Source organism: Thalassolituus alkanivorans (genome assembly GCF_020447205.1).
Lineage (GTDB): Bacteria > Pseudomonadota > Gammaproteobacteria > Pseudomonadales > Oceanobacteraceae > Venatoribacter > Venatoribacter alkanivorans.
On record NZ_JAJAEL010000035.1, the window covers coordinates 382,304 to 439,974 of the forward strand.

A 57,671-nucleotide genomic window follows, 5' to 3' on the forward strand; every position below is an offset into this window, starting at 1 on the left:
ACCCAGAATGATGCCGAAAGCCTGGTGAGTCTGATGCGTAATTCCGGCAGCGCCACCCGGGCGCATCAGATTACCTCACTGGCAGACCTGAACGAACAGCTTCAGGAAAAATCCTGGGATCTTCTGGTTGCTCAGCCAGACGTTAATGGCATCAGTTATGATGATTTGCTGAAGCAGATCAAGCGACTGAATAAAGACCTGCCCGTCATTCTGATCACTGAAGATGTCGATGCCATGATTATGGAAGCGGCCATCAAACGTGGCGCCTGTACCGTGGTTCCCATTGACGAAAGCAATCTGCTGCTGCTGGTTATCCAGCGGGAATTACGCCATTTGCGCACCCGTCGTGAACTGCGGACACTGGAAGTTCGTATCCGTGATGCCGAAAAGCGCTGCCAGAATCTGCTCGAAAGTTCAAAAGATGCGGTGGCCTATATTCACGATGGTATGCACGTATACGCCAATCAGGCATATCTCGAACTCTTTGGTTATGCGTCAGTAGAAGAGCTGGAAGGAATGCCGATCATGGATATGGTCGACAGCTCAGGTCAGGCCGGATTTAAAAGCTTTCTGAAAACCTATCATGCCGAACAGGGCAGCAGTCAGGAGCTGAAAACCACCGGCATCAACGACAAGGGCCACACCTTTCCGATGCTGATGACCTTCTCTGCGGCCACTTATGGTGATGAACGCTGTACTCAGGTCGTTATCCGCACTAATGCCGATAACAGCGAGCTGGAAGCCAAACTGAAAGAAATCAGCAGCCGTGATCTGATGACAGGCTTGTACAACAAGCCCTACTTCAATGCCCGTCTGGAAGAAGCCGTCGACAGCGCTGTATTAAAAGGTGCTAAAGGTGCAGTGCTGTATATCAACATTGACCATTTCGGCAAAATCAAAAGTGAAATTGGCATCAGCAACGCCGATACCGTGATCAGTGAAATTGGTAACTGCCTCAAAGCACAGATCAATGAGAAAGACGTACTGGCCCGTATTGGTGAGGATATTTTCACCTGCATGCGTATGGGCGCCGATGCCGAATCCGCACTGCAGTTTGGCGAGCGCCTGCGCGATAAGATTGAGCATCTCTTAATTGATATCGGCAACCGCACCGTTACAGTGACCGCCAGTATCGGCCTGTCACTGATTACCGAAAACAGTTCACGGCCGGAAGATATTCTGCAGCAATCGCATCATGCATCCGATGATGTGCGTAAGCAGGCTGGCCATGAGCGTGGCAATGGCGTTCATCTCTTCCTGCCAAAAGAAATGGACGAGCCGCAACAGAGCAGCAACCTGCAGCAAACGCTGACTGACGCCATCCGCAATAACAGCTTCCGCCTGCTGTTCCAGCCGATGATCAGCCTGCGCGGCGAAGAAACCGAACACTATGAAACCTTACTGCGTCTGCATCATCCGAATGGCGATGAGTTGTCTGGCGGTGATTTCCTGAACAACACTGATATCAGCGATGATCTGAAGCGCAAGATTGACCGCTGGGTTATTCTGCACACCACTAAATTACTGGGTGAACATCGGGCGAAGGGGCATAACACCCGGATGTTTATCAACCTGTCAGCCGCATCCCTGGCCGATGACACTCTGCCCGGCTGGATTGGTGTCGCAATCAACGCCGCCAAGCTGCCAAAAGGTTCGGTGATCTTCCAGTTCAATGAAGAAGACGCCAGCCGTCTGCTGAAACAAACTCAGCAATTCAGCCACTCGCTGATGGAAAAAGGCATTCCGGCGGCACTCAGCCGTTTCGGCTGCGCGCTGAATCCGATGCAGACCCTGAAACACCTCGCGGTTGATTACGTTAAAGTCGATGGCTCCTTTACTCAGGAGCTGGGACAAAACCCTGAAGCGCAGAAACACCTGAAAGCCCTGCTTGAAGGTCTGCACGAAGAAGAAAAACGCACCATTGTGCCATTGGTTGAAAGCGCAAACTCGGTTGCTTCACTCTGGCAGCTGGGGGTTCACTTTATTCAGGGCTACTACGTTCAGCCACCACAGAGCGCAATGAGCTACAACTTCAGTGACGAAAATGAGGAGTAATCACTGAGTCACAAAAAAGCCCGGCAAGTACCATGATACTGAGCCGGGCTTTTTTGTGGCTGTTGCGGAATGTTTTACTCAAGAATATCGCGGTCGCGATAGCCCAGCAGGTACAGAATACCATCCAGCCCAAGTGTCGAAATCGCATTCTTAGCGTTTTCCCGCACCAGAGGTTTGGCGCGGAAAGCAATGCCAAGACCAGCAATGCTGAGCATCGGCAGATCGTTTGCACCGTCGCCGACAGCGATGGTCTGCTCCAGACGAATGCCTTCTTTCTCAGCCAGCTCACGCAGTAACTCGGCCTTACGCTGACCATCCACCACACGCCCGGTCACCCGGCCGGTGACTACACCATCTTCCATTTCCAGCTCGTTGGCATACACATAATCGATGCCCAGCTTGTCCTGCAGATAACGGCCAAAGTAATTAAAACCCCCCGACAGAATGGCGGTTTTATAACCCAGCGCTTTCAGATTACGGATCAGGCGTTCAGCGCCTTCGGTAACCGGCAGTTGTTCGGCAATTCCCTGCAGCACATCGCCACTCAGGCCTTTGAGCAGCGCCACACGCTGTTCGAAGCTCTGGATAAAGTCCAGTTCCCCTTGCATGGCGCGCTCGGTGATTTCCGCCACCTGCTCACCCACACCGGCCGCCCGGGCCAGCTCATCAATCACTTCTGCTTCAATCAGGGTTGAATCCATATCGAAGCAAACCAGACGACGGGTACGACGGTAAACGTTGTCTTCCTGGAAGGCGATATCCACGCCCAGTTCATTGGCAACCTGCAGAAACTGAGCGCGCATCACGCTTTGTTCAGCATCTCCACGCACGGAAAATTCCACGCAGGCACGGGTGTTCTGCTCAGTCTGCACCAGAGGAACACGCCCGGACAGACGGTTAATCTGATCAATATTCAGACCATGCTCAGCCACGATCGCCGTAATACGGGCAATAGCATCGGCTTCAATGGCACGGGCCAGCAGCGTAATAATATGACGCGGCTTGCCCTGACCATTAACCCAATGCTCGTAGCTTTCCGGTGTAACCGGCGTAAAACGGACAGACAGGCCCAGCTCGTGAGCCTTAAAGAGCACATCTTTTAATACCGGTGCCGATTCGGCACGGGAAGGAATGGCGGCCAGGATGCCCAGCGACAGAGTGTCGTGGATTTCGGCCTGGCCAATATCAAGAATGGTGACATCATATTGCGCCAGAATGGCGCTGATGCTTGAGGTTAACCCGGGCTTATCGGCCCCAGTCACTCGGATTAGAACCAATTCAGTCACGGACGTTACACCTGCAGGCAGATCAGTTTGATGCAATTACAGTTTGCCGGCGTCAGCTTTGGCAGCAGCAACAACCGCACGCAGCTCTTCGATCAGCTCAACGGTTTCATGTACAGACAGCGCGCGTACGCGGTCAACGCTCATCAGGTACAGACCTTTTTCCAGTTGTTGCAGCTTATCTTGCAGAGACTGTTTCACGTCGCTCATGGTGAATCCCCATTCATCAAAATTATAAATTCGGTTTACAGCATGCCGGATGATCATCCGCTGTCCTCAAAATAAGAGGACTGACAATTGCCGTTTCGCCCTAGCGTTACTGCAGGCGGCGCATATAATACCACCAATGTTGAGGAAATCTTCGTTTGTTTGAGTAATGTGATGCGGATCGCCAGCCTGATTGGGCAAAAGTTGAATACAAGTCAAATTTGCGGCCTGCTCGCAGCCTTTCTGATTTTACTGACAGGCCTGTTGATCAGCAGCCTGACCTACACCCATCTGGAAACCCAGCTGTCGGCCAAGCTGCGTCAGGATGCACAGCGCCAGTTACAGCGTCTGACCGTTGCCCTCGCACCCAGCCTGCTGCGTCAGGACCGCATCAGTATCAGCCTTACCCTGAGCGACTGGAGTAAGGGACCCGAAATCGATGCCATCCGTGTACTCAATGCCAGCCAGCAGGTCATCGCCGAAAGTGGCCGGCCATCACCGGACAGCATTGAGATCAGCCAACCGGTTACTCAGGACAATCTGTCCATTGGGCTACTGCGCGCCGACATCAATCTCAGCAGCGCGGAACAAACTGCCCGCCGCTATTTTGCTCTCGGATTAATTGCCAGCGCATTGGCAGCACTGCTGGCAGCTCTTATCGTGTATCAGCTGAGCGAACGCTATCTCCATTATTTACGCCAGTTACAACAACGCCTGTCTAACTGGCAGGAAGGCAAAGACCTTCTGCACCTGCCACCACCACCGCTTTTGTCCGACCTGAAACAGCTGCACAGCACCCTGAATAACATTGCTATTAAAGAGCAACAGCAACGTGCGATGCAGGAAGCGCTGGGACGTTTTATTTCTGCTCCGCCGGCCACAGGTGAGCTGCTGCGTTACCATGAATGCGCACTGTTGTTTATTGAGATTCAGGATCTCGAAATTTTGCAGAATCGTCTGAGTGCTGAGCAACTGAGTAAAACCCTCAACCAATATCACCGGCTTTTGTCCCATGCGGCCAAACTTTATAACGGCAAGCTGGATCGTTATCTGGGAGATGGTGTTGTCATGCTGTTCGGTATGTCACGCGACCCACAATCAGGACACGGTAATGAAGCCCTGCACTGCCTTTATGCCGCGCAATTATTCCTCGGCCTGATCGCTCATCTTCGCGATCACGACAGCAAAACACTGCCGGTCGAATTCCGCGTTGCAGCCCACTGGGGCCCGGTACTGATGGCACCATTAAGTGATGATGAGCAAATCCAGTGCAGCCTGATCGGCGATACAGTGCACTGGGCTTCCCACCTTGCTACCAGTGGTGAAGAACGTCGCCTGCTGGTCAGTCAGGAGCTGCTCAGCCATATCCCTCAGGATGCAGGTATTGCCTGGGAAGAAGGGCCGATGGTATCCGATTTACACGGACGTGAGCAGGCCAGCTATTGGCTTAACAGTCTGGCCGAAAAGAACCAATTGTTAATTCAGCGGCAGATCAAACATATCACCGCAATGACAGAAAATGCCTGAAGATCTTTTATTCCCCAAAACACAAAAGAAAATAAAAACATTGCCAATTTGAACTATTCCAGACCTCTACTAAGGTTATCTGTGAAACCAACAGTAGAGGATACTATCCATGGTTCTTCGCAAATCTGGCCTGGCAGCGGCAGTGCTGCTGGCCTGCAGCCCCGCTGCTTTTTCTGACGATTTAAATATTAATGGCTTCATGAATGTAACCGCCGGCAATCTGTCCACCGAAGATATTTCACTGGATGGTTACGATGACGGCGTTTCATTCGATGTCGGCACAGTGGTTGGGCTGCAGATGTCCAAGCAGGTCAACGACACAACATCAGCCACCGTCCAGTTAATATCCCGCGGCAGCGATAACTACAGCACTGAAGCATCCTGGGCATATGTTACTTACGCAGCCAATGAAAATACCGACATCCGTATGGGTCGTCTGCGTACCCCATTCTTCTATTATTCGGATTTTCTTGAAGTCGGTTATGCCTACAACTGGGTGCGTCCGCCTTCAATTGTCTACCGTCTGGATGCGTTTTCATCGATCAGTGGCGTTGATGTAACGCACCGTTTTGCCATCGCTGGTATGGACGGATCGGTACAGGCTTATACCGGCCGCTACAACGATGACTTTACGCTGAGTGGTGACACCTACAACATTGAGCTGCGCCGTGCAGCGGGCTTGGTTTTCAGTCTGAATTCCGGTGATTTCGGTGCCCGTCTGAGTTATCACCAGGCAGATCTGACTTTAGATGTAGATCCTACTGGTGGTCGTGCACTGGATAACCTTGCAGCAGGCGGTGCTCTTGCTGGCGTCGGTGATGAGTTCACTGCCGATGAAGATAAAGCCAAGTTCTATCAGGCATCCGTGTCATACGATAACGGCAGTACTGCGGTAATTGCTGAATGGACTGCATTGGACCAGACCACCGCATTACTCAACGATGACAGCGCCTATCTGATCAGTGCTGCCCAGCGCTTCGGTGATGCAACAGTGCACCTGACCTATACCGTTGCAGAAGATGATCTTGAGTCTGGTGTTGTCGGTCAGGTCCAGAAAAATGCAGAGTCCAAAGAAAACAGTATTATCCTCGGGATGCGTTATGACTACGACAGCAGTACAGCGTTTAAAGTCGATATTCAACAGCATGACGAAGAACTGGTTAATGGTGCAAAAGGTGAATCCGGCCTGCTCTACAATGTCGGTATGAGTCTGGTATTTTAAGGAGAGAGTATATGAATATGTTTAAAGTGATCTCCCGACTTGCCATTGCCATGACGTTCTTTGTCACTGCTCTGGCCAATGCCGAAGTTGCTGTGATTGTCAGTGCTTCCAACGCCAACTCTGCACTGGATCAGGATACCATTTCACGGGTTTTTCTGGGAAAGACGTCGAACTTCCCCGATGGCAGCCAGGCGATTCCCGTCGATCAGAACGAAGGTTCTGCCAGCCGTGAAGCCTTTAACGATAAAGTGCTGGGCAAAAGCTCCAGCCAGTTAAAAGCCTACTGGTCACGACTGATCTTTACCGGTAAAGGTACTCCGCCAAAAGAATCTGGCTCAGATGCCGACATCAAAAATCTGGTCGCTAAAAACCCTAACCTTATCGGTTATGTCGACTCATCTGTCGTGGATAGCTCGGTTAAGGTTGTCTTTAAATTCTGATTTTATTCAGAAGTTAAAGACACTAAAAAGGCGCTTCGGCGCCTTTTTTATGTCCGTAAATAAAAACCAGGAATATTCGCTGCACTTTCAGCCCTTATGACCGAAACCCTGCTGAACTTCGACCATTCTGTTCAATACCCGTAAAACAGGCTGATAATCCTGCGACGGATCAAGCCATTGCAATGCACTGACACCGGCCTCAATAGTCGACAACCCACCACGTTGCTGTGATGCACGTATTGCATAACCACTGGGTTGTTGTGGTGTTAAAACAATATGAGGTAAATCATTCAGCCAGGGATTCAGGTGCAATAAACGCCGGACTTTACGCCAGGTTCCATCCAATATCAGTAATTGCCGAATGTGAATACGCGCGTTTTCTGCCAATGCAGGTTTATGTGTAAACGGATACAGCAGCGCTGTTGTACTCTGCTCACCTGCAGCAAAAATATCCTGTGGTTGCAGACAATCAGCCACCAGCAAACGACTGCCGGCAATGCTTTTATGCAGTAAGGGTGCTGTTGATAAAGGATGACGCGCCTCGGTAGGATCCTGCCAGATAATCAGTTCTACCGGACTGGACAAAACGTGGATGTACGGACACAGACAAACCGACAGAGGACGCCGGCACTGTTCACAGTGCCGGCGTTTCTGAACAAACTCTGAGCTCATTTTTTCCGCGGTTTAAGCAACGATTTAAGAAAGTGACCGGTGTGTGAGGCTTTATTCTTCACCACCTCTTCCGGCGTTCCTTCGGCAATAATATAACCACCTTTGGAACCACCTTCAGGGCCAAGATCAACAATCCAGTCGGCGGTTTTAATCACATCCAGATTATGCTCAATCACCACAATGGTATTGCCATCATCGCGCAGGCGATGCAATACTGCCAGCAGCTGCTCGATATCATGGAAGTGCAGGCCGGTGGTCGGCTCATCCAGAATATACAGCGTTTTACCGGTATCGCGTTTCGATAATTCCTTCGCCAGTTTTACCCGCTGAGCTTCACCACCAGACAAGGTTGTCGCTGCCTGGCCAAGGCGGATATAACTCAGGCCAACATCCATCAGCGTCTGTAATTTACGCGCCACTGCCGGAATAGCGTCGAAGAATTCACGTGCATCTTCAACCGTCATATCCAGCACTTCGTGGATATTTTTACCTTTATAACGGATATCCAGCGTCTCGCGGTTGTAGCGCTTGCCTTTACAGATATCACAGGGAACGTAGATATCAGCCAGAAAGTGCATTTCTACTTTAATAACACCGTCACCCTGACAGGCTTCACAACGGCCACCTTTCACGTTGAATGAAAAACGTCCGGCTTTATAGCCACGGGAACGGGATTCCTGCGTACCGGCAAATAATTCCCGTACCGGGGTAAAAATACCGGTGTAGGTTGCCGGGTTGGAACGTGGTGTCCGTCCGATCGGGCTCTGATCAATATCGACGACTTTATCCAGCTGCTTCAGGCCAACGATCGAATCGTACTCAGCCGCTTTCAGGGTCGTGGCACCATTTAACGCTGTTGAAGCCAGCGGGAATAATGTGCGGTTAATCAGAGTGGATTTACCTGAGCCCGATACGCCGGTCACGCAGGTCATCAGTCCCAGCGGAATGGTCAGGTCGACATTATTCAGGTTATTACCACGGGCGCCTTTTAACTGCAGAACTTTATTCTGATCATAAGGCGTACGTTTTTCCGGTACATGGATAGAACGCTTGCCGGATAAGAACTGTCCGGTAACCGAGTTCGGATTAGCAAACACCTGCTCCGGCGTGCCCTGTGCAATCACTTCGCCACCATGCACACCAGCACCCGGACCGATATCAATTAAATGATCGGCGCTGCGGATGGCATCTTCATCGTGTTCAACCACCAGTACGGTATTTCCCAGATCGCGCAGGTGAAACAGGGTCTTCAGCAGACGGTCGTTATCACGCTGATGCAGACCAATAGAAGGTTCATCGAGAATATACATAACGCCAACAAGACCGGCACCAATCTGCGACGCCAGACGGATACGCTGCGCTTCACCACCGGATAACGTATCCGAGCTGCGGTTCAGTGTCAGATATTCGAGTCCGACGTTAACCAGAAAACGCAGGCGCTCGCGGATTTCTTTCAGGATCTTTTCGGCAATTTCACCACGATGGCCAGCCAGGTGAAGCTCCGTAAAATAATCAAACGCCTGCTCAACCGGCATCGCTGTACAGGCATGAATGGTTTTATCGCCGACAAACACATTACGTGCTTCAACCCGCAGACGTGAGCCTTCACAGGATGGGCATGGCTGTACACTGAGATATTTACTCAGTTCTTCGCGCACCATCTGCGAATCGGTTTCGCGGTAGCGACGTTCGAGATTTGGCAGCACACCTTCAAAAGGATGCGCCTTGATAATCTGGTCACCACGGGAATTGACGTAATTAAAATTCACCGCTTCATCGCCACTGCCGTAGAGCAGCAGATCGCGTTGTTTAGCGGTTAATTTGCCGAAGTTTTTCTCAATATCAAAACCATAGTGCTCAGCCACCGAGCTAAGCATCTGATAATAGTAAATGCTGCGTCTGTCCCAGCCGCGGATCGCACCTTCGCCAATGCTCAGATTCTGATCGTGCACCACCAGCTCCGGATCAAAATACTGTTTTACCCCCAGACCATCACAGCTGGTACAGGCACCGGCCGGATTGTTAAAGGAGAACAGACGCGGTTCCAGCTCGGATAAGCTATAACCACAATGCGGACAGGAAAATTGTGACGAAAACAGCAGAGGCTCGGCTTTATCGTCATCCATCGAGGCCACAAGAGCCAGGCCACCGCTCAGCTCCAGACAGGTTTCCAGCGACTCTGACAAACGCTGTTCAATACCTTCTTTCACCTTAAAGCGGTCAACCACAACTTCTACGCTGTGCTTACGGCGTTTATCCAGCTCCGGCGTATCGTCCAGGTCGCACACCAGACCATTCACCCGTACGCGGATAAAACCCTGTGAACGCAGGCTGTCGAATACGTGCAGATGCTCACCTTTACGGTCACGCACCACCGGCGCCAGAATCATATGCTTACTGTCATCCGGCAGATCCATAATGCTGTCGACCATCTGACTGACAGTCTGAGCTTCCAGCGCAACTTCGTGATCAGGGCAACGCGGCACACCGACACGGGCAAACAGCAAACGCAGGTAATCGTAGATTTCGGTAACCGTACCAACGGTCGAGCGGGGGTTGTGTGAAGTGGACTTCTGTTCGATGGAGATAGCCGGTGACAGACCTTCAATCAGATCAACATCGGGCTTTTCCATCATCGACAGGAACTGACGGGCATAGGTCGACAGAGACTCAACGTAACGGCGCTGGCCTTCGGCGTAGAGCGTATCAAATGCCAGAGAGGATTTGCCCGAGCCACTCAGCCCCGTAATAACAACCAGCTTGTCACGGGGAATATCCAGATCGATATTCTTGAGATTGTGGGTACGGGCCCCTCTCACCTGAATCTTATCCATAGACGGCTCATCACATCAGAGAAAAGCCGCCATTGTAGTTCAGGCAGAGGTTGAGTTCAGCCGCTTATTCAACTGATTCGTGCAACAGCTCTTCCATATACTCTTTAGCCCAGTTCACAGCCTGAATACGGTTGCCCGCACCAATCTTTTTGAACAGGTTATAAATATGGGTTTTAACTGTATGCATGCTGACGTTGAGCTTGTCCGCAATTTCGATATTAGTCGCGCCAGTCGCAGTTAAACGCAGGATCTGCTTCTCGCGCTTGGTCAGTACCGTGGTGGTGGTGGTCATTTTACGCGGCTTATGGCGGGTGCGTTCCAGATACTGCCCCACCAGCTGGCGCGGCAGCCAGTATTCGCCTTCAAACAGGCCAACAATGCCTTTACTCAGCTGTTGTTGTGAACACTCACGATAGAACAGACCATTGACCATTGGCCAGGCCATCAGGCGTTCAACCGGATGGTTATGCGGAGTATTGAAGAAAGCCACCTTGATATCCACCGGCTGCTCGTACACCTGCTCCAGTAAATCATGCAGTTTTTCCGGGCGTGCGCATTCAGCGTCAACCAGCACAAGCGTTTTACAGGGGTAACGATTCCAGTCTTCACGCCATTCCGGCACACTGACCAGCTGGCAGTCGATATTTGTACGCTGGTGAATGTAACCAATGAGAATGGAATTCTGCAGATTTTGTTGGCCGAATAAGATAATGCGACGACCTGGGAGGCTTGCCTGACGATCCATAACATAACTCCTTTATGCCTGTTGCTGATCCTTAACCGGTCTTCCAAAACCAGTGCTAAGAGTGTACGCAATCCAATGCAAATTGCCACTTGAGCATGACTTTTTTTCGTAGTTTTACGGATTGACCCACGGCTTTTTGAAGAACTTCCGTACCATTCCCGGATCTGTCCGGAGCCACCGTAAACAAGTAATCTGCAGATAACCGTGCTTAAGACTTAATCCACAGACGGCATTACTGTTAAACTGGCGCACTTTTTAGCTGTACCAACCGGAATACCAGTGAGTATGTCGAGTTCTACCTCTCCAGAAACTGAGCACAGCGGCATTTCTGCCGTCGAACAGCGTGCAGTCGTCTCCCTCGCGTCACTCTATGCCCTGCGTATGCTGGGGCTGTTTATGGTGCTGCCGGTGATGATGATCGAAGGACAGAAGCTCGATGGCGCTACGCCACAACTGCTTGGTCTGGCGATGGGGGTCTATGGCCTCACTCAGGCGCTGTTGCAGATTCCCGCCGGAACCCTGTCGGACCGCTTTGGCCGTAAACCTATTATTATCGGTGGCCTGCTGATTTTTGCTCTTGGCAGTCTGATCGCCGCCAGCGCCGACAGCGTGTACGGTGTTATTCTTGGCCGCGCGCTGCAGGGTGGTGGCGCCATTGCCAGTGCGATTATGGCACTGGTTACGGATCTGACCCGCGAAGAGAACCGCATGAAAGCGATGGCGTCTATTGGCGCCAGCATCGGCCTGTCTTTTTCTGTCGCATTGGTACTGGGACCATGGCTTGCCGGATTAGGCGGTCTGAGCCTGATTTTTGGCCTGACCGGCGTACTTGCCCTGCTGGGCATTCTGGTAACGCTGTTTGTTATTCCAACACCACCCGTTTTGCCCCATCGCGATGCCTCGGCGGTACTGAGCGAAGTCGGTGTTCAGCTGCGTAATACCCAGCTATGGCCGCTCAATCTGGGGATATTCCTGCTGCACGCCTTAATGGTGGCTATTTTTATCGCCATTCCCGGACAATTGCTGAAGCTGGATTTACCGGCAGAGCATCACAGCTGGCTGTATTTACCGGTACTTCTCAGTGCCTTTGTATTAATGGTGCCCTTTATCATCATCGCCGAGAAGCGCCGCAAGATGAAAAGCGTGGTGATTACCGGTGCCTGCGTTATTGCTCTCAGCCTGTTTGGTATGTCAGCAGCCGCTGAAATGTGGCATTGGGTTGTGCTGCTGTTGCTGTATTTCTGGGGCTTTAATCTGATGGAGGCCAGCCTGCCATCCTGGCTGAGCAAGATTGCTCCGGCCGGCGCCAAGGGCAGCGCCATGGGCATTTATTCCAGCATGCAGTTCCTCGGCGCCTTTGCCGGCGGCAGCCTCGGCGGCTGGCTTATGAGCCAGTACGGCAGCAGTGCATTATTTGTCGGACTGGGGGCATTAGTGATACTTTGGGTGCTGCTTATGTCACAGTCTTCCGCCCCGCAACACCTTACCAGTGTTCGTCTGGACAGCACGGATGGCTGCAGCGAACAACAACTTGCACAATTGATGGCACTGGCCGGAGTCTCGGAAGTCAGTCTGCTTGCCAGTGAAGGCGCAATCTATTTAAAAGTCAGTGCTGATGCCTTTGATCGAACACAGGCATTGGCCATCATTCATTCCACAGGAGAAGAGCATGGGTCGCAGCGTTAACAAAGTGACACTCATTGGTACTCTGGGTCGTGACCCTGAAGTTCGTTATATGCCGAATGGCAACGCCGTGGCCAATCTGACACTGGCCACCGACGAAAGCTACAACGACAAACAGACCGGCCAGAAAGTAGAATCCACCGAATGGCACCGTATTACGGTATACGGCAAGCTGGCAGAAATTATTCAGCAATACCTGAAAAAAGGCTCAAAAGCCTACTTCGAAGGTAAACTACGTACCCGCGAATGGGAAAAAGACGGCGTTAAACGCTACACCACCGAAATCATCGCCAACGATATGATGATGCTCGATGGCCGTGGCGACAATATGGGGTCTTATTCAGCGCCATCGCAGACAATGAGCCAGCCTATGGGCATGAACGCACCACAGGGTTATCAGCAGGCTCCTCAGGCAGCACCACAGCAAGCTCCGATGGCCGCACCTCAGGCTCCGCGTGGCTATCAGCAAGCTCCGCAACAGGCACCGCAGCATGTTCCGCAACAGGCTCCACAGCATGCTCCGCAACAGCCGGCCTATCAGGGTGGTTACCAGCAGCCAGCTCAGGCTCCGGTGCAACAGCCGCAGCACGCACCACAGCCAAGCAACAGCTTTGACGATTTTGATGACGATATCCCGTTCTGATCAACCGCCCCGGCGGTTATAAGAGCAATAAAAAACCCTGCCAATGCAGGGTTTTTTATTGTCTGTCAGCGGGGCCGTCCGGTTATGGCCGTTGCAACTCAGCCGGCATGGGCGCAGTAACCGCCTGCAGGAAGGTCTGAATTGCCTGATTATCATCGTCACTCAGCGTTCGCCCTAACTGCACTTTTGCCATGATGTCGATGGCGTCCTTCAGCTCTGCCACAGAACCATCGTGAAAATAAGGTGCGGTCTGTACCACATGACGTAACGGTGGCACTTTGAATACCCGGCGGTCGCTTTCCTTACCGGTAAATGCCATACGGCCAATGTCTTCCTGTGAGCCGATATACTGGGTGTAGTCGGCAACAATACCAAACTTCTGATAAGAAGTTCCGCCCAGCAAACGGCCATTATGACAGCCTGCACAGCCGGTATTGATAAAGGTTTTTAATCCCTCTTTCTGCGCTGTGTTCAGAGCCTGAGCGTCGCCCTGCAGATAGCGGTCGAAAGCAGAGGTGGTTACCAGATGCTCCTGATAAGCGCTCAGTGCTTTCCCCCAGTTGGCAGCGGTCACTCCATCGTCGTACAGCGCATTAAAGCGTTCATTCAGATCTGGCAGGGCCTTAATAACCGCCAGCGCTTCATCGGCCGAAGCATGAGCGTAAGCCGGTGGTGCCGTCAGTGCGCGTATTGCCTGGTCCGCCAGAGACTCCCGGTCACCGGTCCAGTGCATGCTGATCTGCGGCACGATATCGACAATGGTCGGTGTATTACGCTTACCTTGCCGGCCGAATGCTCCCAGCGCGGTTTTGCGTCCGTCGGCACCGCCTTTGCTCTGTTCATGGCAGGTACCGCAATTGGTGCCGTCGCGACCAATACGGGTATCAAAGAACAGTACCCGGCCCAGAGCAGCTTCGACGGCTGAGGATTGCCGTGGTGGCGCCTCTCCTGAGCCAAATACAGCCTGAGCCTGCTGTTGCAGAGCATCTGCACTGGCAGGTGCCGATACCGATAACATGGCGCTCAAAGCAGCAAAGGCCATCAGGCCCACTGTGAAAGGGGTCGCTGCGACCCGGCGGATTGTCGGGATCATAAATTACTCTTCATCAGGTTAAGTGCAGTAAGCGGCGTAGGACGGAGACGACTCATGAGAGTTCCATCGGCAGCTGAACAACACTATCCCAGTAAAGCATCAAAAGGCTCGATCATAACGCTCTCACCTTCTTCCACCCGGCCACGCATCTGCTCCAATACAATGTAGCAATTAGCCTGACTCATCGAGCTGAGCACACCGGAGCTTTGCCCACCGGTTGGCCGCACCACTATCTGGCCCTGTTCATTCAGTTGCCAGATACCACGCTGGAAGTCCGTGCGTCCCGGACTTTTGCGGATAACACTGGCGGCAACTGCCGGCAGACGCAGCGCTGCAGTCTGCGTTTCACCGGCCAGTTTGCGCAGCATCGGCACCGCCAGCTGATGCATGGTCACCAGTGCCGATACCGGATTACCGGGCAAGCCGATAAATACGCTGTTGGGCAGACGGCCGCTGGCAAAGGGCTTACCCGGTTTAATCGCCAGCTTCCAGAAACTGATTTCGCCAAGCTCGGCGAGAATATCTTTGGTGTAGTCGGCTTCACCCACCGATACACCACCAGAGGTAATGACCACATCGGCCTGACGGTCGGCCTGAATAAAGGCCTGACGCAGTGCTTCGGGGTTGTCATCCACTTTGCCCAGATCCAGCACGTCACAGCCAAGGCGTCTGGCAACAGACGCCACGGTAAAGCTGTTGCTCTGATAAATCTGCCCATCTGCCAAAGGCTCACCCGGCATCACCAGCTCATCACCGGTCGCCAGCAATGCAACTTTCAGTCGCGGCCGCACACTGACCCCGGCAATGCCAATACTGGCCAGCAGGCCAACGTCCGCCGGACGCAGACGCCGCCCGGCATGCAGAATCACCTGCCCTGCACGGATATCATCGCCGCAATAGCGCACGTTATCGCCCTGCGGCGCGCCAGCCTGAAACTGTACCCGGCCGCTTTCCAGCACGGTGGCATTTTCCTGCATGACCACGGTGTCGGCTCCGGCAGGCAGCAGTGCACCGGTCATAATACGGACACACTCCCCCTGACCAACGCTGCCGCTGAAGGGATGGCCCGCCATGCTTTTACCCAGCAGGGTTAATTCGCAGCCGGCACTTAAATCGGCAGCCCGCACGGCATAACCATCCATCGCCGAGTTGTCAGCCGGAGGGACATTCAGCGTGCTGCAGACATCATCAGCCAGCACCCGACCCAGCGCCTCCTCCAGCCTGATGAGTTCTTTATCGCTCCGTGTTTCGATACCGTCCAGTAAGCTTTCCAGTGCCTGATCCAGCGGCGTCAGACCCGGCATATCACAGGATGCCATCAGCCCATCTCCTCAACACTGCAGTGCACTCTGAGCCAGTCCTGCAAACGGGCTTCCAGCTGATCGCCGGGCAACAGAGGTCCAACACCAGCCGGGGTACCGGTCATAATGATATCGCCCGGATTCAGCGTGAAAATCCGGCTCATATGGGCAATCAGCGGCAGCAATGGGAACAACATATCGGCGCTGCTGCCCTGCTGTTGTACTTTGCCATTACGCGTCAGAGTCAGGCTCAGCTGCTGCCAGTCTTCCACCCGCGAGGCGGCAACAAAATCACTCAGCGGACAGGCACCATCAAAGCCCTTGGCGATTTCCCAGGGCTGGCCTTTCGCTTTCAGTCCGTCCTGCACATCACGCAGGGTCAGATCCAGGCCAAGGCCCACACCGGCAATAGCGGCCGGAACGTCATCTTCAGCGGCGTGACATAAGCGCTGACCAATCAACACCGCGATTTCCAGTTCGTGATGCACAGACCCCTGCCCCTGCGGGATACGGAACGATGGCGCCATAGACACCGCAGCGTCAGCGGGTTTGATAAACAGAATCGGCTGGCTGGGAATGGGGTTATTCAGTTCACGGGCGTGTTCAGCATAGTTACGTCCGACACAGACAATTTTGCCGGTTGAATGGGTAAAGGACTGACCTTCGAGGATGGGAAAATACATAAAAAAACGGCCTGATCAGGATCACAGGCCGTTACTATACCTTGTCACCCGGCTCGCCGGGAGAAGGATCTAGTCCGCAGGACTCGGGCGCACCAGTTCGGCCAGCTCGCGGTGTACAGCCTGCGGATCGGCCAGATTAAGCTCCAGCAGACGGCGCAATGCGGTCATACTGTCGAGATCCATCGAATCACAGGCACAGCCGACAACGTCATCGTCGATATGCACCAGCGAGCAGCGCATTTCGATGGTTTCCTGCGGCGACAAAACCAGGGTTACCACCAGTTGCTGCTCCAGGCGCCAGTTAACATTTTCCGGACGCACCAGTAACACACCACGCAAACTGATATCCAGACAATGGGTTTCAAGCCGCTCCCCATCGGTTTCAACCTGAACCCGCTGAAGGAAATGCACACGTTTGAACTGCCGAGAATCCATGACTTACCTCTGTCATATTCCGGGGCATTATGCCCACAGATGTATAAAGGTTTAGTCCGTATTGCTGAGATCGCAAACCGCTGAGGCTGACGTTTATGACAGAAAAGAAAGAGAACGCCGGAAGCCAGATGCTGACAGCAGCTGGCTTCCGGCAACGATTTACGCCAGACGCTTGTACTTCATACGCTTAGGCGCGGCATCGTTACCCAGACGCTTCTTACGGTCGGCTTCGTACTCGGTGTAGTTACCTTCAAAGAAAGTTACTTTGGAGTCGCCTTCGTAAGCCAGAATATGGGTGGCAATACGGTCGAGGAACCAGCGATCGTGGGAAACCACCATTACTGCACCCGGGAAAGCCAGTACCGCTTCTTCCAGCGCACGCAGGGTTTCTACGTCGAGGTCGTTGGACGGTTCGTCCAGCAGTAACACATTGGCGCCCTGCTTCAGGGTATAGGCCAGCTGCAGACGACCACGCTCACCACCGGACAGTTCACCAACACGCTTCTGCTGATCGCCGCCTTTGAAGTTAAAGCGGCCGATGTAAGAGCGGCTTGGGTAGTCTTTACCGTTAATGTTGATCATATCCAGACCGTCAGAAATGGATTCCCATACGGTTTTCTTGTCGTCCAGTTCATCACGCAGCTGTTCAACAAAGGCCAGCTTCACGGTTTCACCGATGACCACTGAGCCGGAATCCGGCTGTTCCGTACCGGCAATCATGCGGAACAGGGTCGATTTACCGGCACCGTTACCACCGATAATGCCGACGATGGCACCCGGCGGTACGGTAAAGCTCAGGTCATCGATCAGCACCCGGTCGCCATAGGCTTTGGTAACGTTATGGAACTCAATCACCTTATCGCCCAGACGCGGGCCGGGTGGAATGTAGATTTCGTTGGTTTCGTTACGGGTCTGGAATTCGCGTGAGTTCATTTCCTCAAACGCGGCCAGACGCGCCTTGCTCTTCGCCTGACGGCCCTTAGCCCCCTGACGAACCCACTCCAGCTCATGTTTGATGGCTTTGGAGTGTGCTTCTTCCTGTTTCTTTTCCTGCTCTAAGCGTTTTTCTTTCGCTTCCAGCCAGGTGGTGTAGTTGCCCTGATACGGAATGCCGTGGCCACGATCGAGCTCCAGAATCCATTCCGCACAGTTATCGAGGAAGTAACGGTCGTGGGTAATGGCCACCACAGTGCCCGGATACTCTTCCAGGAACTGCTCCAGCCAGCCCACGGATTCGGCATCCAGGTGGTTGGTGGGTTCGTCTAATAACAGCATATCCGGCTTGGACATCAGCAGACGGCACAATGCCACGCGGCGGCGCTCACCACCGGACAGTTTGGTCACATCGGCGTCCCAGGGTGGCAGACGCAGCGCATCGGCGGCGACTTCCATATGGCGCTCCATATCATGACCGCCAGCCGCTTCAATAAAGGCTTCCAGCTGCCCCTGTTTTTTCGCCAGTGCATCGAAGTCGGCATCCGGCTCGGCGTAAGCGGCATACACGGCATCCAGTGCTGCGCGGGCATCAATCAGCTCACGCAGGCCATCTTCGACGTTACCTTTAACGTCTTTGGCCGGATCAAGCTCCGGTTCCTGCGGCAGGTAGCCGATTTTCAGATCAGGTTGCGGACGTGCCTCACCAATAATGTCGGTATCCAGACCTGCCATAATTTTCAGCAGGGTGGATTTACCGGAACCATTCAGACCCAGCACGCCGATTTTGGCGCCAGGGAAGAACGAAAGGGAAATATCACGCAGAATCTGGCGTTTGGGCGGAACAATCTTGCCCAGACGGTTCATGGTGAATACATACTGTGCCATGGAAAAATACCTCGTATCAGATGGCGGCAAAGCTACTGAAAAGCGTCGCCGATGGCAACATAACAGGCCGTTCTCCGGGCTTTTTCTGCCTGTACACACGATTTGCTGCGGGCAAAGTCACAGAAATGTCATCAGCGCCATATTAAGTCGCCTATCCCACCTTAAGCTGTCTATACTTCGGCCATGATGATTAATAAAGATAAGATTCATTAACCATGCTGTTTCGCCTGTTACAGCGGGCCGGCCAGGACGACCTGCGCCGTTCAACGCTGATTAACTTCCCGCTGTTTCTGCTCAGTTTTGTCTTTCTGGCACTGGTGTTGGCCGGTAACGGCTATCGTCAGTGGCACCATGATCAGCAGGCATTCAGTAAAGAAGTGGCGCTGACGCTGGAAAACTACGTCCAGCAATCCGGGCTGCTGGCACAGGCCGGGCTGGCCGCAAACACCATGTTCAGCCATGGCTATGCCGCTTTGCTGGAACAGTCGGCCAGTGGCAACGAAACGGCGGCCGTCCGGCTCTGGCAAGAGATGAAGCAATCCTTCTTCAACCTGACCGGCTTTGTGCTGTTTGATGATGATGGCCATTATCTGATGCATCAGGGCGCGCCGCTGCACGCCGATGAAACCCGCGACATCTATGCCAATATCCAGAGCCTGGGTGGCGAAAAAGGCATGTTTTCCCTGCGCTATGGTGGCAAAGGCGGCTATTACTTTTACACCCGTTTTCAGGCCCCCAGCGGCCATCACTATATGTTTGTCAGTCGCCGTTCCTACAGCAAGCTGTCGAGCATTATTTACAATGGCGAATTTCCCGGCTTCGAGATGTTGCTGCTGGATACCCGCGATAACTCCATTGGTATCCGTGAACACTACTACGCCGATTCATCCCATCAGCCCAGGCTGACTAAAACCGAAGAACAACAGATTCTGTACCGTACCAACATCCCCTTCACTCACTGGGATGTTATTGCCCTGCCGGTCGCTAAAGACGCCCGGGCCCAGTTATGGAGCCGCATTCATCCTCCCCTGGTGGTGCTGGCAACTTTCTCGGTACTGGCCGGCATACTGTGGATATTCCTGCGCCGTCAGGAGCGCCGTGCCGCCGAGCTGGAAATTATCCGCCGTCAGACCGAACAACGCGCCGACCGGGTGCTGATGTCAATCGATGATGCCCTGATCTCCACCGATGCTTTTGGCCTGATCAACTACGTTAACCCCAAAGGGGCTGCACTGCTGATTGAGAACGGTCAGCGCGACTTTATTGGCGAAAGCCTGGCCGATGTCTGGCCTGACAAACAGGCGCTCTGGAACCGTGGCCTGACCGCCGATGAACTGGAGCTGCTGCAGGATAACGGCCGTCAGCTGACCGTCCGCATTGGTGAAGAACAGCGCATTCTTGAGCAGGGATATAACCCACTGTACGAAGGCCGGCGCATTACCGGCATCGTCTGGCTGCTGCGCGATATTACCGATGCCGTACATGCCACCAGCGCGCTGGAAGAAAGCCGTTCACGCTATAAAGCCCTGTTTGAAGAAGCCGGCGTTGCCCATTGTCTGCTGGATATCTCTCACTTTGATGGTCAGCTGGAAAGCGTCCGTCTGGTGAATATCAATGATGCCGCCGTGCGCATGACCAAAGCCCGCGACCGCCAGCAACTGCTGCAGGATTACAGCCACTTACTGGTACAGGGTAGTCGCGAACTGCGCTCTGCTCTGCAACGTGCGGTTGATCTGAAACTGAACACCACCGAATTTGAATTACCGCTGCGCATCTTCAGCGGCGAGCAGCGTGATTTCTGGGTCAACCTCAGCCTGCGCTCCGGCACTCCGGGTCAGGCCCTGATGACCGTTCTGGATGTCACCGAACGCAAAAAAGCCAACGAAAAAACCCGTGAGCGTGAAGCCTTCTGGTCAAAGGTGATGGCCGCCATGCCGGATCTGGTTTACGTCGTTGAGCTGACTCCGGAACTCACTCATAAAGTCATTTACCACAACCGCACAATCGGTGAAGTGCTGGGTTATCCGCCCGATCTGCAACTTGAAGCTGACGACTGGATTCGCTATGCCGAACCGGAAGAAGAAAGCCAGCTGGCGATTGCTCTGAATAAAAACCGCACGCTGGAAATGGGCACCACGCGCGAAGCTACCGCCCGTTTCCGCCACTACGACGGCAGTCTGCGTATTCTCAAATTCCGTGATACCCCGTTCGCACTGGATAAAAACGGTAAAGTTGTACGCTATATCGGTACCGCCCGCGACGTAACCGGCGATATTGAGAAACAGGAACGCATTGTCGAATCCGAACGCCGCTACCGCCTGCTGGCAGAAAATATGAGCGACGTTATCTGGGCCACCGATATTGATCTGAATTTTAATTTCGTCAGCTCGTCGGTAGAACGTATTCTTGGTTATAAACCGGATGAATTATTACGTGAAGGCGTCGGTGCTATTTTTAAACGCCGGGATATCCGTACCCTGTTCCGGGCCATGCACCACGAGATACAACAGGCACTGCTCGATCCGGCCAATGCCCAATCGCGTAATGTGATGATCCGTAAAGACGCGGTCGCTACCAGTAAAAATGGTAAAGAGATTTTACTCGAGCTGCAGGCCAGCCCGTTATGGAATGATAAAGGTGAACTGCAGGGCATGCTCGGCATCTCGCGTGATGTCGGCGAAGCACGCAAAATCGAGCGCGAATTACAGTTAGCTGGGGAAGTATTTGCCAACAGTAACGAAGCCATCTTAATTACCGACCGTACGCTGAACATTGCCAATATCAACCGCGCTTTCAGTTCCATTACCGGTTACAAAAATGAAGAAGTCATCGGCCGTACACCGGATTTTCTTATTTCACCGGAACGCCATGGCATCACCTTCTTTGAAGAAATCGGCGAAGCTCTGGTTACTGAAGGCTACTGGCAGGGCGAGATTTTTTATCAGCGAGCCAGCGGAGAAATACGTACCGGCTGGGCCGGCGTCAGTGCGATCCGCGACCACGACCATGAAGTTCAGAGTCTGATTATTATTATGTCTGACATCACCGAACGTAAGGTGATTGAAGAACGCATCCATAAGCTGGCTTATTTCGATCCGCTCACCGGCCTGCCCAACCGCAGCCAGATGCATGAACGTCTGGACGTATTGCTGAAAACCGCTGCACGCCATGATCAGTGTGTTGCACTGTTATTTATCGACCTCGACCGTTTTAAACCGATTAATGACTCTATGGGACACCCGGCCGGTGATCAGGTATTAAAACAGGTCGCTCAACGCCTGCGGAACTGCACCAAGAAGCAGGATCTGGTCTGCCGCATCGGTGGGGATGAATTTACGGTTGCTCTTGGCGAGCAGACGGATAACGAAAAAGCAGCAGACACCGCCGTTAAAGTGGCCGAGCGCATTCTGCATGCATTAAACCGTCCTTATATTCTTGGTCAGCGCGAAGTCTTTATCAGCGCCAGCATTGGTATTTCTATTTATCCGCATGATGGCGTCAGTGTTATTGAACTGCTGAAAAACTCCGATATGGCGATGTATCACGCCAAAGATCTGGGACGTGACAACGTGCAGTTCTTTAACGAAAAAATGAATCAGAAAGCGGTGGAGTTGCTGGAGCTGGAAAACGATCTGCGCCATGCCTTAAACCGCAACGAACTGGAGCTTTATTACCAGCCGCAATACCAGTCGGGCACAGGAACGGCCGTCGCTGCCGAAGCTTTATTACGCTGGAACCATCCGACCAAGGGACTTATATCCCCCGGATTATTTATTCCCATTATTGAAGATACCGGCCTGATTGTTCCTATCGGCCAGTGGGTGCTGGAACAGGCTTGTCAGCATTTCTCAGACTGGCAGAAAAACGGACTGGAACTGCAACGCATCGCCGTCAACGTTTCCGCCCGCCAGTTTAAACAGGACGATTTCCTGCAGATTGTAAAAGACGCTATTTTCAAGGCCGGTATACGCCCCGACCAGCTGGAACTGGAGCTGACCGAAAGCATCCTGATCGATGATATTGAACACACGTTGGAAGCACTCGATGGTTTACGCAAACTCGGTGTACGCACAGCTATCGACGATTTCGGTACCGGCTATTCTTCACTGAATTACCTGAAGCAGTTCCCGGTCGATACCCTGAAAATTGACCGCAGTTTTATTCAGAATTTACCCGACAACTCCGATGATGCTCAGATTACCCGCACTATTATTGCCATGGCGCACAACCTGGGTATGGGCATTATTGCCGAAGGGGTAGAAACCCGTGAGCAACTGGATTTTTTAATTTCTGCCCGCTGTGAAGAGGTTCAGGGTTTCCTGTTCAGTAAACCGCTTCCCCAACAACAATTCCTGCAACTACTGCAACCTTATGAAACCCAGAGCTAAAAGCGCACTTCTGGCTCTGGCCGCAGTGGCACCTGTTCATGCACTTGCACCGCCACAGGAAGCACAGCTGCAATACCGCGTGAGCCAGTATCAGGAAAACGATATGCCTGCTAACCGGGTGGCCAGCGGTTCCACAGAACGCTATCAGATTTCTGTGCAGCAACTGCAATGGCAAACCCCCGTCGCCGGCCAGTGGCTGCTGAATATGCAGGGCAGCTACGAAACGCTGAGCGGTGCCTCACCTCTGCAGACCTTTGAAAACAGCAGCGGTCAGAGCGAAGTGATCATGAGCGGCGCCTCCATCGACGAAAGCAGACAGGATGCACAACTGCAGCTGACCCGTTATTTCAGCAACAGCACGCTCGGTGGCGGGCTGTATTACTCCGGCGAAAATGACTATCAGGCGCTGGCCTGGAATCTGGCCGGCAGCCTTGAGCTCTGGTCAGGAATGACGACCCTCAATGCCGGTATCAGCCAGTCTGATGACCGCCTGAACCCCAGCGACAGCAGCCTCTCGGTCAACCGCCAACTGGCGGATGACCAGAGCCGAAAACGTCAGGAAGGTTATCTGGGTATCAGCCAGATTCTGAATAAATACGAACTGCTGCAACTGACCCTGGGCTACAGTCAGAGCAGCGGCTATTTATCCGACCCATACCGCAATATCGATCTGCGCCCGGATAACCGCGATGCCCAGACCCTGAGCCTGATGTACCGGTTTTTTATGAAGCCCTGGGATGGTGCGGCTCACTGGAATTACCGCTTTTATCACGACAGCTGGGGCGTGGATTCCCACACGCTGGAGCTGCGCTGGTATCAGAACCTCGGACGCTATTGGCGCGCCACGCTGGGCAGCCGCCTTTACCGCCAGCAGGCCGCTGATTTCTACTCTCTGGCCAGTACCGCCAGTGGCAATGCGCAAAGTAATGATGCGCGTTTATCCGCTTACGGCGCCATAACCCTTGAACTGGGTGTAGACCTGCTCTGGTCTCAGGCACTGCAGTTCAGCATCAGCGGACAGAATTACCGCAGCCGTGAATCCTGGGGACCGGATGGCAGCAAAGCGCCTGAAGCACCGGCATTGGTGAATTATCAGCTACTCAGCGCCGGTATTCTTTACCGTTACTAGGGCCTGGCCTGCTACATCTGTCACGGAACAAATAAACGCCAGACATTACTGGCTGTCAGCCGTTGTCTATACTGCTCTCCAGCGCCTGCAAACACGCAGAGGTCTGCTCTATGAACAGCCAGATCAACGACCTTCTTTACCGCCTGCTGGATGAAACACCCAACGCTTTTGGTGTCTTCGACAGCAACAATCAACTGCTCTACTGCAACGCCAATATGGCTAATGTGTTCGGTCTCAGCCGTCAGCAGGCCACGGGGCTGACGCACCGGGAGCTGATGCGTAATGCCTACAACAACGGCCTTGGCGTCCGTACAGACAGCGAAGACTTCGAACAGTGGATCAGCGATGTGGAAAGCCGCCAGCGTCTGGACCCGGTTCGCACTTTTGAATCCGACCTGTTTAGCGGTGAGTGGCTGAAAATTACCCAGGTCACCATCGATGATCATCTGGTCCTTATCGGCACCAATATCACCGAACTGAAAGATACCGAAGCGCGCCTGCGCACCGCACTGGAAGAACTCAACGACGTCGCCAATACCGATGTGCTGACCAGCGTCGCCAACCGTCGCCACTTTTTTGCCCGCGCCGGAGAAGAACTGGCGCGCGCCCAGCGCTATCAGCATCCGCTGTGCCTGATGCTGCTCGACATTGACTACTTCAAACAGGTAAACGACCAGTTTGGCCATCACGCCGGCGATCAGGTGCTGCAGTTTTTTGCCCGTTTCTATGAAAGCGGCCTGCGTAAAATCGACTTTTTTGCCCGGCTGGGCGGTGAGGAGTTTGTAGTTCTGCTGCCGGAAACCCGCCTGCCCGACGCCATGAATCTGGGTAACCGCCTGCGCGAACAGCTGACCCTGCAAAGCATTTACACCATGCCGGAAGAGCAGCAGCTGCGCATCACAGTCTCGGCTGGTATCAGTCAGTTTGAAGGTAGCGGTGATTCGGTTCAGACCTTACTGAGCCGCGCCGACGAAGCCTTATACCGCGCCAAAGCCCACGGTCGTAACTGCTGCGAGGCAGCCGCCCCCTGGCCAGCTGTCGGTTAAACCTGCCGTCGTCAGAGCTGACCAAACAGATTGACCGACTCCGCATTCAGCGGAAAACGCTGGCTCAGCTCATGCCCGGCAATTCCCGCCAGCTCGCGCATTGCCTGCTGTATATGCTTGGGCTGCAGCAAAATGCCGTTGCTGTCCGGAGCCAGTGTTTGGGCATTAACGGTCTGAGCTTCATGCGCCGCAGTGGTTAAGCCGACACTGCGGTTTGCCCAGCTGGCGTTCTTACTCATAAAAATCGTGCTGCCGATTGGCCAGTGGTCTTTACCATTACCGTCGTTATAGCCCGGTGTACGGGCAAAGTCAGAGCTGATCATCACCACCAGCTTATCGTCGATACCCAGTCGTCCGGCTTCCGCCCAGAGGTATTCCACACCGTTCTGCAGACGCATCAGTGCCGCCGCATGATCAGCATCGTGATTAGCGTGAGTATCAAACCCCCAAGCCACCAGATCGGTGCTGACACATAACCCCGACTGATACGCCGCCAGTGCAATCTGCGCCTGGCGTAACAAGGGGTTCCAGTAACCATCGGCATCGGTGTAATCGACCAGAGTCTGGGGCACATACTGCGCCAGCAACTCCAGCAATTGCTGGCCATCTTTGGCTGACGAAAACTGATTCAGCGCCGCCTGCATTCGCGACGCCATATGCGGCTGTGCAGCCTGCAACCGCGCCAGACGTTCCGCACGGTGGCGGTTGATGATGTCGCGTGTGCTCTGACGATGAAAATACTTTGCCGCATCCCAACCGCTGCCGCCGTCGAGAAACTGATCCTGATACACCAGCTTATTAAGCGCACCGGGGTCCTGCATCAGGGTGTAATTAATAATGCCTGCCGTCTGGTTGTAACCGCCATTACTGAGATATGCCAGTGGCAGCCCGGCGCCATACACCGCCGCTGCCAGCGCCGCAAACGACGGATAGCCTTCCGCCAGCCGGCCACTCCAGTTGTAACGCTGGCCGGCCTGATGCGCGTTGGTCTGGGCATCAATGCCGTTGACCACCAGCATATGCGGATGCAGGTTGCTGAAGAAGCGCTGATTGTGGGCAAAGGGCGCGTAGGTAACAGAGCTGCCGCTGATGGTTTGCACGCCCTGAGTACTGGCCCAGTGATTGATCGCCGGATTGGCTTTCGGATCGCAGAAACTGGTGACATCCCAGCCGCCGCCAGCCTCAATACTGACAAAAAACGGGCCGCTGTAAGGCGTGAAATTCCCCTCTGCCGCACGCGCGCGCAGTGACACCGGAAGACCGGTAGCCAGACCGGAAGCAACCAGCAACTGCAGGAAACGGCGGCGATTCATCCCATTATTCATAAAGCATCCTGAAATCACTGAGCAGATACGTCAGCACAGCCATCCAGCTGCGCAGGGTGTGGTTCGGGTCCTGTTTCAGGGCCGCATCATTGTCCCAGTCGAGCAGACAGAACTCGTCCTGCTGATCATCGCTGGTGTCGTTGTGGTAAAGCCAGTCGCTGGGCGCATTGGCCACACGTTCACTCCAGACTTCGTTAAACAGGTTGTAGGTACTGTTCTGCTCCACCGCCAGATCGGTCAGCGGATCGCCCCAGATCACCTCAATCAGCCGGTTAACCTGCGCCTGTACCTGTGCCGGAGCGTTGGCCGGGGTATCGGTCATCTCCACCAGGGTAAACAGCGTGCGCTGTGCTTTAGGTAATTCAAATTCGGCCACCACCCGCTGACACACCATTTCCTGCGACATACGACCGGCCACGGCATACATCAGGGTGTTCAGGCTTTGCCCGCGCTGCACCACGGTATCGCTGTCGATACCGCCATACAGGCCATAATAATCCCGCGCCAGCAGGTCATAGTTTTCATCCCAGGTGTGATGCCAGAGGCCACCACTCACCGCCTGAATCTTACGGCTCAGCTGCTCGGCGCTGAGCAGCTGACCGGCGCCCATATCACCGTAATACGCCGTTGCCGGTGCATGCGAAGCGCGGAACACCGGGCTCATTGCCATATCGGCCAGCAGATCTTTCAGCTGATAGCCACCGCTGCGGAAAGCAGTCGCCAGCTCACCGACCATGCGCTGCTGTTCGCTGTAACGGGCCAGCTTGTCGGCGTAATCAACGTCGCTCGGCTCGGTTGGTTGTGGCAACAACTCACGCCCAAAGACCGCCGGCCACCAGAAGGCGACCGTACCTGAAGCAAAGCGCTCATCGGCCACCATCTGCTGCGCCAGCCACTGCAGGCTGTTGTCGTTACTGGCTGTCGGCAGTGTCTGCCCGGCAAAGCCCGGTGCGCGCATATCGCGGTACCAGAGATCACCCTGCTGATAGAGACTGCCGGCTTTGTAGGTGTCCGGCAGTGAGTCATCACCATCCCAGGCATCACGGTAATGGCCGTTGTCGCCATAATTCTGAAAAGCGCCGGCCACCGGGTCCATCATTTCGTGGCAGACCGCGCAGGATGGATTATTCAGCGTCGGGTTGTTGGTATCGGCCAGATCAGCCGGGTCCATAGAGCGCAGCGCCAGCCCTTCGATATCCACATTCAGGAAAAAGTAATACGCCCAACGGGCCCGCGCGCGATTGCGGTTGGTATCGGTTGAGGGATAACGCGCCAGAAACATCTGTGAGCTGAGCAGACCAGCCTGGGGCAATGGCCCGCCGCCATAGCCATCGATAATCTGTGCCGGCCGCCAGTCATCCGGATCATTGTTATCCGCAAAGCTGATGCCGGTGTGATACACGTCGTTGGAAAACGGGTTCACCATCATATAGGTGGCGGTCAGCACTTCGCTGTAGGGCCGGTCGTGGGTGACGACATAGTTAATCAGCTGCAGCGGTGCGGTAGCCACAGCCCTGTTGGTATTGGCCCAGGCAAAACCAAAGGCTTCATTAGCGGCCTGACGCTGTTCATCGGTGCTGGCATCGTTGATCGCCTGCTGCAGCGGTGCCAGACGGGATTCGATATAGGTGAAGCGTCCGCCTTCATACAGCAGATCCAGCCCCGGCGTGCGGTTGTTGGCGAATTTATTGGTGAGTAAGCGGTCATTCGCGCTTTCCATCAGGAAATCACTGAAGTGCTCGCCGCTCATTAAATGGCGGATCGCATTGCGCAGGCTGACTTCGGTACCATCAGCAATCGAAGCCTGCTCTGCGGCTGTTGGCAGGCGTCCGGCAAACAGCAGTGCCGCCTTACGCAACGTGGCGTTGTTATCCAGCAAGACGGCCTCGTCCCAGAACGCCGACAGACTGACACTGCCATCGCTGCCATCACCGTCACTGCAGCTGGCAACCGGGCCGGCAAGCCAGCCCTGCAGCGCCTGATGAGCGGCCGCCCCCGCAGCAAACACCCGCCCGCCACCGTGCACGACCTGCGCCAGCGGCTTGGCTTCTATATTGGCCAGACCAGACTCAGAGGCGATGTAAGTATTTACTGCGCTGAGATTATCAGCCAGATAAGAGCTCACGGAGGCGGGCTTCAGCACCAGTCCGGACTCAGCCGCAATGCCACCGCTCTGGTGGCACTGCATACAGGATGGCGCCAGTACCGGCGCCCATAATTCAGTATTGAAACGTTCCAGCTCCGCCGCACATGCCGCAGCACCATTACCATCTGTCGGAGTTTTATCCGGGGTATTGTTCTGTGGATTGCTGTCGCTGACCAGTTCGCCGGCGTATTCATTACCGGGACCGGAGCAGGCGCTCAGCAGCCAACAAAGCAGAATCAGGGGGAAACCAGCACGCATCAGAGATGTACCATGATCAGTGAAGCCTTGAGTATGGAGCAGCCGCAGGGCTTTTCCGTTAAACGATGTAATAAGTTGTTGTAACCGCGTTGTTAGGGCGTTTTTCTGACCATGTGGTCACATTTTTCCTTGCTCAGATGAGCGTAGTTCACGCCGATAATGACACCTTCTCAAGTGCCAGACGGCGCAGTTTGCGCTAGAATGCCGCCCTTCTGATTTTAACCCCCCTTTTCTACCACCCTGTGTGAGGAAGCTCTGATGTTTAGCCGTGATATGAACATAGCGGATTTTGACCCGGAACTGTGGTCAGCGATGAAAGCCGAAGATGCCCGTCAGGAGCATCACATTGAGCTGATCGCCTCCGAAAACTACACCAGCCCACGGGTAATGGAAGCTCAGGGCTCCCAGCTGACCAACAAGTACGCCGAAGGTTATCCGGGCAAGCGTTACTACGGTGGTTGTGAGCACGTTGATGTGATCGAACAGCTGGCCATCGACCGCGCCAAAGAACTGTTCGGTGCAGGCTACGCTAACGTACAGCCACACTCCGGTTCTCAGGCCAACGCGGCGGTTTACTTCGCCCTGTGTCAGCCTGGCGATACCATTCTGGGTATGAGCCTGGCACACGGTGGTCACCTGACTCACGGTGCATCGGTATCTTTCTCGGGCCGCGTTTATAACGCTGTTCAGTACGGTCTGAACCCGGAAACCGGCGAAATCGATTACGCCGAAGTTGAGCGTCTGGCGCGTGAACACAAGCCAAAAATGATCGTCGCTGGTTTCTCGGCTTACAGCCGCGTGGTTGACTGGGCGCGTTTCCGCACCATCGCCGATGAAGTGGGCGCTTACCTGTTCGTTGATATGGCCCACGTTGCCGGTCTGATCGCCGCTGGCGTTTACCCGTCTCCGGTTGGTATTGCTGACGTGGTAACCACCACCACTCACAAAACCCTGCGCGGTCCGCGTGGTGGTCTGATTCTGGCCAACGAAGACGAAGAGCTGAACAAGAAGCTGAACTTCGCGGTATTCCCTGAATCCCAGGGCGGCCCGCTGATGCACGTTATCGCTGCCAAAGCTGTGTGCTTCAAAGAAGCGATGTCTGACGAGTACAAAGCCTATCAGGCGCAGGTAGTTAAGAACGCTCAGGCCATGGCCAAAACCTTTATCGAACGCGGTATCAACGTGGTATCCGGTGGCACCGATGACCACCTGTTCCTGGTTGACCTGATCGGTAAAGAGTACACAGGTAAAGACGCTGACGCCGCTCTGGGTCGCGCCAACATCACTGTGAACAAAAACTCAGTACCTAACGACCCACGCTCTCCGTTCGTAACCTCTGGTCTGCGTATCGGTTCTCCGGCCATCACCAGCCGCGGCTTCAAAGAAGCTCAGGCAACGGAACTGGCTGGCTGGATCTGTGATGTACTGAACGGTCTGGAAAACGGCAACTCCGACGCCGTTGAAGCCGAAGTAAAAGCCAAGGTTGTTGCCCTGTGCGAACAGTTCCCGGTTTACAAATAAGCCCCGACTGATACTTCCGCTGTAAACAAACCGCCCGGTGCCTGCACCCGGCGGTTTTTTTATTCTGCCGTTATGCCTCTTCTGCCCTGAGTACGGGGTGCCATATGTGACTTTTATAAAACAAAACCGCTCTTTACCGACAACAGAAACGGCACGGGCAACAGCCTGACCTAAGCTTAAAGTACGAATTCAGATTACGAGACATCTATGCCATGCCACTACCGGCTCTGATCCCCTGCCTGTTGCTGCTGTTGCTCTGTGGTCATCCGGCGCAGGCCCGTCCGTTAACCCTGGCGATGCCGCACTTCCCTCCCTATACCTACATCAATGCTGAGGGCCAGGCTGACGGCATAGCGCTTGCCCGCCTGCAACAGCTGCTGACCCGCGCCGGAGTGGAGTTTCGCATTGTGCCCGTTCCCAATTACGGTCGTGCGCTGGCGGAGCTGGAGGCTGGTGATGTCGACGGTTTTTTTCTCGCTTCGCCAAACAATAAGCGCAGCGAACACGCACACTTTTTCGGACCATTGATGCTCAACCGCTGGAGCTGGTTTTACTTTGCCGGCAAAAAGCCCGGACTGTGCCAAAGCCCGACAGCGACCATCATTAATACCAACACCCAGTATTGGCTGGAACAGCAGGGATGCGGTCCGCTGCATACCGTGCATCAGGCCGCTGACCTGATCAGCCTGCTTACTGACGGGCGCGTCAGTGCCGCCTTTGTTGCGCGACGGGTGATGCTGGAAGAAATCCGCCGCCAGGGGCTGCCGGTCACGCTGTTTACGGAGCAGCCCGAATTGGTACAGCCTTTCGGTCTGTATATCGCCTATACCCTGTTGCAGGAGCAACCGGCGCTGGCCCGGCAAATCAATGATGCCCTGCTGCAGTTACCTCCGCTGGATACCGATTAAGCACATAACACTGTCATCTGTCTGTCACAGCTTTGTCATAGGGTGCTACATAAGCAGGCAGCACCTTGCTGTATCCGTTATCCACAGAGAGATGCCATATCATGAGCAAGCACTGGACTCCGGTAACCGAACGGCACCTGGCCGCCATGCTTCGTCATGCCGAGCAACAGATGGACCCCGCCCTGCACCAGATCTGGCAACTGATCCGGCTGCCATTACCGGAACTCTGGCAACAGCATCCCTGGGGCGATGAAGGCTGTGGTTTCTGGGTGGTGGCGGTGTTTGGCAAAACCTGTGTCTATTTCAACGACATCAGTCAGGGCTTTAACTCCAGTATTTTTATGAGCTGGGGCCATATCGAAGACTACCAGACCCATACCGACGCTCTGGACGTCCATCTGGAACGTCTGTTTCAGAGCCACCCCGACCTGACCTCCGCCGCTAACTGATAAAACAGGATGCGGGGCGTTTGTGCCGTATCTCGGTCAAAACCGTCATTGGCTGATTTGAACCCGGGAACAATCCAGACAGCTGTACCAGAAGATGGTGTAAATAACGCTGAAAAGAGCCGTTCTGCGCCTTTCATCCACAGCCCGGACAACTCAGGGTGATTTTCTGCCAGAACAGCCAAATATCCTGTCTGACCCGCACCAGCCCCCCCTGTTAAATATTGACCGATTGCTACCTTCAACCCTCCGACCCGCAAGCGTTTAATACGCTGACATTGATCAGGGCCTGCCGACAGGCCCGAACATCCGAACAACAATAAAAGTATCAAAGGAATCAGTTATGACTCATGCAAGCACTGCCGATGCTGGCACTGTCCGTCAGACTGCCGGAGCCAAGGCTAACATCCCGCCACGTCGTATGGACTTCGAATTCGCAGATGACACCAAACGCTACTGGTACAAAGACAGCCCGTTTCTGACCACGTTCTGGTCTACCCTGTCGACCCTGTTTCCGGAAGGTGAAACCTTCTTCGTTGACTCTGTGCGCAACTACCGCAAAGACATCACCGACCCGCTGCTGAAAGCCCAGGTATCCGGCTTTATCGGTCAGGAAGCAATGCACAGTAAAGAACACAAAGCCTTTAACGATCTGGCCGAAAAACACGGTTTCCCGGCCAACAATCTCGACCGCGATCTCGGTATTCTGCTGCGCTTTGCGCGTAAAACCCTGCCGAAGAAAATCCAGCTGGCCATTACCGTGGCGCTGGAGCACTACACCGCGATTCTGGCTGAACAGCTGCTGCGTGACCCATCGCATCAGGCCAACATTCAGGACCCGGAAGCCCTGAAGCTGTGGATGTGGCACGCGCTGGAAGAAAACGAACACAAAATCGTGGCCTACGATGTGTACAACCTGGTTGGTGGTGGCTACTTCACCCGCGTACTGACCATGCTGATTGTTACCTTCTTCTTCTTTACCGTGGTGGGCATCGGCCATATCCGTATGCTCTGGGCCGACCGCAAGCTGTTTGATGTCTGGAACAACCTGAAGGGTTTCTGGTATCTGTGGAGCCCGAAAGGCCTGTTCCCGAAACTGCTGCCGCAGTATCTGGACTTCTTTAAGCCAGGCTTCCATCCGAATGACCACGATACCGTGCAGCTGCTGGACGACTGGCGCGAGAAACTGCTGGGTAAAGACGGCATGCTCGCCGATCAGATCAAAAACCCGCAGCGCGCTTAAGCCCTGCCTTAAGCGTTGCATACAGACAGCCGCCGTTAACCCGGCGGCTGACTGTGTATCCGGAAAGCGCCCGGCCTCTGGCGCCGCCAGCGCAAATCCTTTAGAATCCGCCCTCTTTAAGCTCACCTGAGTCGCTCTTTACCAGTTATGTATTGCCCGTTCTGTACTCACCCGGAAACCAAAGTTATTGATTCACGCCTGGTTGCCGATGGTGAGCAAATCCGACGCCGACGGGAATGCATCAGCTGTGGCGAACGCTTTACCACCTTCGAAAGTGCCGAACTGGTGATGCCACGCATCATCAAACAAGACGGTACACGCGAACCCTTCAACGAAGACAAACTCCGTTCCGGTATCCACCGCGCGCTGGAAAAGCGCCCGGTCAGTGTCGAAGACGTTGAAGCCGCCATCGTCCGTATCAAACAAAAACTGCGCGCCACCGGCGAACGCGAAGTCCCCAGCCGTATTCTGGGTGAATGCGTGATGGCCGAACTGCGTCAGCTCGATCAGGTGGCCTATGTACGCTTTGCCTCGGTATACCGCAGCTTCCAGGATCTGGATGAATTCCGTGCCGAAATCGAGCGCATCTCCTCACCGTTAAGCCCTCTCGCTGACAGTAAGGAAGAAGAAGCATGAACCACGAATTTTATATGGCCCGTGCTCTGCAGCTGGCCGAACTCGGGCGTTACTCCACCAGCCCGAATCCGCGCGTCGGCTGCGTGATTGTGAATAACGGCGAAATCGTCGGTGAAGGCTGGCATCAGAAAGCCGGCGAGCCCCATGCCGAAGTGCATGCCCTGCGCATGGCCGGCGATAACGCCCGCGGTGCCACCGCCTACGTCACCCTCGAACCCTGCAGCCACCATGGCCGCACCCCGCCCTGCGCAGAAGGCCTGATTAAGGCCGGTGTGGCACGGGTAGTCGGCGCCTGTTCTGACCCTAACCCGCTGGTTGCCGGACGCGGCTACAACCTGCTGCGCGATGCCGGTATCGAGGTCATTACTCCCTGCCTTGAAGCTCAGGCCATCGACCTGAACAAAGGTTTTATGCAGCGTATGCGCAGCGGTATGCCCTGGGTTCGCGCCAAATTAGCGCAAAGCCTGGATGGCCGTACCGCCATGGCCAGTGGTGAAAGCCAGTGGATCACAGGTGCTGCAGCCCGTGCCGATGTCCAGCGCCTGCGCGCGCAAAGCTGCGCAGTAATTACCGGCGCAGGTTCCGTATTAACCGATAACCCGTCGATGACCGTACGCCCGGCTGAGACCGGCATCGAACAGGAACAACGTCTGTGGCGCCAGCCATTACGGGTGATCATTGACGGACAGCAACGGCTGAGTGGCAACGAACAGATATTCTCCCTGCCCGGCGATATCCTGCTGGCTGTCAGCAATGCTGCGAGCTGTAAGGTGCGCCGCGATGAGTCGCTGGGCACACTCAGCATCTGGCAGGCACCGCTGACCATGGCGAATAAAGTCGATCTGCCAGCGCTGCTGGCGGAACTGGGCGAGCGTGGCTGCAACGAAGTATTGCTGGAAAGCGGCGCCCAGCTGGCCGGGGCCTTTGCCGCCGCCGGACTGATCAACGAGCTGGTGCTCTACTGCGCACCGACTATCCTCGGGAGTGAGGCGCGACCACTGCTATCCTTAGGGCTTGAGCGTATGGAGCAGCAGCTGCGCTGGCGCTGGCAGGATGTACGCATGGTCGGCGGCGATTTAAAACTGGTGCTGACACCAGACGCATAACAGAGCCCTGCCGCGAGCCGGCAGCGCATTAAGAGAGTGACGGAAAGTCCATGTTTACCGGAATTATTGAAGCCATCGGCACCGTAGCCGCGGTTAAAAACCAACAGGGCGACCTGACGCTGCAGATCAACAGCGGCACACTCGATCTGGCCGGTGTAAAACTCGGCGACAGCATTGCTACCAACGGCGTCTGTCTGACCGTGGTTGGTCTGCCCGGTAATGGCTTTATTGCCGATGTGTCGCGCGAATCACTGGCGCACACCCACATCGGGCGCTGGAGCGCAGGCACCAAAGTCAATCTGGAAAAAGCCATGCTGCCGACCACGCGCATGGGTGGCCATCTGGTTACCGGCCATGTTGACGGCGTCGGCATCGTGAAAAAACGCAGCGCCGATGCACGCTCGATCCGCTTTACCATTGAAGCACCAGCGGCACTGCGTAAATACATCGCCGCCAAAGGCTCGGTCACGGTTGATGGCGTCAGCCTCACCGCCAATGCATTAAGCGCCGACGGCTTTGAGCTGAATATCGTGCCGCACACCGCCCAGCAGACCACGTTAATCGGTCTGCAACCCGGCAGTGAGGTACACCTGGAAGTCGATATTATTGCGCGTTATCTGGAGCAGTTACTGCGCCCGGACAACAGCGCCGAACAGGCACCGGACACTGGCATCAGCCAGGCGTTTCTGGCGCAAAACGGATTCTGGAAATAACAGGCTGAACACATGGCACTGAATAAAATCGAAGACATTATCGCCGATATCCGCCAGGGCAAAATGGTCATCCTGATGGATGATGAAGACCGCGAAAACGAAGGCGACATTATTGTTGCCGCCGAAAAAGTAACGCCGGAAATCATCAACTTTATGGCCAGCGAAGCACGCGGTTTAATCTGCCTGACCTTAACCGGTGAGCGTTGTGATTACCTCGGCCTGCCAGCCATGGTAACCGGTAACGGTGCAAAATTTTCCACGCCTTTTACCGTCTCTATTGAAGCGGCCGAAGGTGTGACCACCGGTATTTCCGCGGCTGACCGTGCGCATACTATCCGTGTCGCCGTTGACTCCTACACCAAGCCGGAAGATATCGTACAGCCTGGCCATATATTCCCGCTGCGCGCCCGTCCCGGCGGTGTATTAAGCCGTGCCGGTCATACCGAAGCCGGTTGCGATCTGGCGCGTCTGGCGGGCCTGATTCCGGCCGCGGCCATCGTCGAAGTGATGAATGCCGACGGCACCATGGCCCGCCGTCCGGATCTGGAAGTGTTTGCCGCCAAACATAACCTGAAAATCGGCACCATCGCCGATCTGATTCACTACCGCATCGCCAACGAAAAAACCGTGGAAGTGATCAGCCGTGACAGCGTGCACACCGAATTCGGTGAATTCACCCTGCACACCTTCCGCGACACGATTCAGAACGAAACGCATCTGGCACTGACCATGGGCGATATCCGTGCTGACGAACCCACCCTGATCCGCGTGCAGACCAACAATATGCTGCGCGACGTACTGGGTCTGCGCAAACCGGAATCCGACAGCTGGTCATCGACCCAGGCACTGAGCCGTATTGCCGAAGAAGGCAAAGGTGCACTGGTGCTGTTGTCCGCCGGTCAGAGCGAATGCGTGAGCGACAGTCTGGATGATTTCTTCGGCCGTGCGCGTCCGCTGCGCAGCCCGAATAAAGACAGCTCCGGCGCCTTTTTAACCATTGGTACCGGCTCGCAGATTCTGCGTGAACTGGGCGTGCAGAAAATGCGCCTGCTCAGCTCCGAAATGAAATACAGCGGCATTTCCGGCTTCGATCTGGAAATTGTCGAGTACATCCCTTTTAACGAATGAATGGATAAAAACCATGAAACACATTAATACCATTGAGGGGAACCTGACCCCGAACGACGGCAAATACGCCATCGTAGTTGGCCGCTGGAATGCCTTTGTTGTTGAAAGCCTGCTGGAAGGTGCGGTGGATTCGCTGCTGCGTCACGGCGTGGACGAAGAAAACATCACCATCATCCGCGCGCCGGGTGCTTTTGAGATTCCACTGGTTGTGCAGAAAGCCGCAGCGACCGATAAATTCGACGCCATTATCGCACTGGGTGCGGTTATCCGTGGCGGTACACCGCATTTCGAATACGTGGCCGGCGAATGTGTGAAAGGTCTGAGCTCTGTCTCTCTGGAATTCGGTATTCCGGTTTCCTTCGGTGTGCTGACCGTCGATACCATCGAACAGGCGATTGAACGTTCCGGTACCAAAGCCGGTAACAAGGGCGAAGAAGCAGCCATGTCTGCCTTCGAAATGGTTGCCCTGCTGAAAGCCATGGAGGCCTGATTTTCATGTCCCGCACTTCCGGCAATCAGAAAGCCAGCCCGGCAGCCCGTCGCAAGGCTCGCCATTACGCTGTTCAGGCTCTGTACCAGTGGCAACTGGCAGGCGCGGATCTGTCTCAGATTGAGGCTGAATTCCGCACCGATAACGACATGAGCAAGGTGGATCTGGAATATTTCCACGACATTCTGCACGGAGTGCCCCGCGAGAAAACCCTGCTCGACGAAAAAGTAGCACCGCTGCTCGACCGCCGCATGGACGAAATGACACCTGTCGAACTGGCGATTGTGCGCCTTGGTGCTTTCGAAATGCTGCGCCGCATTGACGTGCCGTATAAAGTCGTGATTAACGAAGCGATTGAGCTGGCCAAAACCTTCGGTGCTACCGACGGTCATAAGTTTATCAACGGCGTTCTGGATAAACTGGCCCAGCGTGAACGCAGCGTTGAAATCCGCGGACCACGCGCTGCCCGCGACTGATCGCTAAACGGAGGCTGCCATGAGCAAAGCAACTGGCTCCGGTGAATTCGCACTTATCCGCGAATTTTTTGCCTCCGGTTTTCCGCGTAATCAATACACCCGTCTGGGCGTGGGTGACGATGCCTCCATCGTTATGCCGCCCGCCGGTTGTGACCTGCTGCAAAGCATCGACACCCAGGTGGCCGATGTGCATTTTCCTGCGACTGCTCCTGCCCATTTAATTGCCCAGCGCGCGCTGCGTTGTGCCGCCTCCGATCTGGCTGCCATGGGCGCTGAGCCGCAGGGATTTCATCTGGCGCTCACCTTACCTAATGCAGAGCATGAATGGCTGGCTGATTTTGCCAGCGGTTTACGCGATGCTGCCCACGTACTGGATCTCGATTTACTCGGTGGCGACACCACCTCCGGCTCCTGTCTTGTTATTACCATTCAGGTTCAGGGCTGGGTACCGGCCGGAATGGCCCTGACACGTTCAGGAGCACAGGCGGGCGATGATATCTGGGTGTCCGATACCATCGGCCGTGGTGCACTGGCCCTGCCACAAGTGCTGGAAAATCCGGCGCAATTCAGTGGCCTGGCACGGCATTATTATTTTCCGCAGGTGCAGACGCCGCTGGGCATTCAATTGCGTGATCTGGCCAGCAGCTGCATGGATATTTCCGACGGTTTATTACAGGACGCCGGGCATATTGCCCGCGCTTCCGGCGTCACCCTGGAATTAGACGCCACGGCGATTCCGACCATTGCCGAACGCACTGACAGCCGCTGGCTGCAGTGCATTACCGGTGGCGATGATTATCAGTTGTTATTCACCATACCGGCGGAGCGGCGCAAGGAAGCAGAAGCGTTACGTGATGAGTTTTCCGGTATTGCCCGTATAGGTAAAGTCATTACCCATAACGGAGAGGATGTACTGGTGCAGGAAAATGATCATATATTAACGCTGCCGGAGCACGCCGGTTTTCAACATTTCTGATCCTGATAAGCACGAAAGGGAATTTTTATGGGTTATGAACGCGTAATGGGACTTCACGTTACTGACGACGTGGGCTATCAGCAATACCGCGATGCCATGCTGCCAATCCTGACGACCTACGGCGGATCTTTTGGCTACGACTTCCGTATCGCTGAAGTACTGAAAACGAAAACAGCCGATAATATCAACCGGGTTTTTACCATTGAATTTCCCGACCAGAAAACCATGGAAGCTTTTTTTGCTGATCCCGAGTATCTGGCAATAAAAAGTCGCCATCTTGACCACTCAGTCGCCAGCCGGACCATAATCGCAATGTATAACAATGCGACCGAACTGTAATTTCAGAGTGTTGCTACATAATAAAAGCCCGGAAAAATCCGGGCTTTTATTATGAACGAACCATTACTGATCCGGACGTTTTTGCCGTTTACGCTCATTAAGAATGCGCTTATGCAGCTTACCAATTTCCCGCTCACCGGCACGGCGTTGTGCCAGGGTTGCGCTGTTCAGCTGCTGCTCACGCTGCAGTTTTTCATAATGGCGTAAACGCCGTTCATCCAGCATGCCATTGTGCAGCGCCTGACGTACCGCACAACCGGGTTCATTACTGTGTCCACAGTCGGCAAAACGGCATTGTCCGGCCAGTTCTTCGATATCGGCGAAGGTCTGCGCCAGACCATCGGCGCAATCAGCCAGCTGCAACTCACGCATGCCCGGTGTATCCAGAATCATCGCGCCACCCGCCATACTCAGTAATGAACGCCGGGTCGTGGTATGACGGCCCTTACTGTCGTCCTCGCGGATAGCCGCAGTAGCCTGTATCTCCTGCCCCAATAACTGATTACTGAGGGTCGATTTACCGGCACCGGATGAACCCAGTAAGGCAACGGTTTTACCACAACCACACCAGGGCATTAATTGCTGAATACTGTCCTGCGCAAACGCACTGACACTGACCACCGCCAGCAGAGGGTCAAGCTTTTGTACCTGCTGACGATAGTCTTCTGCCTGCTCACACAGGTCTGCCTTGCTGAGCACCACCACGGCTTCCGCACCACTTTCGTGAACAATGCTGAGGTAACGTTCAATACGGTTCAGATTAAAATCATCATTTAATGAGCAAACGATAAATGCTGTATCCACATTGGCGGCAATTAACTGCATTCCGGCTTTAATGCCTGCTGCACGGCGCTGAAAGCAACTGAGCCGTTCAAGCCGACGGATAATCTGTGGTTGCTCACTGTTATCCAGCAGCAACCAGTCACCGACACACACAGCGCCATGCTGACTGAACGCCGCGGGTGTATAAGGCAGACGAACAATGCCCTGCCCGCCACTGACTTCCAGCAATGTTTTATGTTGCTCTAGCACCCGCACCGGATGGCCATGCTGCCATTCTTCGAGGCTGAGTTGTTGTTGAAAAAATACCTGCCAGCCAAGACCGGCAAGAGAAGGTTGAGATGTCATATGAACCCCTGACGCCAGGCGTCATCATGCTCTGCAGGTCTGCGCCGGATAACAGGCAGCAAAAAGCCTTGCAGAGAAGCATGTAAAAAATACAGGGGGGCATTTTTGCCCCGGTTTAAAAGTTCAGTAAACCGGGCGGGGAAAGCAGAAAACAGCGTTGATGCAAAGCATCAGATTATGCGGATTAAGCTGCAATACAGGCCCGGTCAGAAGTTACGACAATCATCAAATATTCTCCTGACGGTTAAAAAAGGTGGTTCACTATATTACGTAATAAACAACGCAACAAGCCTGCGACATCGTTTACACTGAGTGCTTTGCCATCGTTATGGAGACATTTATGACACCCGACCAGCAAACCGCCATTGAAGCTGCCGTGCTGCGCCGCCTGCTTAAGCATCTGGACGAGCGTAAGGATGTACAGAATATCGACTTAATGAACCTCGCCGGTTTTTGCCGTAACTGTCTCGCCAAATGGACTGTCAGTGCCGCGGAGGAGCAGGGCGTAGGAATGGATTATGACGCCGCCCGGGAAAAAATTTATGGCATGCCTTACAGCGAGTGGAAAGAAAAGTACCAGCAGGAAGCGACAGCCGAACAATTAGCAGCCTTTAATGCCGGCCAGGAAAACAAGTCATAATGTTTCCCCTGTACCTTATCCTGTAACACTGCGGCGTAAAGATCAGGCAAAGACCCGCCATCTGCCGAACCGCTGGCAATATGCTGTATCGAATACGCCTAATAAACCGTCCTTCAGGAAATAACCATGAAACTGAACACCGCTTCTGCCGCTTTACTGTTTTCTGTCTGTGCTTTATTCAGCGCTCAGCCTGCACTTGCCGGTGACGACCGCTATATCGATGTTACCGGTCAGGGCGAAGTGGCAGCTTACCCCGATTATCTGCAGCTTAATCTGACCGTCAGTGATACCCAGCCGACTGCCAAAGCGGCCAAGGCCAAAGTAGATACGGCGATGAACAATGTACTCGCCATCAGCAAAAAGCTCGGTATTAAAAAAGAGGATATCGACGCCGCACACATCAGCAACCAGCCGGTATTTGAGTACGACTACAGCATTGGCCGGAATAAGCGTGAATATAAAGGTGAACAGGTCAGCCGTAATGTCAGTCTGACGCTGCGTGATATGGAGCAATACGGTGTACTGGTACATGAGTTGCTGCAGAATTCGCTGGTAAAGCTCCATAACACCGAACTGCGCTTTAACGACCGCGCCGCTCTGGAACAGCAGGCGATGACGCTGGCACTGACCAACGCCCGCAATAAAGCCAGCAGCATGGCCAAAGCTCTGGATAATAAACTGGGTAAAGTCCTGCACATCGAAGAACAGGGTGGCGGTGGCCAGCCAATGTTTGAAATGCGCGCTATGAGTATGGCTAAATCGGATTCAGCGCCTGCTCCGATGCTGATCCAGAAGCAAAGCATTAACGCCAGTGCCGGCGTACGTTTTGAACTGAAGTAATACGTTTTAAAAGGAAAACCAATGAGCGCACAAGCCGCAGCCCCGCAGATTACTCCGGGAATTTACCGCCATTACAAAGGTAACGATTATCAGGTGCTGGGACTGGTGCGCCACAGTGAAAATGAAGAGTGGCTGGTGCTGTACAAAACGCTGTATGGCGATTTTTCCAGCTGGGTGCGGCCGTATGCGATGTTTGTTGAAAGCATAGAGCACAACGGCGTACTCCAGCCTCGTTTTCAGCTGATCAGCCCGGAGGCCTGCTGATGACACCCGCGATTAATTGCGCCAAAAAAGCCGGTATTACTTTTAATGTGCATGAATATCAGCACGACCCGGCGGCCGAATCCTACGGCGAAGAAGCCGCCGAAGCGCTGGGGCTTGATCCTTCACTGGTATTCAAAACCCTGCTGGTCAGCTTAACCGGCCATAAAAGTACGCTGGCCGTCGCGGTGCTGCCGGTAACCCATATGCTCAGCCTGAAAGCCATTGCCAAAGCACTGGGCGCCAAAAAAGCCGAAATGGCCGACCCTAAACTGGCTGAACGCACCACCGGCTATATTGTCGGCGGCATCAGCCCTATCGGTCAGAAGAAAGCCCTGCCAACGGTGATCGACAGCAGCGCAGAAGCCTTATCAAGGCTCAACGTCAGCGCCGGTCGTCGTGGTCTGGAAATTGAACTGGCTCCGGAAGATCTGGCAAAGCTCACGCGCGCAGTCTTCGCTCCTATAACCAGCGAATAGCCGCTGCCAGCGACTAATAACCAGCAACTGACGGCCTCCCCTCAACATATCGCCAGCGCACATCAGGTGCTGGCGGTGATCCCTCCCGGCCAGCAGGGCCACTGCCACTGTTATTCTGTCGACTGCAACACAGCTTTGCACGTTTATGGCAGAACTTTTGTCGCGGGCCGCTGGACGTGAGCGGCAAGGCTGTGCAGAATTCCTCCCCTTGCGGCCAACAGGCCGGATAGCACCAACTAAAGCACCCTGACCACCAACCACAGATCAGCCAATCACAGACCAGCCAGCATGAACGAGCCGAACCACTCCGTTTTACATCCAGTCACAGCCCTGCGCTCAGTCATCGCCTTAAGCCTGACCACACTGCTGGCTGCCTGCAGTCCTGTCGCTTATAAGCCGGTTCTGAACGATGGTGTGGAACAGCAGAATGGTTATCTGGATAAAGAAATTGCTCCTGGCGTCTATGTGATTGAAGTGCGCCAGATCGGCGGTTATCAGTTTATTCTGAATTACGACGACACCATCACGACGTTTAAACAACACTGGCGCCGCCGCGCGACCGAACTCTGCAGCGCAGGCTATGTTGGCGAGCCCGAAGTGCTGTTGCCCGCAGAGGCGCGCCTCGAAGAGTTTCATTGCAATCTGCGCTACTGCCAGGATTACCCCATCGTCTCTGGCGTAGCTTACTGCCACCAGCGCTACTCTCTGTAATCAGTTCCGGCCCTGACCTGCCCAGCCTCTGATCCGCCCTGACGCCAATCCACGTCTATACTTCGGACACTCAGGCGGGAGAGGGACCCATGCGCCATTCCATTATTCATTTTTTGATCGCAGCTCTGAGCTATGCCATTGCCGCCCGCTTTGGTCTGGCACTGGCAATTCCGCCAGGCTTTGCCTCTGCCGTCTGGCCGGCGGCCGGCATTGCTCTGGCAGCAGTAACAGCCCTGCGCCTTTGGCCTGCATTACTGGGAATTGGCTGCGGTTCATTTCTGATTAATCTGGCAATCATCAGCGGTGATTACCACAACCTGACAGCCACAGCCCTTATTGCACCGTTATGCATTGCCAGTGGTGCAATGTCACAGGCGGCTGGCGGTTATCTGTTACAGAATCGTTTTATTGGTAAAGCCCGACTGCTGGAATCGCCCCGCACCATTCTGTTATTTACCCTGATCATCGCACTCGGTGGCTGCCTGATTGCCAGCACTATTGGTGTAACAACGCTGTTCTTTAATGGCATCATTACTGCCGACCAGTATTTTTTCACCTGGTTAACCTGGTGGATTGGCGACGCCATCGGTGTATTGCTGTTTACCCCGCTGCTGCTCAATATTTTTTATTACCGTAAGCAGCTGACACGCAGTCGCCTGTTGCAAAGTACGGTGCCAACTACAGTGATTTTTCTTCTGGTATGGGGAATTTTTTATATTTCGATTGGGCACCGGCACTATGAAAATCAGCAAGTTATTTCCGGAAAATCAGACAACATCGCCCGCGAGCTTGATGCTCTCCTGACCACCGCGGAGCATAAGCTCGTTGCTTATGCAGCCCTGTTCAATGCATCTGAACATGTCTCTTTCACTGAATTCAACGCTTTTTCTAAAGTCATTCTGGATGATGACCCGGTGTTCTATGGTGTCGGCTGGACACCCGTTGTGGCACAGACAGAGCGCCAGGAGCTGGTTAACGACATGCGTCAGCAAGGGTACCCTGATTTTGAACTGACTGAGTTCAAAGCCGATGGATCATTAGCAAAAGCTGCAGACCGTGACGAGTATTACCCTGTGTATTACCTCTATCCGCTGGAGCAAAACCGCCGGGCATTTGGCCTTAATCTCGCTGCGAATCCGGAGCGGCGGGAAGCTTTGATGAACGCCCGCAAGCTGCGCCATCCTGTTGCTACAGCCCCTATTGTTCTGGCGCAGGAATCAGGAGAGAAAAAAGCCACCATTATTTACATGCCGATATTCGATACAACAGCAGCGCTGCGCGATAGCAAAAAAGAGAATTATTCTGAATTTATTGGTTTTGCCAGCGGAGTACTGAAGATTCATGGGTTGCTGGAAAACATCTGGCAGGAAGCCCTGCGACTTGGCTTATCGATTCAGATAATCGACGTCACTGACAAAGAAAGACCACAGGAACTTTTTACCGCCAATACTGAACCATTGTCAGGTTATCAGGAGAAGAGTTACCTCAATTATTTTTCCGGACGTACTTACCACATACAGATATATGCCAACAAAGACTACGTTATCGATGACAAAGACTGGGCCAGCTGGGTTATTTTAACCGGCGGTTTTTTGCTGGCTGCTATTATGCAAATGTTTATTCTGGTCGTTACGGGATCGCTGGAATACATCAGGGATCAGGTACGGATAAAAACCGAAGATCTGACCATCGCCATGCAAAAGGCCAACGCCGCTAATAAAGCAAAGTCACAATTTCTGGCCAACATGAGCCATGAGTTCCGCACACCGTTAAATGCCATCATTGGCTTTACTCAGTTATGTCTGAAAACCCTGTTAAACGATAAACAGAAAGACTATCTGACAAAGGTACAGTTGTCTTCTCAAACATTATTGGCTCTGATTAATCAATCCCTGGATTATGCCAAGATAGAATCCGGAAGAATGGAGCTGGATAACGCCAGATTTTCACTGGAAAATATCCTGAAAAAAATCGGTGCACTGTTTTTATTGCCAACCAGAGATAAAAACCTGGAATTCAGTATCATTCTGGAAACAGACATTCCGGCCTTTTTTATGGGAGACGCCCTGCGGGTTGAACAGATATTAATAAACTTACTCAGTAACGCATTCAAATTTACATCCGCAGGCAATATCTGTTTACGCCTGAATTACGATGACAGGAAGCAGTACCTGCATGCCAGGGTCAGTGATACCGGCATAGGCATCAGCGCCAATCAGATAAAGTTTTTATTTGAGGCTTTCCGCCAGGCTGACGCATCAACCAGCCGCCGTTTTGGCGGTACCGGCTTAGGACTGAGCATCAGCAAAGAACTCGCTGTACAGATGGGTGGGGATATCACCATCAGCAGTCAGGAAGGTGTTGGCAGCGAATTTCATCTGTGGTTGCAATTACCGCCGGCACAACCCGAAGGGGCGCTGCTCAGTAGCGGAATTTTTCCATGTACAGAAAGCAATAACTCCGAACCAGCCGGCCCGGCAGATGTTCCGGCTGAATCTTCCCGGAATTTGCCTCTGCAAGGTAAGCATATCCTGCTGGCAGAAGATGCTCTGATGAATCAGTTACTGGCGCAGGAGCTGCTTGAAAGCTTTGGTGCCCGGGTAACCATTGCCAACCATGGCCAGGAAGCACTGGACCTTCTGCAGCAGGAACTGAACCCTGATCTGATTCTGATGGATATTCAGATGCCGGTTATGGATGGACTGCAAACCAGCCGCACCATCCGTCAGCAGCCACAGTATTCCCATATTCCTATCATCGCGATGACCGCCAATGCCATGGAAAACGATGTGACTGACTGTCTGGACGCCGGAATGCAGGCCCATATTGCCAAACCGATTGATGCTGAAAAACTGCAGGCGTTATTACTCTACCACCTGCATCTTCACTGATTATTCAGCGGGATGCCGTACGCTCCGCAGAACCAAACAACTGTTGTAACCAGCGGCGCCAGGCAGGTTGCGCTGAACCCGGTTGAGTCTGTTTATCCTCGCTGTCACTACCGCTGCGAACCTGAAGTTGATGGAAAAACTGCACCAACAAATCGAGGTCATCCTGACTTAATTCAAACGGATTGAAGTAGTCGTAGCCACGGGAGCGCAGGAAAGTGCGTACACTTTTTTCAGCCGGAATATATTTCATCGACCAGTTGCGGAATAAGCGCTTTTCAATAGTGCTACGGCTGAGAATAACCTGATTATGATGACGACTGTCTTCACAGATACGCTGATACAAAGCATCAACAGCATCAGCCTCCCCTTCCAGACACTGCAGAAAAAAGCCATCGCCAAGGTACAGAACGCCTCCGATCTCGCGCCGCGCGTTATTACTGCGCGATTGCGTCAGAATCCGCCCCAGACGGGGATCAATCCGGTCGTTACCAACAGAGAAAGATGCGTGGCTGGCATATACAAGTCGGATCAACATACAACTGTCCCACAAAAAAATGTCAGACTATTTTCTTCATCCCTCCCAATCGGCACCAATAACAATTACCGATACAGGCTATAGGCGAAATTAATCACCCGGAAAAGGAGCCTCACCCGACCTAATCCGTTCGCTGCTAAGCCGGCAGCTGTTCATTAACAGCCTCCTGCAAGGCCATCACCAGAGTATCAATCTGTTCGCGCGAAATGGTTAAGGGCGGCGAGATTGCCAGGGTTGCCACGCTGGGCAAAGGCCGCACAATCACGCCCCGTTCGCGTACGGCATTACTGACCTTAAGCGGCCATTTTTCACCGGCATCCGGCAATATTTTCTGCGCTTTATCGGCCACCAGCTGCACCCCGGCGAGTAAACCGCGACCGCGGATTTCGCCCACATGCGGATGTCCGTCAAACACGTCATGCAACCGCTGATGCAGGTAAGCACCGTTTTCCCGCGCTTTCTCCACCAACCCTTCGCGCTCCAGCAACTCAATATTCGCCAATGCTACCGCCGCGCCGACCGGATGGCCGGAGTAGGTATAGCCGTGGGAAAAGGCGCCGAGTTTATCGGAGCCCTGTTTCAGCACCTGCCAGATATCATTGGTAATAAAAGCCGCCGACATCGGAAAATAGCCACTGGTCAGACCTTTGGCCGTGGCCATCATATCCGGCACCAGCCCCAGCTGGGGTGAACCAAACCAACTTCCCAGCCGGCCATAACCGCACACCACTTCGTCGGCGACCAGTAAAATATCGTGCTCAGCCAGCAGCGCTTTAAGCTTTTGGTAATAACCGGCGGGCGGCTCGATAATGCCACCGGCGGCATGAATGGGCTCGGCAAAAAAGGCAGCGATATTCTCAGCCCCGGTGGTGTTGATTAACTGCCGTACTTCGTCGATTAAACGCTCACAGAATTGCACTTCGTCTTCACCGGGCAAAGCGCGGGTGTAGAAATGCGGACACTCGACCCGCAGCACAAAATCCAGCGGCAGCGGAAATTCTTTATGGAAACCACCCAGCCCGGTCAGGCTGGCGGTGCTGACCGACGTACCGTGATACGCCTGCTGACGGGCGATGACTTTAATTTTTTTATGCTGGCCGCGCAGCGCATGATAATGCCAGGCGATTTTAATCAGCGTGTCGTTGGCATCGCTGCCACCACTGCCAAAAAATACTTTGCCCAACCCGGCCGGCGCGATACTCAGCAGTTTTTCCGCCAGTTGTACCTGCCAGGGGTTCGAGGCATTGCTGAAGGTGTGGTAATAGCTGAGTTTTTCTGCGGCCTCTTTCATTGCCTGCGCCAGTTCAGCACGGCCATAGCCGGCATTCACACACCAGAGTCCGCCGACCGCATCCAGATATCGCCGCCCCTGCGCGTCTTCAATCATGCAACCATCGGCGGCGCAGATCATCTGCGGGCCATTGCTGAGCAATGCGCTGATGGATGAGGCCGGGTGCAAAATGACGTCCGCATCTTCAGCGATCAGCTTTTTCAGGTCAGAATCATCCATAAGGCACTCCTTTTATTTTCAGGGCCTGTCGGCCCTAAAGCGCATAAAAACAGACAAACCGGTCAGGCTGTATTTTCAGTGTAATCCGCTTCTGAGAAAGTAAACGGATTGCGGTAATGGTCATTGCCGATGCGTTAATGCTATACCTGTCACAGGACGAATGAAGGAGGCGTATATGCCCCTCACAGGCAATGCTGAGCGGCAGGCACTGTTGGCTGCACTGGAAGCCCGTACCGGCAGTATGATCGATACTCTGCGGGCGTTATGTGAAATCAACTCCGGCAGCCGCCACCTGAGCGGCATCCGTCAGGTACAGGCTGGCCTGCATCAGCTGTTTGCACCGCTATCCGATACGGTGGAATACCGTGAACTGGCGCCCCTCAGCCAGATTGCCGACAACGGCAGCCTGCTCGAATCACCCTGCGCACCGATGCAGATCTTCCGCGCCCGCCCCGACGCCGCGCTGCAGATTCTGTTTACCGGCCACAGCGATACCGTCTTTCCCGCCAACAGCGCGTTTAACCAATGCGAAATCCGCGCTGACCGCCTGCACGGCCCCGGCACCGCCGATATGAAAGGCGGACTGGTCATGCTGGCCGAAGCCCTGCACTGGCTGCAGCAGTCGCCATTAAAAGAACATTTTGGTTTTACTCTCGCCATATCTCCCGACGAAGAAATCGGCTCACCTTCCTCTGCGCCGGTATTGGCCGAACTGGCCGCACAGGCCCATGTCGGTATGACCTACGAACCGGCGCTGGAAGACGGCACTCTGGCCGGAGCGCGCAAAGGCAGCGGCAACTTTACCCTCAGCGCCCGTGGCCACAGCACCCATGCCGGACGCGATTTCTTTTCCGGCCGCAATGCCGTACTGGCCATTGCCGATGCCGCACAACAACTGGCACAGCTCAGCGATCAGCAACAGGGCATCACCGTCAACATTGGCCAGATCAGCGGTGGCGGCGCGGTGAATGTGGTACCGGATCAATGTATCTGCCGGTTTAATGTCCGCATGGATGAAGCCTCACAGATGGCCGTGCTTGAACAACAGATGCAGCAGATCGTGCAAAAAGTGCAGACCAGCAGTGGCTGCGAGCTGACCCTGCACGGCCACTTTAACCGCCCGCCCAAGCCGATGAACGAACGCCAGCAGGCGCTGTTCAGCCTGCTGCATGAATGCGGTGCTGAGCTGGGGCTGGATATCCGCTGGGTCGCCACCGGCGGTTGCTGCGAAGGCAATAATCTCGCCGCCGCCGGTCTCGCTAATATTGATACCCTCGGGGTGCGCGGTGCCAATATTCATACCGAACAGGAATACGCCTGCACCGACAGTTTTGCCGAACGCGCGGCGCTGACGGTGGTCTTTATCGAAAAGCTGATTCAACGGAAGCTGTCTACCCCTGACAAGGAGAACCCCGCCTTATGCTGATTGTCCGGCCGGCCATCGCCGCTGATGTACACGACCTGCTGGAGCTGGCAGAAAAAGCCGGTGAAGGTATGACTTCTCTGCCGCAGGACGAAGGTGCCCTGCTCGACCGGATTCAGCTGTCCTGTGACAGCTTCGAACGTCAGGACAAACACCGCGACGACTTCTTTTTTCTGGTGATGGAAGACAGCCGCCACAACAAGGTGGTCGGCACCGCCGGCGTACACGCCATGACCGGTGCGCGTCAGGCGTTCTATGCCTACCGTCTGATGAGCCTGACCCACCATTCCCACTCGCTGAATAAGCAGGTCCGCAGCCAGCTGCTGCACCTGACCAACGACTACACCGACTGCTCCGAAGTCGGCGCACTGTTTCTTGACCCCACCTACCGTGGCAACGGCCACTGGCTGGCACGCTCGCGTTATCTGCTGATGGGTCTGTTTGCCGGACGCTTCGCCGAGTCGGTTATCGCCGAGCTGCGCGGCTGGACCGACGAACAGGGCAACAGCCCGTTCTGGGATGCCATTGGCCGCCACTTTTTTCAGATGGAATTCGATGAGGCCGATACCCTGTGTGGCATCGGCTCTAATCAGTTTATTACCGAGCTGATGCCCAAATACCCGATCTATACCAGCCTGCTGCCGGAAGCGGCACAGGCCGTTATCGGCAAGCCCGCCGACGCCGGCCGGCGCGCCAAACAACTGCTGGAACTGGAAGGTTTCAGCTACGACCGGGTGGTGGATATCTTCGACGCCGGGCCATTGATGCGCGCCGAGCTGAGCAATATCCGCAGCGTGCGCGCTATCCGCCAGCTGAGCAGTGCGCTCTGCGCCGACACCAGCGACGATGAAGACGCCGATGACAGTCAGTCGCTGATCATCGCCAACCCCAGCTGGCAGCAGTTCCGCGTGATCTGTACCGAAGCGCAACTGATAGCGCAAAACGGCCAGCAGCGGCTGGCTCTGAGCGCCAGTGCATTGGGTCATCTGGGCGTACAACCCGGCCAGCCACTGGCCTTTATTCCGGAACAGCTGGGGGCATGATGAGCCTGTTAATCAATGGCCAGTGGCTTGCCGGTGAAGGCCCGGAATTTGAATCCTTAAACCCGGCCGACGCTACACCGGTCTGGCGTAAGGCCAGCGCCAGCGCCGCTCAGGTTGCTGCTGCCGTTGCCGCCGCCCGCACCGCCCAACCGGCCTGGGCCGCTCTGGGTTTTGAGCCGCGCCTGCAGATACTGCAGGCCTTCGCCACACAGCTACAACAACAGCAGGAGGCTTTGGCCGGCACCATCAGCCTCGAAACCGGCAAACCGCACTGGGAAGCCCTGACCGAAGTCAGCGCCATGATCAACAAGGTTGATATCAGCATCCGCGCCTATCAGCAGCGCACCGGCAACAACCAGCCCGGTCTGCAGCATCATGCCCACGGCGTCATGGCCGTATTCGGCCCTTATAATTTTCCCGGCCACCTGCCCAATGGCCATATTGTGCCGGCGCTGCTGGCGGGCAACACCCTGGTCTTTAAACCCAGCGAAGAGACGCCGTTATGCGCCGAAAAAACCGCAGAACTGTGGCAGGCCGCCGGTCTTCCGGCCGGCGTACTGAATCTTCTGCAGGGCGGGCGTGAGGTTGGCGAAGCTCTGGCGCAGCAGCCGATTGATGGCCTGCTGTTTACCGGCTCCTCCAATACCGGGCGCCTGCTGCACCAGCAATTTGGCGGCCGTCCGGAAGTGCTTTTGGCGCTGGAGATGGGTGGCAACAATCCGTTAATTGTCGATGGTAACGTGCATGCGCAACACGCCGCCGAGCTGATTGTACGCAGCGCCTTTGTCAGTGCCGGGCAACGCTGCACCTGCGCCCGGCGCCTGATTCTGACGGGCACAGCCGCGCAGTGCGACGCCATCGTAAAGGCACTGCTGGCAGTCTGTGCGCGGCTGATTCTGCAACCAAAGGGCGATGAGCAGGCGTTTTACGGGCCGCTAATCAGCGCCCGTGCGCAGCAGCAATTGCTGGCCGCGCAACAACAGTTAATCAGCCTCGGCGGAAAAGCATTACTGAGTATGAGCGCCATTGGCAGCGCCGGTTTTTTACTGTCGCCTGGGCTGATCGATATGACCGGCGCGCAGCCCGCGCCGGATGAAGAATGGTTCGGCCCGCTGCTGCAGCTGTACCGCACGACCCGCTTTGACGACGCCATCAGACTGGCCAACAACAGCCGCTTTGGTCTGGCCGCTGGTTTAATCAGCGATGATCCACAACAGCAGCAGCAGTTCCGCGCGCAGATCCGCGCCGGGGTTATCAGCATCAACGCACCGACCGCCGGAGCCTCCAGCGCACTGCCGTTCGGCGGTATCGGTGCCAGTGGCAACCACCGCCCCAGCGCCTTCTATGCCGCCGATTACTGCGCCTGGCCACAGGCCATCAGCAGTGGCCCGTTAACCCACGATTACGTTTCCCCTTCAGGTACAGGTTTCCGTCCATGAACACCCAAACTGCCCAGACTGCTCAGGAACAACAGGAACAGGAACAACAGGCTCAACAGACCGTGCAGGAAGTTAACTTTGACGGGCTGATCGGCCCGACTCACCATTACGGCGGTCTTGCCAGCGGTAATCTGGCCTCCAGCCGCAATGCCCTGAGCCGTTCCAGTCCGAAACAGGCGGCGTTGCAGGGGCTGGAGAAAATGCGCACGCTGCTGAACATGGGTTATCCACAGGGCTTTATGCCACCGCAGATGCGTCCCGACCTGAACGTGCTGCGCCGCCTTGGCTTCAGCGGCAGCGATCACCAGCTGCTGAACCGCGCTGCGAAAGAAGCTCCGGCGCTGTTGTCGATGGTGTATTCCGCCTCCTCCATGTGGGCCGCCAATGCCGCTACCGTCACACCATCCGCCGACAGCAACGACGGCCGGGTGCACTTTACCCCGGCCAACCTGCTCACCACCGCCCACCGCGCCATCGAACATGAACAGACCTTCATTACTTTAAATGCCATGTTCCCTGATAAAGAACGCTTTGCCGTGCATCCGGCGTTACCGGCGATTCACCGCTTTGCCGACGAAGGTGCGGCCAACCACACCCGCCTGAGTGCCGATTATCAGAGCCCCGGGGTAGGCTTATTTGTTTATGGCCGTGATACCAATACCGATCTCGCCGCGCTGACGTTTCCGGCACGACAAAGCCGTGAAGCCTGCGAAGCCATCGCCCGCCAGCACGGATTGCGCCATGCCGTTTTTTTACAGCAGAGCCGTCATGCGATTAATGCCGGTGCGTTTCATAACGATGTAGTGGCCGTCGGTAACGGGCCACTGCTGTTTTTTCATGAGCAGGCTTACGAAGACAAAGCGCGCGACCGCGCCTTCAGTGAATTAAATCAGTGGCTGCCACTGCAAAGCCTGTGCGTACCAGCCAGCAAAGTCAGCCTCAGTGACGCCATCAGCAGTTATTTATTTAACAGCCAGCTGCTGGCCGCCATTAACGCTGACGGCAGCGCCGATATGAACAACATGTGTTTAATTGCCCCTTCAGAATGCGCCGATAATCAGGCCGTAAAAACCTATCTGAATGAACTGCTGACGGATAACAGCCAGCCTATCCGTCAGGTGCAGTTTGTTGATGTGCGCCAGAGTATGAGCAACGGTGGTGGCCCGGCCTGCTTACGTTTGCGGGTGATATTAACGGCCCGCGAACGGGCGGCGGTAAATCCGGCCTTTATGCTCAGCGACGAAAAAATCAATAGCTTACAGGATTGGGTAAAACGCCATTACCGCGACGAATTAGTACCTGCGGATCTGGCCGACCCAGCCCTGTTTGATGAATCAAAGAATGCTCTGGACGAGCTGACACAGATGCTCGGACTGGGAAGTTTTTATGGTTTTCAGCAAGCATAATAAACGCTGAAAATAACTGGCGCGGCTATGAATATGCCGCGCATATTTAAACGTTTATTTGCCTGTTAACAGTTTAGGCTCAAGCAAACGCTCCAGCTCTTCCCGGCTTAAATCGGTATGTTCCAGTGCTACATCAATCACCGGCCGGTTTTCTTTATACGCCTGCTTGGCGATTTCAGCGGCTTTTAAATAACCAATCACCGGATTTAATGCTGCTACCAGAATCGGATTACGCGCCAGCGCTTTATTCAGATTATCTTCGTTTACCTTAAAACCACTGATAGCGTTATCGGCCAGTAAACGGCTGACATTGGCCAGCAGGCTCAGACTTTCACACAGATTACGCGCCACCAGTGGCAGCATGACATTTAACTCGAAATTACCGGACTGACCGGCAATGGTAATCGCGCTGTCGTTACCGATCACCTGCGCACAGACCATAGCCACCGCTTCCGGAATTACCGGATTTACTTTGCCTGGCATAATAGACGAGCCGGGCTGCAGTGCCGGTAATTCAATTTCGCCCAATCCGGCCAATGGCCCTGAATTCATCCAGCGTAAATCATTGGCGATTTTCATTAACGAAACCGCACAGGTTTTTAACTGGCCCGACAAGGCCACAGCAATATCCTGAGTAGCAATATGAGTAAAGGGATTGTCTGCCGGAGTAAAAATCGTACCGGTTAATACCGACAATTCGGCACAGAACGCACCGGCAAACTGTGCATGGGCATTCACCCCGGTACCGATGGCGGTACCGCCCTGTGCCAGTGACTGAATCGCCGGCTGCTGCATTTTTAAGGCGTGAATATTCTGCGCAATCTGTGTAGCCCAGCTGTTCAGGCTCTGATCCATACGCAACGGCATGGCATCCATTAAATGGGTGCGACCGGTTTTAACAATATGCGCAAGACTCACGGCTTTGCGTTCGATACTTTGCTGCAGATGCTCCAGCGCCGGTAATAATTGCTGCTGCAACAATAAAGCGGCACTGATATGAATCGCCGAGGGAATGCTGTCGTTACTGCTCTGTCCGGCATTAACGTGATCGTTCGGGCTGACCGTTTTCTGCAGAGTGCGTGCAGCCAGCGTGGCCAGAACTTCGTTGGCATTCATATTGGAGCTGGTGCCGGAACCGGTCTGAAATACGTCCAGCGGAAAATGCTGCATCATGTCAGGACTCTGCAGCAACGACTGCACCGCCTGTTCAATGGCGACGGCGATATCCTGATCCAGTTCGCCCAGCTTACTGTTGGCGCGCGCAGCGGCGGCTTTTACCAGTAACAGTGCACGGATAAATGGCTCGGGCAGAGTCTGACCACTGACCGGAAAATTATTGATCGCCCGCTGGGTCTGGGCACCGTAGAGAGCATCAGCCGGTACCTGTAACTCGCCCATGCTGTCGCGTTCGCTGCGGAAGTCACTCATGCTGTATTCCTATGTCATTAATACGGTCTGTATCCTTTGACAATAAAGAAGCAGAGCCTGCTCGGCCAATACTGATTGGTTATCAGCCCGATAAGAATAACGCTGAGCCGCGTTGCCATACCCACAGAACAATCAGTCCCACAGAACAATCAGTCCCACAGAACAATCAGTCCCACAGAACAATCAGTCCCACAGAACAATCAGCCCCACAGAACGATCAGGGCCGCAACACATCCTGCTGCCAGTGCTCCGCAGCAAAATCAATAAAGGCACGGATAACCGGCTGCTGATAACTGCGCGATAAATACACCGCCCACAAGGCATGTTGCGGCAGCGGATAGTCTTCCAGCAACGGTTCTAATGCCCCACTGACCAGCAACGGATTGCCGAGGTCACAGGGCAGCCGGGCAATACCCATGCCCCTGCAGGCGGCACGCACCAGCACGCCCATATCATTGGCGAACAGGCTGCCGTTCACCTCCTGCTCCAGCAGCTGACCGTTATGCAGAAACTGCCAGCGCTGCTGCACCAGATGAATCAGACAGTTGTGGCTGGCCAGATCCGCCGGTGTTACCGGCTTGCCGTAACGGGCCAGATAGTCCGGGCTGGCACAGAGCATGGAATCCACCGCCATCAGCCGCCGGGCAATCAGGCTGTCATCCGGCTGCACGGTATAACGCAGGGCAATATCGACCCGCTCGTCCACCAGTTGGGCATTTTTATCCGACAGCAACAGGTGAAAACGCACCTGCGGATGCTGGGCGCTGAAGCGTTCAATCAGATCCAGCAGCAGGTTCTGACCCAGGCCAATCGGGCTGGCAATGCGGATATCGCCCACCAGCTCGGCCGTATGCAGCCGCGCGCGGCTCTCCAGTTCGGCGGCTTCGCTGAGAATGCGCTCGCAGTAACGCAAGGCTTCTTCGCCGGCACCGGTCAGACTGGCCCTGCGCGTGGTGCGGTGCAGCAGGCGCAGTTGCAGCCAGTCTTCCAGCTCCTGTACATCGCGGCTGACACGCAGCCGGCTCTGGCCAAGCTGCTCAGCCGCTGCGGTAAAACTGCCGCAGGCGGCGACTTCAACAAAACTGCGCATGGCATTGAGTTTATCCACAGCCGCCCCTTATTTGATCAGTATCAGATACAAACACGATCATATACGAATATTTATCGCCACACACCGAACCAATAGACTGGTCGCATTCAAACACAGATAACCACTTTCAAACACAAGAGGACAGATTATGAAACTTGCCATTATTGGTGCGACCGGCTGGATTGGTTCAACTCTGGTAGCAGAGGCACAAAGCCGCGGCCACGACGCCATCGCCATTGCCCGTGACAGCAGCAACATTGCGGCGACGGGTGTGGAAAAACGCAGCCTCGACCTGACAGCCGGCGACAGCGCCAGCATCGCTGCGGCAGTTGCCGGTGCCGATCTGGTCATCGCCAGCATCGGCGGCCGTGCCGCCGGTAACCATGAGATTGTTGCGGCGTCAGCCCAGCGTCTGCTCAGCGAATTACCGGCAGCCGGGGTTAATCGTCTGCTCTGGGTCGGCGGTGCCGGCAGTCTGGAAGTTGCGCCTGGCGTCACTCTGTTATCGCTGCCGGAATTCCCACAAGCGTATAAAGATGAAGCTACAGCTCAGGGGGAAGCGCTGGCGGTATTCCGCAACAGCCACAGCGCCATGAACTGGACCTTTATCAGCCCGGCGGCAGAAATTTTCCCCGGTGAGCGCAGCGGCAACTACCGCACCGGCGGTGACAGTCTGGTCAGCGATGCTGAAGGTAACAGCCGTATTTCAGTACAGGATTATGCCGTGGCAATGATTGATGAAGCCGAAAATAATGCTCATCCAAAACAGCGGATTGGTGTTGCTTACTGAGAGTAGTAACCAAAATAAAAGGAGGCTTTGCCTCCTTTTATTTTTCCATTAATTACCTGCGGTTTGTCTGAAAAAATCCGTAAAAAACACCTCATAACCAGCTTTAATTTTCACTTATTTTCGCTGGCCTTTATCAACAACTTTGCGTAACCACAGGTTGTGCCCGGTAACCTCCGGTAACAGCCGCGATAAAAAAACAGGAAACTTGTTACGCCTTTGTAGCCGCACTGCCGATTGTCATAAAACCTTCATATTTCCCGCCTAAAAGCTGCATCCGTAACCTCTATTCTTTCCTCAGACTTTCTGAACTCTTTTAAATACGGGTACCTACATGCGAATCCGCCACCGTTTGATTCTGATGGCTGCACTGCCGGCTTTACTGGCCAGTATTATGTTTTTTTACGTCTGGATGCAGATGCCAGTGGTGGTGAATAACGCCACCCGTTTATTTGAACAACGTATGCAGCCGGTCTGGCTGTTAAGTGGTATCAGCCGCGCTTATGCCGCTAATGTGGTGGATGTTGCTCATCAGAGCCGGGCACAGATGCTGTTATGGGACGACGCAGGCCAGCGGCTGCAGCAGGCACGCGAGCAGATCGAAAACAACTGGCAGCAATATCTGGCCAGCGGCCTGACCAATACCGAACAGGAAGCCATCAGCCAGCAAGCCGGTGCTTACGATAAAGCACTGGCGGTGATTACCCGGCTGCAGCAGTTTGTGGCCGAACGCGAGTCGTACAGCATGGGCGGTTATATCGATATGGATATGTACCCACAGCTGGCGCCCATGCTGCAGCTGACCGATCAACTGATCAGCCTGCAAAGCGGGCTGGCCGCAGCAGGACAGCAACAGGCGCTGAGCGACACCCGCGCCACCATCCGCACCATTGCGCTGATGGCAGTGGTAACCATCAGCGCCATGCTGGCACTGGGCTGGTTTGGTTACCGCCGCATTCTTAATCCGTTACGGACCATCCGTAACCATGTGATTGGTATCGAACAGAGTAAAGACCTGAGCCGCCGCACCGGCATTAACAGCCAAGACGAGCTGGGCGAACTGGCCGCCGCCTTCGATAAAATGCTGAGCACTATGGCATCAACCCTGGGCGGTATGCACAGCAACGGTCAGCACCTCAGCC

At 54.4% G+C, this 57,671-nt stretch carries 50 protein-coding genes (1 of these 50 cut by a window edge); 33 read left to right on the forward strand and 17 right to left on the reverse strand.

The window, feature by feature from the left end; translation table 11 throughout:
• On the forward strand, positions 1-2,055 hold a 2,055-nt coding region (locus tag LGT44_RS12290), incomplete at its 5' end, for an EAL domain-containing response regulator (protein WP_230333619.1).
• A gap of 74 nt (positions 2,056-2,129) precedes the next feature.
• Here the strand turns inward: LGT44_RS12290 and serB are convergent.
• A complete protein-coding gene (gene serB / locus LGT44_RS12295; protein WP_145469885.1) occupies positions 2,130-3,341 on the reverse strand; it encodes a phosphoserine phosphatase SerB in 1,212 nt (403 codons plus the stop codon).
• Between the two features lie 36 nt (positions 3,342-3,377).
• Positions 3,378-3,548: a hypothetical protein gene (locus LGT44_RS12300; RefSeq protein WP_186435978.1), complete on the reverse strand. Its 171-nt coding sequence runs from the start codon at positions 3,546-3,548 to the stop codon at positions 3,378-3,380.
• Between the two features lie 261 nt (positions 3,549-3,809).
• On the opposite strand from LGT44_RS12300, the gene LGT44_RS12305 reads away from it, so the two are divergent.
• From LGT44_RS12305 to LGT44_RS12315, 3 genes are all read left to right on the forward strand, one after another.
• Positions 3,810-5,072: an adenylate/guanylate cyclase domain-containing protein gene (locus LGT44_RS12305; protein WP_230332614.1), complete on the forward strand. Its 1,263-nt coding sequence runs from the start codon at positions 3,810-3,812 to the stop codon at positions 5,070-5,072.
• 109 nt (positions 5,073-5,181) lie between these two features.
• Positions 5,182-6,294, forward strand: a complete 1,113-nt coding sequence (locus tag LGT44_RS12310) for a porin (RefSeq protein WP_230332613.1) — start codon at positions 5,182-5,184, stop codon at positions 6,292-6,294.
• Positions 6,295-6,305: 11 nt separating this feature from the next.
• Complete coding sequence (locus tag LGT44_RS12315; protein ID WP_225692104.1) at positions 6,306-6,734, forward strand: type 2 periplasmic-binding domain-containing protein; 429 nt, start codon at positions 6,306-6,308, stop codon at positions 6,732-6,734.
• 87 nt (positions 6,735-6,821) lie between these two features.
• On the opposite strand, the gene LGT44_RS12320 is transcribed toward LGT44_RS12315, so the two are convergent.
• The 3 genes from LGT44_RS12320 to LGT44_RS12330 form a co-directional block, all read right to left on the reverse strand.
• Positions 6,822-7,406: a tRNA-uridine aminocarboxypropyltransferase gene (locus tag LGT44_RS12320; protein WP_230332612.1), complete on the reverse strand. Its 585-nt coding sequence runs from the start codon at positions 7,404-7,406 to the stop codon at positions 6,822-6,824.
• Entirely contained in the window at positions 7,403-10,240 is a 2,838-nt protein-coding gene (uvrA, locus tag LGT44_RS12325; protein WP_230332611.1) for an excinuclease ABC subunit UvrA, read from the reverse strand. Before uvrA ends, LGT44_RS12320 begins: the two co-directional genes overlap by 4 nt.
• Before the next feature lie 64 nt (positions 10,241-10,304).
• On the reverse strand, positions 10,305-10,985 hold the full coding sequence (locus LGT44_RS12330) for a LuxR C-terminal-related transcriptional regulator (RefSeq protein ID WP_145469890.1): 681 nt from the start codon (positions 10,983-10,985) through the stop codon (positions 10,305-10,307).
• Positions 10,986-11,270: 285 nt separating this feature from the next.
• On the opposite strand from LGT44_RS12330, the gene LGT44_RS12335 reads away from it, so the two are divergent.
• Together LGT44_RS12335 and ssb are read left to right on the forward strand one after the other, a co-directional pair.
• A complete protein-coding gene (locus tag LGT44_RS12335; RefSeq protein ID WP_225692101.1) occupies positions 11,271-12,671 on the forward strand; it encodes an MFS transporter in 1,401 nt (466 codons plus the stop codon).
• A complete protein-coding gene (gene ssb / locus LGT44_RS12340; RefSeq protein WP_225692100.1) occupies positions 12,655-13,311 on the forward strand; it encodes a single-stranded DNA-binding protein in 657 nt (218 codons plus the stop codon). The genes LGT44_RS12335 and ssb overlap by 17 nt, the downstream gene beginning before the upstream one ends.
• Positions 13,312-13,393: 82 nt before the next feature.
• On the opposite strand, the gene LGT44_RS12345 is transcribed toward ssb, so the two are convergent.
• The 5 genes from LGT44_RS12345 to ettA form a co-directional block, all read right to left on the reverse strand.
• Positions 13,394-14,404, reverse strand: coding sequence for a cytochrome-c peroxidase (locus LGT44_RS12345; RefSeq protein WP_230332610.1), 1,011 nt, complete (start codon positions 14,402-14,404; stop codon positions 13,394-13,396).
• Between the two features lie 83 nt (positions 14,405-14,487).
• Positions 14,488-15,723, reverse strand: a complete 1,236-nt coding sequence (gene moeA, locus LGT44_RS12350; protein WP_230332609.1) for a molybdopterin molybdotransferase MoeA — start codon at positions 15,721-15,723, stop codon at positions 14,488-14,490.
• Positions 15,723-16,388 (reverse strand): fumarylacetoacetate hydrolase family protein, encoded by a 666-nt coding sequence (locus LGT44_RS12355; RefSeq protein ID WP_230332608.1) that lies wholly within the window; start codon positions 16,386-16,388, stop codon positions 15,723-15,725. The genes moeA and LGT44_RS12355 overlap by 1 nt, the downstream gene beginning before the upstream one ends.
• A 69-nt stretch (positions 16,389-16,457) precedes the next feature.
• Positions 16,458-16,823 carry a PilZ domain-containing protein gene (locus tag LGT44_RS12360; RefSeq protein WP_145469896.1) on the reverse strand — a complete coding sequence of 122 codons (366 nt, stop codon included), beginning with the start codon at positions 16,821-16,823 and terminating at the stop codon, positions 16,458-16,460.
• A 159-nt stretch (positions 16,824-16,982) separates the two neighbouring features.
• The gene (gene ettA, locus LGT44_RS12365) at positions 16,983-18,644 is read right to left on the reverse strand and encodes an energy-dependent translational throttle protein EttA (RefSeq protein ID WP_145469897.1); all 1,662 of its coding nucleotides are present in this window, start codon (positions 18,642-18,644) and stop codon (positions 16,983-16,985) included.
• A 215-nt stretch (positions 18,645-18,859) separates the two neighbouring features.
• On the opposite strand from ettA, the gene LGT44_RS12370 reads away from it, so the two are divergent.
• From LGT44_RS12370 to LGT44_RS12380, 3 genes are all read left to right on the forward strand, one after another.
• Positions 18,860-23,032, forward strand: a complete 4,173-nt coding sequence (locus LGT44_RS12370; RefSeq protein WP_230332607.1) for a sensor domain-containing protein — start codon at positions 18,860-18,862, stop codon at positions 23,030-23,032.
• On the forward strand, positions 23,016-24,161 hold the full coding sequence (locus LGT44_RS12375; RefSeq protein WP_230332606.1) for a DUF3570 domain-containing protein: 1,146 nt from the start codon (positions 23,016-23,018) through the stop codon (positions 24,159-24,161). The genes LGT44_RS12370 and LGT44_RS12375 overlap by 17 nt, the downstream gene beginning before the upstream one ends.
• A gap of 110 nt (positions 24,162-24,271) precedes the next feature.
• Entirely contained in the window at positions 24,272-25,207 is a 936-nt protein-coding gene (locus LGT44_RS12380; protein WP_230332605.1) for a sensor domain-containing diguanylate cyclase, read from the forward strand.
• Between the two features lie 11 nt (positions 25,208-25,218).
• Here LGT44_RS12380 and LGT44_RS12385 read toward each other — a convergent pair whose 3' ends face one another.
• The gene (locus tag LGT44_RS12385; RefSeq protein WP_230332604.1) at positions 25,219-26,532 is read right to left on the reverse strand and encodes a DUF1501 domain-containing protein; all 1,314 of its coding nucleotides are present in this window, start codon (positions 26,530-26,532) and stop codon (positions 25,219-25,221) included.
• Positions 26,525-28,936, reverse strand: coding sequence for a DUF1588 domain-containing protein (locus LGT44_RS12390; protein WP_230332603.1), 2,412 nt, complete (start codon positions 28,934-28,936; stop codon positions 26,525-26,527). Before LGT44_RS12390 ends, LGT44_RS12385 begins: the two co-directional genes overlap by 8 nt.
• A gap of 258 nt (positions 28,937-29,194) precedes the next feature.
• Here LGT44_RS12390 and glyA point away from each other — a divergent pair, with 258 nt between their 5' ends.
• The 12 genes from glyA (at position 29,195) to LGT44_RS12450 (ending at position 38,918) form a co-directional block, all read left to right on the forward strand.
• Positions 29,195-30,457: a serine hydroxymethyltransferase gene (gene glyA, locus LGT44_RS12395; protein WP_145469903.1), complete on the forward strand. Its 1,263-nt coding sequence runs from the start codon at positions 29,195-29,197 to the stop codon at positions 30,455-30,457.
• A gap of 212 nt (positions 30,458-30,669) precedes the next feature.
• The gene (locus tag LGT44_RS12400; protein WP_145469904.1) at positions 30,670-31,365 is read left to right on the forward strand and encodes a substrate-binding periplasmic protein; all 696 of its coding nucleotides are present in this window, start codon (positions 30,670-30,672) and stop codon (positions 31,363-31,365) included.
• 101 nt (positions 31,366-31,466) lie between these two features.
• Positions 31,467-31,814 (forward strand): hypothetical protein, encoded by a 348-nt coding sequence (locus LGT44_RS12405; RefSeq protein ID WP_145469905.1) that lies wholly within the window; start codon positions 31,467-31,469, stop codon positions 31,812-31,814.
• A 340-nt stretch (positions 31,815-32,154) separates the two neighbouring features.
• Positions 32,155-33,054 carry a metal-dependent hydrolase gene (locus tag LGT44_RS12410; protein WP_145469907.1) on the forward strand — a complete coding sequence of 300 codons (900 nt, stop codon included), beginning with the start codon at positions 32,155-32,157 and terminating at the stop codon, positions 33,052-33,054.
• Between the two features lie 147 nt (positions 33,055-33,201).
• Positions 33,202-33,690 (forward strand): transcriptional regulator NrdR, encoded by a 489-nt coding sequence (gene nrdR / locus LGT44_RS12415; RefSeq protein ID WP_145469908.1) that lies wholly within the window; start codon positions 33,202-33,204, stop codon positions 33,688-33,690.
• Positions 33,687-34,796, forward strand: a complete 1,110-nt coding sequence (gene ribD, locus LGT44_RS12420; protein WP_230332602.1) for a bifunctional diaminohydroxyphosphoribosylaminopyrimidine deaminase/5-amino-6-(5-phosphoribosylamino)uracil reductase RibD — start codon at positions 33,687-33,689, stop codon at positions 34,794-34,796. Before nrdR ends, ribD begins: the two co-directional genes overlap by 4 nt.
• Positions 34,797-34,846: 50 nt before the next feature.
• Complete coding sequence (locus tag LGT44_RS12425; protein ID WP_230332601.1) at positions 34,847-35,509, forward strand: riboflavin synthase; 663 nt, start codon at positions 34,847-34,849, stop codon at positions 35,507-35,509.
• 12 nt (positions 35,510-35,521) lie between these two features.
• Complete coding sequence (ribBA, locus tag LGT44_RS12430; RefSeq protein ID WP_145469911.1) at positions 35,522-36,637, forward strand: bifunctional 3,4-dihydroxy-2-butanone-4-phosphate synthase/GTP cyclohydrolase II; 1,116 nt, start codon at positions 35,522-35,524, stop codon at positions 36,635-36,637.
• Positions 36,638-36,650: 13 nt separating this feature from the next.
• Entirely contained in the window at positions 36,651-37,127 is a 477-nt protein-coding gene (gene ribH, locus LGT44_RS12435) for a 6,7-dimethyl-8-ribityllumazine synthase (protein WP_225692089.1), read from the forward strand.
• A gap of 5 nt (positions 37,128-37,132) precedes the next feature.
• Positions 37,133-37,603 (forward strand): transcription antitermination factor NusB, encoded by a 471-nt coding sequence (nusB, locus tag LGT44_RS12440; RefSeq protein ID WP_145469913.1) that lies wholly within the window; start codon positions 37,133-37,135, stop codon positions 37,601-37,603.
• A gap of 19 nt (positions 37,604-37,622) precedes the next feature.
• Entirely contained in the window at positions 37,623-38,579 is a 957-nt protein-coding gene (thiL, locus tag LGT44_RS12445) for a thiamine-phosphate kinase (RefSeq protein ID WP_230332600.1), read from the forward strand.
• 27 nt (positions 38,580-38,606) lie between these two features.
• Complete coding sequence (locus LGT44_RS12450) at positions 38,607-38,918, forward strand: DUF1330 domain-containing protein (protein WP_230332599.1); 312 nt, start codon at positions 38,607-38,609, stop codon at positions 38,916-38,918.
• A 63-nt stretch (positions 38,919-38,981) separates the two neighbouring features.
• Here the strand turns inward: LGT44_RS12450 and rsgA are convergent, their stop codons facing one another.
• On the reverse strand, positions 38,982-40,046 hold the full coding sequence (rsgA, locus tag LGT44_RS12455) for a ribosome small subunit-dependent GTPase A (protein ID WP_230332598.1): 1,065 nt from the start codon (positions 40,044-40,046) through the stop codon (positions 38,982-38,984).
• A gap of 340 nt (positions 40,047-40,386) precedes the next feature.
• Between rsgA and LGT44_RS12460 the strand changes: the two genes are divergently transcribed.
• The 6 genes from LGT44_RS12460 to LGT44_RS12485 all read left to right on the forward strand — a co-directional run bounded on the left by LGT44_RS12460 (position 40,387) and on the right by LGT44_RS12485 (position 45,868).
• A complete protein-coding gene (locus tag LGT44_RS12460; RefSeq protein WP_230332597.1) occupies positions 40,387-40,686 on the forward strand; it encodes a DUF1244 domain-containing protein in 300 nt (99 codons plus the stop codon).
• A 126-nt stretch (positions 40,687-40,812) separates the two neighbouring features.
• Complete coding sequence (locus LGT44_RS12465; protein WP_230332596.1) at positions 40,813-41,526, forward strand: SIMPL domain-containing protein; 714 nt, start codon at positions 40,813-40,815, stop codon at positions 41,524-41,526.
• Between the two features lie 21 nt (positions 41,527-41,547).
• On the forward strand, positions 41,548-41,790 hold the full coding sequence (locus LGT44_RS12470; protein ID WP_230332595.1) for a DUF1653 domain-containing protein: 243 nt from the start codon (positions 41,548-41,550) through the stop codon (positions 41,788-41,790).
• A complete protein-coding gene (ybaK, locus tag LGT44_RS12475; RefSeq protein WP_145469920.1) occupies positions 41,790-42,266 on the forward strand; it encodes a Cys-tRNA(Pro) deacylase in 477 nt (158 codons plus the stop codon). Before LGT44_RS12470 ends, ybaK begins: the two co-directional genes overlap by 1 nt.
• A gap of 288 nt (positions 42,267-42,554) precedes the next feature.
• On the forward strand, positions 42,555-42,977 hold the full coding sequence (locus LGT44_RS12480) for a hypothetical protein (RefSeq protein ID WP_225692082.1): 423 nt from the start codon (positions 42,555-42,557) through the stop codon (positions 42,975-42,977).
• Between the two features lie 89 nt (positions 42,978-43,066).
• Positions 43,067-45,868: a CHASE domain-containing protein gene (locus LGT44_RS12485; protein ID WP_230332594.1), complete on the forward strand. Its 2,802-nt coding sequence runs from the start codon at positions 43,067-43,069 to the stop codon at positions 45,866-45,868.
• Positions 45,869-45,872: 4 nt separating this feature from the next.
• Here the strand turns inward: LGT44_RS12485 and LGT44_RS12490 are convergent, their stop codons facing one another.
• Complete coding sequence (locus LGT44_RS12490; protein ID WP_230332593.1) at positions 45,873-46,403, reverse strand: BLUF domain-containing protein; 531 nt, start codon at positions 46,401-46,403, stop codon at positions 45,873-45,875.
• 136 nt (positions 46,404-46,539) lie between these two features.
• Entirely contained in the window at positions 46,540-47,913 is a 1,374-nt protein-coding gene (locus LGT44_RS12495) for an aminotransferase family protein (protein WP_230332592.1), read from the reverse strand.
• A gap of 175 nt (positions 47,914-48,088) precedes the next feature.
• On the opposite strand from LGT44_RS12495, the gene LGT44_RS12500 reads away from it, so the two are divergent.
• Genes LGT44_RS12500 through astB form a run of 4 tightly spaced genes read left to right on the forward strand, consistent with a single transcriptional unit; the run spans position 48,089 to position 53,224 of the window.
• On the forward strand, positions 48,089-49,339 hold the full coding sequence (locus LGT44_RS12500) for a hydrolase (protein ID WP_230332591.1): 1,251 nt from the start codon (positions 48,089-48,091) through the stop codon (positions 49,337-49,339).
• Positions 49,333-50,379 carry an arginine N-succinyltransferase gene (locus LGT44_RS12505; protein ID WP_230332590.1) on the forward strand — a complete coding sequence of 349 codons (1,047 nt, stop codon included), beginning with the start codon at positions 49,333-49,335 and terminating at the stop codon, positions 50,377-50,379. Before LGT44_RS12500 ends, LGT44_RS12505 begins: the two co-directional genes overlap by 7 nt.
• Positions 50,376-51,818, forward strand: a complete 1,443-nt coding sequence (astD, locus tag LGT44_RS12510) for a succinylglutamate-semialdehyde dehydrogenase (RefSeq protein ID WP_230332589.1) — start codon at positions 50,376-50,378, stop codon at positions 51,816-51,818. The genes LGT44_RS12505 and astD overlap by 4 nt, the downstream gene beginning before the upstream one ends.
• Positions 51,815-53,224, forward strand: coding sequence for an N-succinylarginine dihydrolase (gene astB / locus LGT44_RS12515; protein WP_230332588.1), 1,410 nt, complete (start codon positions 51,815-51,817; stop codon positions 53,222-53,224). The genes astD and astB overlap by 4 nt, the downstream gene beginning before the upstream one ends.
• A 54-nt stretch (positions 53,225-53,278) precedes the next feature.
• Here the strand turns inward: astB and LGT44_RS12520 are convergent, their stop codons facing one another.
• Together LGT44_RS12520 and LGT44_RS12525 are read right to left on the reverse strand one after the other, a co-directional pair.
• Positions 53,279-54,652 (reverse strand): class II fumarate hydratase, encoded by a 1,374-nt coding sequence (locus LGT44_RS12520; protein ID WP_230332587.1) that lies wholly within the window; start codon positions 54,650-54,652, stop codon positions 53,279-53,281.
• A 217-nt stretch (positions 54,653-54,869) separates the two neighbouring features.
• A complete protein-coding gene (locus LGT44_RS12525; RefSeq protein WP_230332586.1) occupies positions 54,870-55,760 on the reverse strand; it encodes a LysR family transcriptional regulator in 891 nt (296 codons plus the stop codon).
• A 130-nt stretch (positions 55,761-55,890) separates the two neighbouring features.
• On the opposite strand from LGT44_RS12525, the gene LGT44_RS12530 reads away from it, so the two are divergent.
• Positions 55,891-56,532, forward strand: a complete 642-nt coding sequence (locus tag LGT44_RS12530) for an NAD(P)-dependent oxidoreductase (RefSeq protein ID WP_230332585.1) — start codon at positions 55,891-55,893, stop codon at positions 56,530-56,532.
• Between the two features lie 331 nt (positions 56,533-56,863).
• Positions 56,864-57,671: the 5' portion of a methyl-accepting chemotaxis protein gene (locus LGT44_RS12535; RefSeq protein WP_230332584.1), read on the forward strand. 806 nt of this gene lie beyond the right edge of the window; the window shows 808 of its 1,614 coding nt (coding positions 1-808); its start codon is at positions 56,864-56,866; its stop codon lies beyond the right edge, outside the window.

Bases quoted from the DNA above. Each gene is read 5' to 3' on its own strand.
- LGT44_RS12300 (WP_186435978.1), bottom strand. From the start codon at position 3,548: ATGAGCGACGTGAAACAGTCTCTGCAAGATAAGCTGCAACAACTGGAA.
- LGT44_RS12310 (WP_230332613.1), top strand. From the start codon at position 5,182: ATGGTTCTTCGCAAATCTGGCCTGGCAGCGGCAGTGCTGCTGGCCTGC.
- LGT44_RS12315 (WP_225692104.1), top strand. From the start codon at position 6,306: ATGAATATGTTTAAAGTGATCTCCCGACTTGCCATTGCCATGACGTTC.
- LGT44_RS12320 (WP_230332612.1), bottom strand. From the start codon at position 7,406: ATGAGCTCAGAGTTTGTTCAGAAACGCCGGCACTGTGAACAGTGCCGG.
- uvrA (WP_230332611.1), bottom strand. From the start codon at position 10,240: ATGGATAAGATTCAGGTGAGAGGGGCCCGTACCCACAATCTCAAGAAT.
- LGT44_RS12330 (WP_145469890.1), bottom strand. From the start codon at position 10,985: ATGGATCGTCAGGCAAGCCTCCCAGGTCGTCGCATTATCTTATTCGGC.
- LGT44_RS12335 (WP_225692101.1), top strand. From the start codon at position 11,271: ATGTCGAGTTCTACCTCTCCAGAAACTGAGCACAGCGGCATTTCTGCC.
- ssb (WP_225692100.1), top strand. From the start codon at position 12,655: ATGGGTCGCAGCGTTAACAAAGTGACACTCATTGGTACTCTGGGTCGT.
- LGT44_RS12345 (WP_230332610.1), bottom strand. From the start codon at position 14,404: ATGATCCCGACAATCCGCCGGGTCGCAGCGACCCCTTTCACAGTGGGC.
- moeA (WP_230332609.1), bottom strand. From the start codon at position 15,723: ATGGCATCCTGTGATATGCCGGGTCTGACGCCGCTGGATCAGGCACTG.
- LGT44_RS12355 (WP_230332608.1), bottom strand. From the start codon at position 16,388: ATGTATTTTCCCATCCTCGAAGGTCAGTCCTTTACCCATTCAACCGGC.
- LGT44_RS12360 (WP_145469896.1), bottom strand. From the start codon at position 16,823: ATGGATTCTCGGCAGTTCAAACGTGTGCATTTCCTTCAGCGGGTTCAG.
- ettA (WP_145469897.1), bottom strand. From the start codon at position 18,644: ATGGCACAGTATGTATTCACCATGAACCGTCTGGGCAAGATTGTTCCG.
- LGT44_RS12370 (WP_230332607.1), top strand. From the start codon at position 18,860: ATGCTGTTTCGCCTGTTACAGCGGGCCGGCCAGGACGACCTGCGCCGT.
- LGT44_RS12375 (WP_230332606.1), top strand. From the start codon at position 23,016: ATGAAACCCAGAGCTAAAAGCGCACTTCTGGCTCTGGCCGCAGTGGCA.
- LGT44_RS12380 (WP_230332605.1), top strand. From the start codon at position 24,272: ATGAACAGCCAGATCAACGACCTTCTTTACCGCCTGCTGGATGAAACA.
- LGT44_RS12385 (WP_230332604.1), bottom strand. From the start codon at position 26,532: ATGAATAATGGGATGAATCGCCGCCGTTTCCTGCAGTTGCTGGTTGCT.
- LGT44_RS12390 (WP_230332603.1), bottom strand. From the start codon at position 28,936: ATGCGTGCTGGTTTCCCCCTGATTCTGCTTTGTTGGCTGCTGAGCGCC.
- glyA (WP_145469903.1), top strand. From the start codon at position 29,195: ATGTTTAGCCGTGATATGAACATAGCGGATTTTGACCCGGAACTGTGG.
- LGT44_RS12400 (WP_145469904.1), top strand. From the start codon at position 30,670: ATGCCACTACCGGCTCTGATCCCCTGCCTGTTGCTGCTGTTGCTCTGT.
- LGT44_RS12405 (WP_145469905.1), top strand. From the start codon at position 31,467: ATGAGCAAGCACTGGACTCCGGTAACCGAACGGCACCTGGCCGCCATG.
- LGT44_RS12410 (WP_145469907.1), top strand. From the start codon at position 32,155: ATGACTCATGCAAGCACTGCCGATGCTGGCACTGTCCGTCAGACTGCC.
- nrdR (WP_145469908.1), top strand. From the start codon at position 33,202: ATGTATTGCCCGTTCTGTACTCACCCGGAAACCAAAGTTATTGATTCA.
- ribD (WP_230332602.1), top strand. From the start codon at position 33,687: ATGAACCACGAATTTTATATGGCCCGTGCTCTGCAGCTGGCCGAACTC.
- LGT44_RS12425 (WP_230332601.1), top strand. From the start codon at position 34,847: ATGTTTACCGGAATTATTGAAGCCATCGGCACCGTAGCCGCGGTTAAA.
- ribBA (WP_145469911.1), top strand. From the start codon at position 35,522: ATGGCACTGAATAAAATCGAAGACATTATCGCCGATATCCGCCAGGGC.
- ribH (WP_225692089.1), top strand. From the start codon at position 36,651: ATGAAACACATTAATACCATTGAGGGGAACCTGACCCCGAACGACGGC.
- nusB (WP_145469913.1), top strand. From the start codon at position 37,133: ATGTCCCGCACTTCCGGCAATCAGAAAGCCAGCCCGGCAGCCCGTCGC.
- thiL (WP_230332600.1), top strand. From the start codon at position 37,623: ATGAGCAAAGCAACTGGCTCCGGTGAATTCGCACTTATCCGCGAATTT.
- LGT44_RS12450 (WP_230332599.1), top strand. From the start codon at position 38,607: ATGGGTTATGAACGCGTAATGGGACTTCACGTTACTGACGACGTGGGC.
- rsgA (WP_230332598.1), bottom strand. From the start codon at position 40,046: ATGACATCTCAACCTTCTCTTGCCGGTCTTGGCTGGCAGGTATTTTTT.
- LGT44_RS12460 (WP_230332597.1), top strand. From the start codon at position 40,387: ATGACACCCGACCAGCAAACCGCCATTGAAGCTGCCGTGCTGCGCCGC.
- LGT44_RS12465 (WP_230332596.1), top strand. From the start codon at position 40,813: ATGAAACTGAACACCGCTTCTGCCGCTTTACTGTTTTCTGTCTGTGCT.
- LGT44_RS12470 (WP_230332595.1), top strand. From the start codon at position 41,548: ATGAGCGCACAAGCCGCAGCCCCGCAGATTACTCCGGGAATTTACCGC.
- ybaK (WP_145469920.1), top strand. From the start codon at position 41,790: ATGACACCCGCGATTAATTGCGCCAAAAAAGCCGGTATTACTTTTAAT.
- LGT44_RS12480 (WP_225692082.1), top strand. From the start codon at position 42,555: ATGAACGAGCCGAACCACTCCGTTTTACATCCAGTCACAGCCCTGCGC.
- LGT44_RS12485 (WP_230332594.1), top strand. From the start codon at position 43,067: ATGCGCCATTCCATTATTCATTTTTTGATCGCAGCTCTGAGCTATGCC.
- LGT44_RS12490 (WP_230332593.1), bottom strand. From the start codon at position 46,403: ATGTTGATCCGACTTGTATATGCCAGCCACGCATCTTTCTCTGTTGGT.
- LGT44_RS12495 (WP_230332592.1), bottom strand. From the start codon at position 47,913: ATGGATGATTCTGACCTGAAAAAGCTGATCGCTGAAGATGCGGACGTC.
- LGT44_RS12500 (WP_230332591.1), top strand. From the start codon at position 48,089: ATGCCCCTCACAGGCAATGCTGAGCGGCAGGCACTGTTGGCTGCACTG.
- LGT44_RS12505 (WP_230332590.1), top strand. From the start codon at position 49,333: ATGCTGATTGTCCGGCCGGCCATCGCCGCTGATGTACACGACCTGCTG.
- astD (WP_230332589.1), top strand. From the start codon at position 50,376: ATGATGAGCCTGTTAATCAATGGCCAGTGGCTTGCCGGTGAAGGCCCG.
- astB (WP_230332588.1), top strand. From the start codon at position 51,815: ATGAACACCCAAACTGCCCAGACTGCTCAGGAACAACAGGAACAGGAA.
- LGT44_RS12520 (WP_230332587.1), bottom strand. From the start codon at position 54,652: ATGAGTGACTTCCGCAGCGAACGCGACAGCATGGGCGAGTTACAGGTA.
- LGT44_RS12530 (WP_230332585.1), top strand. From the start codon at position 55,891: ATGAAACTTGCCATTATTGGTGCGACCGGCTGGATTGGTTCAACTCTG.